Annotated in this window: 41 protein-coding genes and 9 pseudogenes (1 of these 50 cut by a window edge); 24 read left to right on the plus strand and 26 right to left on the minus strand. The window is 70.2% G+C overall.

What is annotated here, in order from left to right:
- Nucleotides 1–2,352: the 3' portion of a LuxR family transcriptional regulator gene (locus V2J85_RS30110; RefSeq protein ID WP_330823323.1), read on the plus strand. It extends 513 nt beyond the left edge of the window; 2,352 of the gene's 2,865 nt are visible here — the last part of the coding sequence; the start codon falls outside the window, past its left edge; its stop codon occupies nucleotides 2,350–2,352.
- Nucleotides 2,353–2,376: 24 nt separating this feature from the next.
- Here V2J85_RS30110 and V2J85_RS30115 read toward each other — a convergent pair whose 3' ends face one another.
- From V2J85_RS30115 to V2J85_RS30145, 7 genes are all read right to left on the minus strand, one after another.
- Nucleotides 2,377–3,567 (minus strand): thiopeptide maturation pyridine synthase, encoded by a 1,191-nt coding sequence (locus V2J85_RS30115; RefSeq protein WP_261953989.1) that lies wholly within the window; start codon nucleotides 3,565–3,567, stop codon nucleotides 2,377–2,379.
- On the minus strand, nucleotides 3,564–4,595 hold the full coding sequence (locus V2J85_RS30120; RefSeq protein WP_330823324.1) for a lantibiotic dehydratase C-terminal domain-containing protein: 1,032 nt from the start codon (nucleotides 4,593–4,595) through the stop codon (nucleotides 3,564–3,566). The genes V2J85_RS30115 and V2J85_RS30120 overlap by 4 nt, the downstream gene beginning before the upstream one ends.
- Nucleotides 4,592–7,210, minus strand: a complete 2,619-nt coding sequence (locus V2J85_RS30125; RefSeq protein WP_330823326.1) for a lantibiotic dehydratase — start codon at nucleotides 7,208–7,210, stop codon at nucleotides 4,592–4,594. The genes V2J85_RS30120 and V2J85_RS30125 overlap by 4 nt, the downstream gene beginning before the upstream one ends.
- Before the next feature lie 58 nt (nucleotides 7,211–7,268).
- Nucleotides 7,269–9,302 carry a TOMM precursor leader peptide-binding protein gene (locus V2J85_RS30130; RefSeq protein ID WP_330823327.1) on the minus strand — a complete coding sequence of 678 codons (2,034 nt, stop codon included), beginning with the start codon at nucleotides 9,300–9,302 and terminating at the stop codon, nucleotides 7,269–7,271.
- An 80-nt stretch (nucleotides 9,303–9,382) separates the two neighbouring features.
- Nucleotides 9,383–9,565, minus strand: coding sequence for a hypothetical protein (locus tag V2J85_RS30135; RefSeq protein ID WP_261953993.1), 183 nt, complete (start codon nucleotides 9,563–9,565; stop codon nucleotides 9,383–9,385).
- Nucleotides 9,566–9,755: 190 nt separating this feature from the next.
- Complete coding sequence (locus V2J85_RS30140) at nucleotides 9,756–11,384, minus strand: SagB family peptide dehydrogenase (RefSeq protein ID WP_261953994.1); 1,629 nt, start codon at nucleotides 11,382–11,384, stop codon at nucleotides 9,756–9,758.
- Nucleotides 11,377–13,317, minus strand: a complete 1,941-nt coding sequence (locus tag V2J85_RS30145) for a hypothetical protein (protein ID WP_261953995.1) — start codon at nucleotides 13,315–13,317, stop codon at nucleotides 11,377–11,379. Before V2J85_RS30145 ends, V2J85_RS30140 begins: the two co-directional genes overlap by 8 nt.
- A gap of 699 nt (nucleotides 13,318–14,016) precedes the next feature.
- Here V2J85_RS30145 and V2J85_RS30155 point away from each other — a divergent pair.
- Nucleotides 14,017–14,160 carry a hypothetical protein gene (locus tag V2J85_RS30155; protein WP_330823358.1) on the plus strand — a complete coding sequence of 48 codons (144 nt, stop codon included), beginning with the start codon at nucleotides 14,017–14,019 and terminating at the stop codon, nucleotides 14,158–14,160.
- A gap of 223 nt (nucleotides 14,161–14,383) precedes the next feature.
- On the opposite strand, the gene V2J85_RS30160 is transcribed toward V2J85_RS30155, so the two are convergent.
- Nucleotides 14,384–15,577 carry a helix-turn-helix domain-containing protein gene (locus V2J85_RS30160; RefSeq protein WP_261953996.1) on the minus strand — a complete coding sequence of 398 codons (1,194 nt, stop codon included), beginning with the start codon at nucleotides 15,575–15,577 and terminating at the stop codon, nucleotides 14,384–14,386.
- Nucleotides 15,578–15,698: 121 nt separating this feature from the next.
- Here V2J85_RS30160 and V2J85_RS30165 point away from each other — a divergent pair, with 121 nt between their 5' ends.
- From V2J85_RS30165 to V2J85_RS30185, 5 genes are all read left to right on the plus strand, one after another.
- Nucleotides 15,699–16,316 (plus strand): toll/interleukin-1 receptor domain-containing protein, encoded by a 618-nt coding sequence (locus V2J85_RS30165; RefSeq protein ID WP_330823330.1) that lies wholly within the window; start codon nucleotides 15,699–15,701, stop codon nucleotides 16,314–16,316.
- Between the two features lie 142 nt (nucleotides 16,317–16,458).
- The gene (locus V2J85_RS30170; protein ID WP_261953998.1) at nucleotides 16,459–18,552 is read left to right on the plus strand and encodes an outer membrane protein assembly factor BamB family protein; all 2,094 of its coding nucleotides are present in this window, start codon (nucleotides 16,459–16,461) and stop codon (nucleotides 18,550–18,552) included.
- A 16-nt stretch (nucleotides 18,553–18,568) separates the two neighbouring features.
- Complete coding sequence (locus tag V2J85_RS30175; RefSeq protein WP_261953999.1) at nucleotides 18,569–19,000, plus strand: hypothetical protein; 432 nt, start codon at nucleotides 18,569–18,571, stop codon at nucleotides 18,998–19,000.
- Entirely contained in the window at nucleotides 18,997–22,890 is a 3,894-nt protein-coding gene (locus tag V2J85_RS30180; RefSeq protein ID WP_330823333.1) for an nSTAND1 domain-containing NTPase, read from the plus strand. Before V2J85_RS30175 ends, V2J85_RS30180 begins: the two co-directional genes overlap by 4 nt.
- 294 nt (nucleotides 22,891–23,184) lie before the next feature.
- Nucleotides 23,185–24,021: a hypothetical protein gene (locus tag V2J85_RS30185; protein ID WP_261954001.1), complete on the plus strand. Its 837-nt coding sequence runs from the start codon at nucleotides 23,185–23,187 to the stop codon at nucleotides 24,019–24,021.
- A gap of 479 nt (nucleotides 24,022–24,500) precedes the next feature.
- Here the strand turns inward: V2J85_RS30185 and V2J85_RS30190 are convergent.
- From V2J85_RS30190 to V2J85_RS30200, 3 genes and pseudogenes are all read right to left on the minus strand, one after another.
- A pseudogene (locus tag V2J85_RS30190) lies at nucleotides 24,501–24,619 on the minus strand (IS5/IS1182 family transposase); the annotation flags it as partial.
- An 89-nt stretch (nucleotides 24,620–24,708) separates the two neighbouring features.
- Entirely contained in the window at nucleotides 24,709–25,638 is a 930-nt protein-coding gene (locus tag V2J85_RS30195) for a hypothetical protein (RefSeq protein WP_330823334.1), read from the minus strand.
- Between the two features lie 104 nt (nucleotides 25,639–25,742).
- Nucleotides 25,743–26,189 carry a hypothetical protein gene (locus V2J85_RS30200; protein ID WP_330823336.1) on the minus strand — a complete coding sequence of 149 codons (447 nt, stop codon included), beginning with the start codon at nucleotides 26,187–26,189 and terminating at the stop codon, nucleotides 25,743–25,745.
- Between the two features lie 286 nt (nucleotides 26,190–26,475).
- Between V2J85_RS30200 and V2J85_RS30205 the strand changes: the two genes are divergently transcribed.
- Nucleotides 26,476–27,284 (plus strand): IS5 family transposase gene (locus V2J85_RS30205; protein WP_330823337.1). Its coding sequence is split into 2 segments (ribosomal slippage): nucleotides 26,476–26,823 and nucleotides 26,826–27,284, totalling 807 coding nucleotides; the frame shifts between segments, so codons are not numbered across the junction.
- Nucleotides 27,285–27,655: 371 nt separating this feature from the next.
- Here the strand turns inward: V2J85_RS30205 and V2J85_RS30210 are convergent.
- The 3 genes from V2J85_RS30210 to V2J85_RS30220 all read right to left on the minus strand — a co-directional run bounded on the left by V2J85_RS30210 (nucleotide 27,656) and on the right by V2J85_RS30220 (nucleotide 31,188).
- Nucleotides 27,656–28,990 carry an MFS transporter gene (locus tag V2J85_RS30210; RefSeq protein ID WP_261958284.1) on the minus strand — a complete coding sequence of 445 codons (1,335 nt, stop codon included), beginning with the start codon at nucleotides 28,988–28,990 and terminating at the stop codon, nucleotides 27,656–27,658.
- Nucleotides 28,991–29,251: 261 nt separating this feature from the next.
- Nucleotides 29,252–30,234, minus strand: a protein-coding gene (locus tag V2J85_RS30215; RefSeq protein WP_419836848.1) for an IS5 family transposase whose coding sequence is annotated in 2 segments (ribosomal slippage) — nucleotides 29,252–29,800 and nucleotides 29,803–30,234 — 981 coding nt in all. Because the reading frame shifts where the segments join, the coding sequence is not laid out codon by codon here.
- A 150-nt stretch (nucleotides 30,235–30,384) separates the two neighbouring features.
- Nucleotides 30,385–31,188, minus strand: a complete 804-nt coding sequence (locus tag V2J85_RS30220; RefSeq protein ID WP_330823339.1) for a hypothetical protein — start codon at nucleotides 31,186–31,188, stop codon at nucleotides 30,385–30,387.
- A 1,253-nt stretch (nucleotides 31,189–32,441) separates the two neighbouring features.
- Here V2J85_RS30220 and V2J85_RS30225 point away from each other — a divergent pair.
- From V2J85_RS30225 to V2J85_RS30235, 3 genes and pseudogenes are all read left to right on the plus strand, one after another.
- The gene (locus V2J85_RS30225; RefSeq protein WP_261958286.1) at nucleotides 32,442–33,689 is read left to right on the plus strand and encodes a glycosyltransferase; all 1,248 of its coding nucleotides are present in this window, start codon (nucleotides 32,442–32,444) and stop codon (nucleotides 33,687–33,689) included.
- A 269-nt stretch (nucleotides 33,690–33,958) separates the two neighbouring features.
- Nucleotides 33,959–34,603: a TetR/AcrR family transcriptional regulator gene (locus V2J85_RS30230; protein ID WP_330823340.1), complete on the plus strand. Its 645-nt coding sequence runs from the start codon at nucleotides 33,959–33,961 to the stop codon at nucleotides 34,601–34,603.
- Between the two features lie 77 nt (nucleotides 34,604–34,680).
- Nucleotides 34,681–35,222, plus strand: a pseudogene (locus tag V2J85_RS30235) (tetratricopeptide repeat protein).
- A gap of 15 nt (nucleotides 35,223–35,237) precedes the next feature.
- Here the strand turns inward: V2J85_RS30235 and V2J85_RS30240 are convergent.
- Nucleotides 35,238–35,351: pseudogene (locus V2J85_RS30240) on the minus strand (IS5/IS1182 family transposase); the annotation flags it as partial.
- Nucleotides 35,352–35,366: 15 nt separating this feature from the next.
- On the opposite strand from V2J85_RS30240, the gene V2J85_RS30245 reads away from it, so the two are divergent.
- Nucleotides 35,367–35,747 carry a DUF3237 domain-containing protein gene (locus V2J85_RS30245; RefSeq protein ID WP_419836847.1) on the plus strand — a complete coding sequence of 127 codons (381 nt, stop codon included), beginning with the start codon at nucleotides 35,367–35,369 and terminating at the stop codon, nucleotides 35,745–35,747.
- A 137-nt stretch (nucleotides 35,748–35,884) separates the two neighbouring features.
- Here V2J85_RS30245 and V2J85_RS30250 read toward each other — a convergent pair.
- Nucleotides 35,885–35,989, minus strand: a pseudogene (locus V2J85_RS30250) (IS5/IS1182 family transposase); the annotation flags it as partial.
- A 4-nt stretch (nucleotides 35,990–35,993) separates the two neighbouring features.
- Nucleotides 35,994–36,078, minus strand: a pseudogene (locus tag V2J85_RS30255) (IS5/IS1182 family transposase); the annotation flags it as partial.
- A gap of 196 nt (nucleotides 36,079–36,274) precedes the next feature.
- Here V2J85_RS30255 and V2J85_RS30260 point away from each other — a divergent pair.
- The gene (locus tag V2J85_RS30260) at nucleotides 36,275–36,658 is read left to right on the plus strand and encodes a hypothetical protein (protein ID WP_330823341.1); all 384 of its coding nucleotides are present in this window, start codon (nucleotides 36,275–36,277) and stop codon (nucleotides 36,656–36,658) included.
- 215 nt (nucleotides 36,659–36,873) lie between these two features.
- Nucleotides 36,874–37,470, plus strand: coding sequence for a hypothetical protein (locus tag V2J85_RS30265; RefSeq protein WP_330823342.1), 597 nt, complete (start codon nucleotides 36,874–36,876; stop codon nucleotides 37,468–37,470).
- A 216-nt stretch (nucleotides 37,471–37,686) separates the two neighbouring features.
- Here V2J85_RS30265 and V2J85_RS30270 read toward each other — a convergent pair whose 3' ends face one another.
- A complete protein-coding gene (locus V2J85_RS30270; protein WP_330823354.1) occupies nucleotides 37,687–38,826 on the minus strand; it encodes a GDSL-type esterase/lipase family protein in 1,140 nt (379 codons plus the stop codon).
- A 237-nt stretch (nucleotides 38,827–39,063) separates the two neighbouring features.
- Between V2J85_RS30270 and V2J85_RS41470 the strand changes: the two are divergent.
- Nucleotides 39,064–39,213 (plus strand): annotated as a pseudogene (locus tag V2J85_RS41470) (telomere-protecting terminal protein Tpg); the annotation flags it as partial.
- Between the two features lie 229 nt (nucleotides 39,214–39,442).
- Here the strand turns inward: V2J85_RS41470 and V2J85_RS30280 are convergent.
- From V2J85_RS30280 to V2J85_RS30295, 4 genes and pseudogenes are all read right to left on the minus strand, one after another.
- A pseudogene (locus V2J85_RS30280) lies at nucleotides 39,443–40,384 on the minus strand (helicase associated domain-containing protein); the annotation flags it as partial.
- 30 nt (nucleotides 40,385–40,414) lie between these two features.
- On the minus strand, nucleotides 40,415–40,795 hold the full coding sequence (locus V2J85_RS30285; RefSeq protein WP_261958293.1) for a hypothetical protein: 381 nt from the start codon (nucleotides 40,793–40,795) through the stop codon (nucleotides 40,415–40,417).
- A gap of 179 nt (nucleotides 40,796–40,974) precedes the next feature.
- The gene (locus V2J85_RS30290) at nucleotides 40,975–41,154 is read right to left on the minus strand and encodes a hypothetical protein (RefSeq protein WP_261958294.1); all 180 of its coding nucleotides are present in this window, start codon (nucleotides 41,152–41,154) and stop codon (nucleotides 40,975–40,977) included.
- A gap of 65 nt (nucleotides 41,155–41,219) precedes the next feature.
- Nucleotides 41,220–41,519: a DUF6233 domain-containing protein gene (locus V2J85_RS30295; protein ID WP_330823344.1), complete on the minus strand. Its 300-nt coding sequence runs from the start codon at nucleotides 41,517–41,519 to the stop codon at nucleotides 41,220–41,222.
- A 662-nt stretch (nucleotides 41,520–42,181) separates the two neighbouring features.
- Here V2J85_RS30295 and V2J85_RS30300 point away from each other — a divergent pair.
- Both V2J85_RS30300 and V2J85_RS30305 read left to right on the plus strand, forming a co-directional pair.
- Nucleotides 42,182–42,451, plus strand: coding sequence for a hypothetical protein (locus V2J85_RS30300; RefSeq protein ID WP_330823346.1), 270 nt, complete (start codon nucleotides 42,182–42,184; stop codon nucleotides 42,449–42,451).
- A complete protein-coding gene (locus V2J85_RS30305) occupies nucleotides 42,444–43,028 on the plus strand; it encodes a hypothetical protein (RefSeq protein ID WP_330823347.1) in 585 nt (194 codons plus the stop codon). The genes V2J85_RS30300 and V2J85_RS30305 overlap by 8 nt, the downstream gene beginning before the upstream one ends.
- Before the next feature lie 15 nt (nucleotides 43,029–43,043).
- Here the strand turns inward: V2J85_RS30305 and V2J85_RS30310 are convergent.
- A pseudogene (locus tag V2J85_RS30310) lies at nucleotides 43,044–43,465 on the minus strand (transposase).
- Between the two features lie 131 nt (nucleotides 43,466–43,596).
- On the opposite strand from V2J85_RS30310, the gene V2J85_RS30315 reads away from it, so the two are divergent.
- The 3 genes from V2J85_RS30315 (at nucleotide 43,597) to V2J85_RS30325 (ending at nucleotide 46,165) form a co-directional block, all read left to right on the plus strand.
- Nucleotides 43,597–44,112 (plus strand): hypothetical protein, encoded by a 516-nt coding sequence (locus V2J85_RS30315; protein WP_261958298.1) that lies wholly within the window; start codon nucleotides 43,597–43,599, stop codon nucleotides 44,110–44,112.
- A 161-nt stretch (nucleotides 44,113–44,273) separates the two neighbouring features.
- Entirely contained in the window at nucleotides 44,274–45,431 is a 1,158-nt protein-coding gene (locus V2J85_RS30320) for a sensor histidine kinase (RefSeq protein WP_330823348.1), read from the plus strand.
- Nucleotides 45,428–46,165 (plus strand): response regulator transcription factor, encoded by a 738-nt coding sequence (locus tag V2J85_RS30325; RefSeq protein ID WP_330823349.1) that lies wholly within the window; start codon nucleotides 45,428–45,430, stop codon nucleotides 46,163–46,165. Before V2J85_RS30320 ends, V2J85_RS30325 begins: the two co-directional genes overlap by 4 nt.
- 587 nt (nucleotides 46,166–46,752) lie before the next feature.
- Here V2J85_RS30325 and V2J85_RS30330 read toward each other — a convergent pair.
- The gene (locus V2J85_RS30330) at nucleotides 46,753–47,121 is read right to left on the minus strand and encodes a VOC family protein (protein ID WP_330823356.1); all 369 of its coding nucleotides are present in this window, start codon (nucleotides 47,119–47,121) and stop codon (nucleotides 46,753–46,755) included.
- A gap of 188 nt (nucleotides 47,122–47,309) precedes the next feature.
- Here V2J85_RS30330 and V2J85_RS30340 point away from each other — a divergent pair.
- Nucleotides 47,310–47,453: pseudogene (locus tag V2J85_RS30340) on the plus strand (LacI family transcriptional regulator); the annotation flags it as partial.
- A 134-nt stretch (nucleotides 47,454–47,587) separates the two neighbouring features.
- Here V2J85_RS30340 and V2J85_RS30345 read toward each other — a convergent pair.
- On the minus strand, nucleotides 47,588–49,222 hold the full coding sequence (locus V2J85_RS30345; protein WP_330823351.1) for a serine/threonine-protein kinase: 1,635 nt from the start codon (nucleotides 49,220–49,222) through the stop codon (nucleotides 47,588–47,590).
- A 144-nt stretch (nucleotides 49,223–49,366) separates the two neighbouring features.
- On the opposite strand from V2J85_RS30345, the gene V2J85_RS30350 reads away from it, so the two are divergent.
- From V2J85_RS30350 to V2J85_RS30355, 3 genes are all read left to right on the plus strand, one after another.
- Nucleotides 49,367–49,690: a hypothetical protein gene (locus tag V2J85_RS30350; protein WP_330823352.1), complete on the plus strand. Its 324-nt coding sequence runs from the start codon at nucleotides 49,367–49,369 to the stop codon at nucleotides 49,688–49,690.
- Nucleotides 49,687–49,956 carry a zinc-ribbon domain-containing protein gene (locus V2J85_RS41475; RefSeq protein WP_419836849.1) on the plus strand — a complete coding sequence of 90 codons (270 nt, stop codon included), beginning with the start codon at nucleotides 49,687–49,689 and terminating at the stop codon, nucleotides 49,954–49,956. Before V2J85_RS30350 ends, V2J85_RS41475 begins: the two co-directional genes overlap by 4 nt.
- 444 nt (nucleotides 49,957–50,400) lie before the next feature.
- The gene (locus V2J85_RS30355) at nucleotides 50,401–52,086 is read left to right on the plus strand and encodes a hypothetical protein (protein WP_330823353.1); all 1,686 of its coding nucleotides are present in this window, start codon (nucleotides 50,401–50,403) and stop codon (nucleotides 52,084–52,086) included.
- A 230-nt stretch (nucleotides 52,087–52,316) separates the two neighbouring features.
- Here the strand turns inward: V2J85_RS30355 and V2J85_RS30360 are convergent.
- Nucleotides 52,317–52,440 (minus strand): integrase core domain-containing protein (locus V2J85_RS30360; RefSeq protein WP_330823357.1); only part of this gene is annotated, 124 nt, incomplete at its 5' end.

A 52,440-nucleotide genomic window follows, 5' to 3' on the forward strand; every position in this document is an offset into this window, starting at 1 on the left:
GGCGAGCCCGGCACCGCGCTCCTTGCCGCTGCCGAGCTCATTGACCTCCCGGGGCTGCTGACGATCGATCTGCCCGAAGCTGCCGCCGCACGATGCCGCGTCCGCCTCGACACACGCACCGCCGCGGTGTGCGGTGAGCTCACCGGCGGCAACCCCGCCCTCCTGCACGCCCTGCTGGCGCCGCACACCGGCAGCGCTCCCACGGCCGACGCGCTGCGCACCACCGCCGCGTCGGGCGCGCTGGCAGGAGCTGACCGGTGGCTGGCGCCGCTGAGCGCCTCGGCCCTGGCCCTGGCGCGGGCCGTTGCTGTGCTCGGCGGCGGCGCTGAGGTCGTGGACAGCGCCGAGTTGGCCCGGCTGACGGTCGAGGAGGCGCTCGGTGCCGTTGACCAGCTCGTCGACGCCTGCCTCCTCGCCAATCACACCCCGCTGGCGTTCCGTCATCCACTCCTCGAAACCATGGTTCTCGGCCGAATCGCCGCCGGCACCCGGACCGCCTTACATCTGCGGGCGGCGGCCCTCCTACGTGACCGGCAGGCGGCTACGACGACTGTCGCTCACCACCTGGTCGCCGCCGGCCCAGTGGGAGAGGAGTGGGCGATGCGTTGTCTGTGGCTGGCCGCACGCCAGCTGGAGCAGAAGGGCAGGCCCCAGGACGCGGCCCGCTGCCTGCGCGCAGCCCTCCGCGAACCCCTGCGCCCCCATGAAAAGTTGGCCGTGCGGCGGGAACTCGCCGAGCTGGACGCCTTTGTCGACCCGGAGCGCGCCGTACGCCTCCTGGACGCAGCGCGCTGCGAGTCCCAGGACCCCGGCGTCGTACTCGAATACGCGCTGGCACTGGCCGCCGTACTGGCCGAGTGCGGCCGGGCCGAGGACGCCGTCACCGTGCTCGACGATGCCGCGGCCCGCCTCGGGCGGACACCGGGGGACGGTTCCTGGCAGCTGCGGTTGCGTCTGCACAAGGCGTTCGCCTGCCGTCGTGGTCCCCTGTGGCTGGCGCAGGCTGCGGATCCGCTGGGCAACCTGACCTGCCGGACCCCGCACCGCGGGAACGCGGGCCGCGAGCTCGCGGCGCTGCGCGCGGTACAAGCAGTCGACGCCGGGGCCGACCGGGGGGCGGCCGTCCGGTACGCCCGGCAGGGCCTGCCCCGGGCTGAGGGGGATGGCTCGGCCACCCTGGTGTGGCGCACCTGCGGTGCACTTGTGGCGGCCGGCGAAGTAGCCGAAGCGTGGACGCACTGCGGCCGCGGGCGCCAGGTTGTCGGCGCCCGCCCTGGCCGCTGGGACCACATAAAGGTCGAGCTGCTGCGCGCGGCGGTCCTGCGGGCCCGGGGGGACCTCCACGGCGCCGACACCACCCTGACCCCCATGGCCGACCACCTGCTCGCCTTCGCAGCCACCGGTCACCCCTCGGCCGTGACCGGCGTGGCCGCTCTGGTCGAGGTGCACGTCCTGAAGGGCCTGGTCGACTCAGCGCGTTCCCTGCTGGCCGAGAGCGGCCTGGACCGGGGCCCGCTGCCGTGGCGGCGGGACTCGGCGTACGCCCTGGCCGCGCGAGCGGCGGTCCACGAGAGCGACGACCCCGCCCGCGCCCTGGAGGACCTGCTTGCGGCAGGTCGCCTCCTGGAGGAGGTGGGGGTGCGGAACCCCGCGGTGCTGCCCTGGCGCTCCCGAGCTGCTCGGCTCCTAGCGGCGCGGGGTGAACGCAAGGAGGCCGCCGAACTCGCAGGCGCCGAGGCGGCGGACGCCCGCCGCTGGGGCACACCGGAGTCCATCGGTACCGCATTGCACGCACTGGCCCTCACCGAGTCCGGGGAGCGGCGCATCGACCTGCTGACGGATGCGGCCGGGATGCTCGCCCGCTCCTCGGACCACCTGCACCATGCCTTCGTGCAAGCAGACTTGGGAGCCGGGCTTGCCGAGCTCGGCCGCGGGGAGGCGGCCCGTGCCGAGTTGCTCTCGGCCCTCCGGCTCGCCCGCGCGTGCGGCGCGGAGCCGCTGGCACGGCAGGTCCAAGGCGCCTGGAGGTCGCTCCGGGAGGCGGGCCGGGGACCATGGGCGCTCCCTGGGGCCCCCAGAGCCGCGCCCGATCCTGCGAGCGTGGCGGGGTCGTCCGTACCCCCGGAGTCCGCCGTTCACGCCGCCCCGCACTCCGCCTCTCCGCTCCTGGACTGCCTGACGCCTCAGGAACGGAAGATCCTCCACCTCGCCAAAGACGGACACTCCAACCGCGACATCGCGGGCCGGCTGTTCGTCGCCGTACGCACCGTCGAGTTCCACCTGTCCGGTGCGTACCGCAAGCTGGGCATCAGCGGCCGCCGACAGCTCGCTCAGGTCTTCAGCGGCGGCTGACGCCTGGGCAGGCCGGGGCGGGGCTCAGCGCGTGCCCTCCGCCCACTCGGCGCCGATCCGCCGCCAGGCGGGCTCCTCGCTCCCGTCGGGTTCGGCGACGTACCGGGCGAAGCTGGCGGACGCCGACGTGCCGTGCAACGACTCCACGGTCCGCGACGCCAGATGGCACAGCAGCCCGCGGTCCACGGGCGCCAGCCCCAGCCGGTTGAGGTGAAGGTAGAGGTAGTTCATCACCAGGCGGAACGACGCGAACCATGCGTCCTCGACGAGGAAGTCCCGGTGCCCGTGGTCGGAGAGCAGGAGCTGGTGGAATTCGCTGGTCTTGCGTGTCGGCATGCGCGGCGCCAGCGCCGCCCCGCCCATCGACACCTCGCCCGAAGCGAGCAGCGGCTGCGCGATCCGTTGGTGCCGGCGCACGGCTCGCGCCCACTCCCCTACGAATGCCATCCCCGAGCCCGGCGGGGGATCGATGCCCTCCGGCTCCGCGAGTGCCGCTTCCACCTCCCGCAACCGTGCGCCAAGGGCAGCTTCCTGCCGGTGGAACCGCTCGTCGAAGCGGGCGCGGTAGGCCACCGGATCGTTGGTGCGGGACAGGAAGGCGTCCGCGTGCGAACGCAGGGACAGCACGCCCCGCTCGATCGGGGCTCTGCCGTCCTCGAACGGGATCGCCGCCGCGGCCGCCGTGGTCCACATCAGGTCCAGGGCCAATACGGGCAGCGGGGCGGTGCGCAGCTGCTCGTACATCCGGAACGCGAGGTCGGTGGTGTCGGAGAGAAACCCGGCCAGCAGTTCGCTCGCTCGGAGCGAGCCGAGTACGTGCAGCCGGTGGTCGTACGGACGCTCCACGACGGTGTTGTCCGCCACCCAGGGACGGAGCGGCCCGGTCTCCATCTCCAGTTCGGCGAGCCGCTCGTGAACGGGCGCGAGTGCGGCGGAGTCCAAGCGGACGGTGGAAGGGCGAGCCCGCAGGTAGTCCGTGACGATTTCCAACACCTGGGGGCGCACCTGCGCATGCCATGTTGACGCCTCTGTAAGGAAGTTGAGGCGCAGATGCGGTCCACGCAGCCAGTGCCGGCCGAACCAGGCGCCCTGCACCCAGGTGCCCACCGAGGCGAACGCCGGCCGGACGGCCCCCAGGATCAGCTCCGGCTCCGCTGCTTCGTCATGGTGGTGGACATGCAGGCTGTACCAGGACGCCCCGGCGGATCCGGTCATGCGACGCCCTGCGCCTCGGGCAGCTCGGACAGCACCCGCCCCACGAGGAACCGCAGCTGGTTCTCCTGCCACAGAGTGAGTCCGAGCCGGTTGTTCACCAGATGGGCGCAGCGCAAAAGCACCAGACTGGTGGCCGGGTGGGCGGTGGCCGCCAGGTCCAGAGGCTCTGCCAGAGGGGAGTCCGCCCAGTCGGCGACGAACTGGCCGGTCTCCTCCATGTGATGCAGCTCGTCGCGCAGTCGCCGTACCGAAGCCAGCCAGTATCCGCGCTGGTCGTTCCCGGGTGGGCGGGCCGCGAGCTCCCAGGTGCGCCGGGCCCGCGCGTGCAGCTGCTCCCGCTGGGCGTGGTAGCGCGGTTCGACATCGGCCGCTTCGGGGCCGCTCCCGAATGGCAGCGGCGGCCCACCATGGCGCGCCCACCGGTCGCGGACCTCGTCGCACAGCGCGAACACGCCCACCACCAGGTCGAACGCGAGCAGCGCCCGCTGCTCCACCGAGGCGCCCGCCGACACCACCGACAGTGCCAGCCGGCTGGACTCGCAGAAGTGCCGCTCCACGGCGGCGATGGCGGGCCCGCGGCCGTAGTCGGCGTGCTCACGTTCGTACGGCAAAAACTCCGCCGTGTTATTGGCCCGCACCGTGCCGTCATGGCCCGCACGGCCCTCCAACCCTGCCAGTCCCTGCGCGACTTGTGCGAAGCGGGAGCGGTCCACGACGTCCGGGGCGGGCGACTCCGCGAGAAAAGCGCCGAGGCGACGCTCTGCCACCTCCGCCACGCCGGCGCGGTCACGGGCACGGGAGGGGAGCAGCCGCAGGCGCACATGGGGGCCGCCCTCCCAGTAGCGCAGGAAGAAGTACCGCTGGATCAGTGCGCGTTGCTCCAGCTCGGTCACCAACGGTTCGACGCACCGTGTCAGCAGCGCGTCCTGGTCGGTGTCGTAGAAGACGTGCGCGCACACCCAGTCCGCTGCCTGTGCGGCCGCCGGGTCCAGGCGGGCGCTGTCGCCGAGCCCGTTCGTCATGGTCATCGTGTCCGTCCTTCGTTGATCTCGACGAGGAATTCGGTCACCCGGGGCCCGCTGCCGTCGTGATCCGGCATCTCGCCGGGGCCGGGCAGGGCCTCCTGGAGGAACACCACCTGGCCCGCACCGGCGGCGAGCAGCCGCTCGAAGACCCCGACGAGCAACAGGTTGGCGAAGTCCACGTACAACGGCTTGCGCGACTTCATCCGCCACACCTCCCCACTGACCACCGACTGCGGGTCCAGTGCGCGGACAAAGCACCGCTGCGGCATCCCGTGCTCCGCCAGCCACCCGACCAGCCGTAAGAGGAGAGAACGGTCGCTCTCGCCCTTCTCCCGCCTCGGCACGGCGCCCGGCGGCAGCACCCACTGCCGGCGGCTGACCGTCGTACGGCCCACGACCACCCGCGGTTCCGCCAGGACCTCCCGCACCTCGGAGAGCGACGGGTCGCCGAACATCCGCCGCCCCGGGATCAGCAGGTTGGATGTCGCACCGAAGGTCTGCATCTGCAGGCGCAGCGCGGGCGGCAACCACAGCTCCGCGATCAGGTTGGGGTGGACGGGCCGTACCTCACCGGCGCGCCCCCGCGTGTGCAGGGCGAGCAGGCCGGGGCCGGGGTCGTGCCGAACGAGCAGGTCACCCAGGCGGATACGGTGCCCGGGGGGCCGCACGCTCAACCCTCCGGGGTACTCGATCTCCGTGGCGACGGCGGACACCCGCAGCCCGACGTTGCTGCCGAAGTGACGGCAGGTGTCGGCATGGATGAGGCCCGGGGGCGAGGGAGCGGTGTCCACGGCCGTGTCCCGTACCGCGTCGAGCCCCGCCTGGGTGAGGAGTCGCCGGATGCGGTCCCGACCCCGGCCGTGCCCGGAGTTGACGGCGTTGACCACGAATTCGGGCGCGGAGCCGGTGCCGAGCGGCTGGCCGTAATAGGTCACCGAGTCCGGCGCCCGCATCCATGCGGGCCTGCGCTCCACCACCGAGAGCAGCCGCTCGGGGGCGACCCGGACGACGCCCTGCGCATCGGCCGGAACCGCGCGGACCACCTCACACAGTTGCTCCCGCAGCGCGGCAAGTTCGCCCAGCCGGGGCAGCCGGTGCTGGTGCATCGCCCGGTAACCATGGACCGCGACCGAGAGCAGCGAGGGCAACGCGGGCTCCTCGCGCAGCCACGTCTGGACCAGCCGGTGAAAGGTGAGGAATGGCACCGCCTCGCCGGGGCCGACGCGCTCGGCGAACAGATCGGCGATCGCGACCCGTCCGGGCAGGCCGGGGTCGAGTACGGCGTAACACTGCCGCACGGCATCCAGGTCGCGCAGGACCCGCCCCCAAGCGCGGCGATCCGGTCCGGGGAAGGGCGCTCCCACCAGGGCGTTTTCGATGACGCTGTTCTTGGCGGGCAGACTGATCCGGTCCGGACCGGCCAAGTCCCTGATCCGCCGCAGTGCCTGCTCGACGGCGCCGGTGGCGCGCACCCGCTGCGCCGGATCGGCCAGGTGGGGATAGGCGACCAGGGTGTCCGCGATGACGGCGAGTTCCCGCTCGACCCCGACGAGCTCAGTACTTGTCGCCCCGGCGAGCCAGGAGCGCACCTCGGCGACATGGTCGAGGGTCTGGTCGGCGAAGGGCCACTCGGCCTCCAGCAGTCCCAGCTCCTCCAGGCGCGCCAGGTACGCCGTGGCCGTGGCTTGGTCGCTCCCGGTGCGCTCCGCGAGGAGGCGAGCCGCCTCCTCGCGTGTGGGGCGGCCCTCGCGCACCACCTCCACGCACTCCCGCACCGCAGCCGCCACGGGCAGGGTGCGCAGCGGTTCCTCGGCTCCCGTCCCCAGGAACTCCCAGCGGCCGTCGGTGAGTACGGCACTCGGGTTGAGGCGCAGCCGCGCGCGCCCGGAGAGCTCGGGGCGGCTGCCGAGGGCGCGGACGACCTGTTGGACGACCCACACGTTCAGCTCGGCGACCGTGTGCACCCCAGGACAGGTGGACGCCCGGTCTCCTTGAACGCCGCTCCACGTTCCCAGGCCGCTGGCGGTGAAGGTGCTGAATGGGCTGGTCTTCATGCTGACCCGCGCAAGGTACTTGGCGAGCCGCAGCGCCAACGAGCGTTCCGGCGCCCGCTCGTCAGGGCGCGCGAGCCACTTGCGTACCTCGGCGAGGAGCACCGGACTGCTCAGGACGAGGCCGTGCTGGAGGACGGGGTCGGAGGCTGCTTTGCGCAACAGTACGTGTTGGCTGCATATGTGGTGAGTGATCATGTCGTCCAGCCGGGTCACCGCCTCCTGATGGCCGGCCCGCAGCTGTGCCCAGGCGTCCACCAGTTCGACGAGCGCCCGGGGGAGCAGCGTCCGAAGGGCGTCGTTCCAGTGACGCTCGGTGAGTGGACGGCGATTGTGAATGGCCCGACGCACGGCCACCAGCAGCGGCTTGGCGGAACCACCTCGCCCGATCTGCTCGTAGAGACTGTCGGACAACAAGGATGCCTGGCCGTCGAGTTGGTTTTCCAGGTCCCGCACGGACTCGGCCTGGCGCCACAACTCCGGCGAGCGCATATCGTCCAGCATGGGCGCGGGCAGCCCGCCGATCCGTACGCCGAAGGTGTCCGGGGTGGTGAAGTCCTCGGTCATGGCCGACTCCAGTCACGGGAGGTGCGAAAACACGGGGGTCGTGGGTGGCGCGCGGACGTCACGGGAACGGGTGCGGGTGCGGGTTGATGTCCTTCTCGGCCAACGGATCGCCGCGGTATCCGAGTTCGGAGGGGAGCCGCAGCAGCCGGGGAAGCCCGTGGGTGCGGCGCATCCGGTGCCCGAACGTCATCGGCAGCAGCCCCGGCACGATCACCTTCGCGCAGGCCAGCCCGCCCGCCCGGTGCTCGTTCGTGGTCTGGTCGACCACGACGACGTCCAGGCCCCGGTCGGTGAACCGAGCCACCGCCTCGGCCAGATCCTCGCGGATATCCGTGCCGCGCGGTCGGCAGGTGGCGTGCGCGAACGCCTCCTCGACGGGCCGGCCGCCCGTCTCGGCGTCACCGCCGTCGCCGAGCAGGAAGGCGAACCGGTCGAACGCGGCCGGGTGGCAGTACAGCAGTGCATGGTCCCGCATCTCGCGCACCAGATCCGGCTCGTCGACCATCGCCGCGATGCGTTCTCGTTCCTCGCGGAAGGCGGCCCGGTTCCACCCCAGGTTCGCCGCGAGTTCCAACAGTCCGTTCCGCAGGGCGCCTTCGGGGTCGAAGTGGGCTCCTGCGGCGCAGACCGCGGCGGGCTCGTCGGCCCGGCCCGGTCCGCTCGGACTTATGGCCATCACCCATGCCGTGGGGATGCCGTGCTCCGGGGTGGTGGCGAAGGCCAGCACCCGGTGGCCGCTGTCCTGCCGGATACGCTCGGCGAGCGCACCGATGCGGGGGTCGGACACCGTCCGCAGGTCGACCTGCGGCACGGGGAGGCGGGCGTACCAGGTCAGCAGGAACGCGTCCCGCTCGGCGAGTTCGACCAGCCCGTGCAGCGCTGCTTCCTCCAGACAGCCGCCCAGCGCGCACCCGTTGGACACTTCGTACGCCAGGGGCCGTGCTGCCGGGTTGCCGTGCCGGGTGCGGTAGTACGCGTAGTCCTCCGGAACCAGGACGGGGGCATTACGGGCGAAGGAGTGTCCCCACACCCAGTTGAGCTCCAGGTCCGGGTCGTACGGTGGATAGGGGAAGTGCGGCTCGGCATAGCGCTCGGGCGGGTACAGGCCCAGGTCGACCGGGCACAGTGCCCGGTCGGCGATCTCCGCGTAGCCGGACCGCACCGTGGTCCGGCGCCCGCCGGGCTGGGCCCCGCCCAGCCGCTCCAGGGCCTCGGCGAGCGCGGTGCGGGCGCAGGCCCCGTAATCCAGGTCGCGGCCGAACCCGGCTTCCTGCTCCCCGCCCGGCAGGTGCAGTGGGGCAGAGACCATGGGATACGGGTAGTCGGTCCGCACGTCGAGCTGCCGGACCAGTCCCGTGCGTCCGTCGACGTATCGGGCAACCACATCCTCCCAGTCCGCCCTCAGGTCGCGCACGCGCGGGACATCCGGGGCGAGCTTGGGCCGAGGCCGCTCCATGAGGACGGGTGGCCGGTCCTCGGGGAGCCCGCCGCACCAGGTGCACGCCGGGTCGGGCAGGAAGCGGTGCACGTCAATGACCATGGTCGTCAACGACAGGAAGGCGAGGGCGCTGTCGGTCAACCGACTGGAGGTGGACCTCAGTTCGCTCTCGACGAGCACGGCGGCCGTCTCGCACGCCCAGGTGGTGAGGATCGGTGACGCACGATCGGCGAGCCGGTCACCGTGCCGCTCCATGAGAGCCGCGCGCGGACTGTCCTTGCCGAGAGCCCGTTGCCGGCGCGTCCGGGCGCAGCGGGCGCAGCCGGCCCGCCCCGGGACGGTCGTCGGGCCGACCACGAGCAGGCCGAGCTCGACCCGTACTGGTAGCCAGGGTACGTCGGGACGCGGCGGCTCGGTCGCGGTCATCCAGCCGTCTTCGGCCGTGACGACCGCGGCACACGCGGGGTCCTCCTCCGGGACCAGCCGGTTCGTACGAGCCAGGGCGACACGGATCGTCGAGGCGAGGACGCCCTTGCCGACGACGGCGATGGGGGCCGCGGGGGCCGCAGGGGCTGTCGTGGGGTCTGCGGGGTGCGCCGGGCGGAGGGTTTCGGCGAGCCGTCCTGTGCGGGAGGCTGTCGCTGCGTCGGTCAATGTCACATCCTCGTCGTTCGCCGGGACGCCGCGTCCGGCGGGCGCGGGGCCCGCCGAACGCGGCCGTGCTGCCGCTTGTTTCAGCAGCAGCAGCAGGAACAGCAGCTCGCCGGGGTACCGGTGGACGTGCAGTTGGACGCGCCGATCTCGACCATGGCGTGGCCCACGTTCACGGTCTCCAGGCTCGCGCCCGGCGAGGTCGGCAGGATCTCCAGCTCGTCCGCACTGAGGTCGGCGAGGTCGAGGACGAGTTCGTTCTGCATCGCGATCCCCTTTCTCCTTGAATGGATGAGAAGTTGGCCAGTGACTGGTCGCTCCGCATCCTGCGGTCAGCGAGCGTGCGGTGTCTTCACGGTCCGACCGCAGGACCGGCCGCAGTACGGGGCTGCGGGCGAGGCCGTGGACCGGCCGCAGGAGGGACGTGCGCCGCCCGCGAGGCACCGCAGGTGCGGTTCACCAGATCAGCTCCGGCTCGTACTGGGCGGTGGGCCGGCGGCGGCCCACGATCAGCGTGAACACCGGCACCTGGGCGGCGTCCAGGCCGATCAGGTCCCGGACCATCCCGTCGTGGTAGCCGTTGGTGATCCGTGCGGACAGCCCGGCCGCGGCGGCGAGCACGCTGACCCGCTGGGCGACGATCCCTGCCTCCTGGTGCAGGACGCGGTACCCACGGGCGCCGAACCACCGGTCCCCGGCGAGCCGGTCGGCGGTGAGGAATACGACGGCACCGGCCTTCGCCGCGTTCACCGCCGGCGTCCGGTCGCACAGCATGCCGACCACGGCGCGCCAGTCCCGCGCCGGCAGTCGCAACAGGGCGGGCGGCTCCATGCCGGCGGCCAACCGGTACAGCCCGGGGGAGGCCCCGTCCGTGCCCAGCACGAGAACATAGGCCCCCACGAGAGGGCGGCACGGCGCCTCCGTATGGTCGGACGAGACGGGCTCCAGCGCATACCGCAGTGCCGACGCCAGTCGTGCGAAGGCCACGGGCCGGGCGTCCGGGAGGAACATCCGCCCGCCCGAGTCCCGGGCACGCAGCGCGGCGGCCAGGTCCATTCCACCGGCCCCGGGTTCTGGCCCCGCGAGCCCGAGGACGCCGTCCGGGCCCGACGCCTCGACAGGCAGGCGAAAGTCGTCGGGGGCGACGGCGGCACCGGGCCCCGCGAGCCGGGCGGTGAGGTCGAGCGCGGTCAGACCGGACCACGTGCCGTCGGACGTGCGATCGGTCTGTACATGAACGGGCTGAATATGCGGTAACTCGCATGGAAGGCAGGGCTGTTGAGAAGATGCGACACGTGCCTGCGCCGGCGCCGCCTCCCCGGCCGGGGCCAGGTCGAGCACGGCGAACGCCGTCTCCTCCCTCCCGTCGAGCCCCAGGGCGCGATTGACCACCTCATCGTGGAAGCGATAGTGCACCCGCCCGCGGAGCCCGAGCGCGGCACCGGTGAGCAGCGCGTTCCCCACCGTCATTCCCGCTTCCTGCGCACACAGCCGGTACGCGTAGTCCCGGTAGCGGAACGCGGTCTTGCGGAACCAGGCGGAAGCCACCAGGAGTCCCGCCTCCGCGCGCACACCTGCGCCGATGCGCACCGCGTGCGGCACACCGCCCTCGCGCAGCAGCGTCACGGAGTGGTGCGCCGGGTTGTAGTGGTAGCACCCGGCGGGCAGCTCACCCGCCGGACGTGCCAGCCACACATACAGCTCCACGGGGTGGAAACAGCGCGCGGAGGCGACCATCCGGTGATAGGGCCACACGGCATGCGGACCGAGCTCGATCCGGCCGATCCCGTACGTCCAGTACAGCAGCGCGGAGAGCGCGCGCTGGTCCAGGACGTCGAGGGTGGGGATGCCCTGCGGGTGGGCGTCGCGGAAGGCTTCGAAGGACCAGCGCGCGTCCCCTATCCGCCGCGCCGGCTCGGGAAGTACGTGGCGGGGCAGCTCGCGGTACGTCTTGACCGGCAGCGGGTCGTCCGGGCCGCCTTCTTCGCCGTGGCCCTCGGCGAAGAGGTCCTGGACCCCCTCGAAGGTCCGCCACCAGAACCGCAGGCCGACGGAACCGTGTTGCCCGACTGTGGCGCTACGCATCGCCCCGAGCCTCCACCCGCCGCACCGCTCCCGCCGGACCGTCCTCGTCCCCGGCCTCGTCGGCGATGACGACGCGCACGACGAAGGGCAGCACCTCGTGCACCGCCGGATCGTGGTCGAGCGGCACTACGAGCGGGCGCGCCCCTCGCGACCGCAACGCCTCGACCATCCGCTCGGGCCCGGCCGGCACCGGCAACTCGGCACTGTCGTCGCAGGTGACAGGCGCGCCGAGCAGCCCCCGCCGGGCCGGTGCGTAGGCGGATTCGCCCGTCATCACCGACTGGCGGTCGAGCAGGGCGGCGCGGAGCCCCTCGACGACCGCATCCTCCCCGCACGTCGCGGCGGCCGGGCGGCCACCCTGCCACCAGGCGAGGACAGGCACGCCCAGCGCTTCCCCGATATCGGCCACCTCGACCGAGCCGCGCGAGGCAGACAGGAGGTCGAGGAGACGCCGTTCCCCGGGGTCCATGGCATCGGGCCGCAGCCGCACGGGCCGAGGTCGCGACCGCCCCTCCGCCACATCGCGCAGAGCCAGGCGCACGCACTGCTGGGCGAGGCCGTCCGCCACGCCCTCGTCCCAGCTGAGCCGGGCGGCCACTCCGACCTCGTGGTCCGTGGTGAACACCCGGCACGCCGCCACCGCCTCCGCGCGCCGCTCGTCAAGGGCCCAACCCCACACGGTGCCACCGGGGCCGTAGCGGCGTTCGTCGGGGTGGTGCGCCGCGTACGAGGCGAGCCCGCGCAGCGCGGCGTCCCGGCGTGCTGCGGCAAAGCCCGTCCCCGCCCCGTGCACCGGCGCTTCGCCCTCCGCGCGCGGCACCGCCTCGGTCACGTTGAGCGGCACCTGGGTGAACTCTCTCTCGTCGAGGGCGCGTAGAACACCGATGTACGGGTCGAAGCAACGGGCCGCGCGCCGGGAGAACGTGTCCTCGTCCAGTGGTGCCGCGGCACCGAGTCGTTCGATGCGCCGCCTGAACTCCTTTCGCGTCTCCGGACGGGCCGGGGCCGCCGCCGGGTGGAGCAGAAACGCATGTGTCGAGGTGCGCAGGGTCTCCAGATCGATCCGCGTCACTTTCCGCGCACCATGCGCGGCGTCCATGGCGCCGACGATCCCGGTGAGTGTGGTGAAGGCCGCAAGCCCCAAGTGCGCGGCGACCACCGCGGCGGCGGGCCCGGTGAGGAAGGCATTCGGCCGGAACGGTCTGCGGGCGTCGAGCCGCAACCACGCCGATCGCCAGTCGGCTCCGGCCGGCCCCAGCCACGCGACATCGTCCACCACCAGCCCCTGCACCAGTAGTGTGCCCGCATTCCGGCACAGCTCGTCGAGTCGCAGAGCCCGGTCGACTCCACTACCGTCCGCGACGTGAATCACCGCGCCCACCTGGCCGACAAGTCGTTCCAACCCTCCTTTGTCACAGGCAACATGACGGAACGTCTGCTCTGGATCCCGCGCGGCGGCTTCGGCCGTGAGCTCCGCCAGGCGCTCGGCGTTGGTGACGGCCTTCTCCGTACACACGGCTCGCAGCTGCCGCACCCCGGAGCGCAGCGCCGAGCAGACCAGCGAGACGAATACGGGGCCCGCGCCCACCACCACGACCTCGCTGTCGCGGTAGGTCTCGAACCGCCGCGCCGCGGAGTCGCAGTGGTACTCGATGAATGCGATCTCGGACGCGTACGTCTCCAGCTCCCGCCGCGTGAGCCGGTGCGGCAGTTCCTCCTCCGCATCGATAAGGCAGCCGGCGGCGTGCAATTGACCCACGAGGGAGTGCACGACCTGCCGCTTGTCGTCGGGCAGTCGCCCGACCAGGTCGTCGAGCTCGACCGAACCGTCGAGATGTGGCGCCAGCCGGTCCAGCCACTGATAGGCGGACCGGCCGCGCAGGGCGAGGTCGGCACCGGCACCGAAGACGTGGACGCCGTCACCCGTCGGCACGTACAGCACATCGGATTTGAGTCGCGGGCGCATCATCCGCCTTCGGGGTCGGGCATCCGCCACCCCGGGGCCGACGTGTCATCGGCCCCGGAGACGGAACCTGTCGGTCGGGGCCCAGCCGAGTATCGGGGCGCCTTGTGCCCCTGTCTTCACGGTCGGGCCACAGGATCTACCGCAGGTTTCTGCCGCCGCCGTGATTGCGGCTTTCGGATGGGAAATTGCGCCGCTTGGCGTGAGCTGCCGCCCGAAAGGAGACCAGGCCGCTCGCTCAACGGTAGGGCTCCGCTGCACCAGCCTGCTGCGCGCGAGCCCGGACCGGCGCCCGGAATCCGGCCCGCGAGGTCGCCGGCTTTCTGCCCAGCCGTGGCCAGCTTGTACTCACTATCGACCTGGCTCACGTGAACGCAGAACCCGGGGCCGCCACGCGGTGCTCGCGACGATCGCCGGAGAGGACAGTCCCAGCGCGGCGTTGTCCCGGCAGGTCATTACCAGGAGAATCGCGACCCATAGGCACCCCCACGCCCGTCTGCGTACTCGATGGGAGACCCGCGACGACATTCACGAAGCGTTCCTCGCATTCGCATGCTCACTCATCTGCTGGCGCCGCCTGCAAACAGCATTGCGTGAGGAGCTCTTGAGGGCGCCATTCCCGGCGGTAGGTAGGGGCGTTCGGCCCGGCCCTGCGCGAGGATGCGAAGTGTGCTCTGGCAATGCGGGATCGGCATCGACCTGCCGCCCGCGCCGGACCTGGACAGCCACGACTTTGACCAGCTCCTGGTGCACGCCAAGGGCGTGTGGAAACCGGGCGGCCCAGGGCCACCCCGTCCGCACCGCCACCCCTGAGACTCTCGTGGTGCCGTACTGCCGACGCGTCGTGGGAAGTCTGCGCCTACTGCCAGCCCTACACCTCACAAAGTGAGCGGCATGCAGCGTTCCCCGACTGGCTGGACCGCACAACTACCACCGACCCCACACCGGAATCAGCGGCCACACCCCAGCCAGCCGCGTCACCGACCTCACCGACCAGCACCCCAGTTCTGTCCGTACTGCCAGCTGATCGCGACTGTCAGCCGATCGCGAGGGCGGTCGATGCGTCGATGAGGGCGAGTTGGCCCGGGCTGGCTCTTCGGGTCCGGGCCTGTTCGACGAAAGGGCCCAGCTCGGCGCGGAGGGTGGCCGAGTCGATGCGCTTGATCACGGGCAGCGTGGCCTCGACGATCTGACAGGCGTCGTCGAGGCGGCCGACACCGGCCAGGGCTGTCGCCTGCCGAACCGCGAAGCGGGCCTGGGAGTTGTCGTCCGCCGGGACGGCCGGCCGGCGCCGGCGCTCGGCGGCGAAAAGGTCGGCGGCCAGCTCGAAGCGACGGAGGCTGAGCATGCAGGACGCCTCGATGAGTCGAGGGTTGCCGTTCTCGATGCGCGGGCCCCAGTGAGGGGTCCGGTCGCCAGTGACTTCGGCGGCGTAGCCTCTGAACCGCTCCAGTGCCTCCCGGCACGCCCCCGCATCGCCACGGCACGCATGCCCCTGGGCCGCGCGTCGCGCGGCGTGCGCGCGGATCACCGGGTTGGCTGCCGGGTGCCCGGCCGCCTGGTCAGCGAATCCGATCGCCGCATGGGTGTCACCGCGGTGCTGGGCGATGAACGCCTTGCGGACCAGGGCATACGCGGCCACCGTTTCGTCCCCGCCGAGTGCGCCCCAGCGGACGGCGAGATTCGTCCAGCGCAACGCCTCCGCGGGATTTCCCGCCTCTTGTGCCATCCACCCCGTGTATTCGGCGAACCTTGAGGCGAGCCGCCAGATCTCGGCACGCTGCTCGCCAACGGCATGCGGGCCGGCGTCCGTCAGGATCCGCGTGATCGACTTCATCGAGGCGGTGACGAACCTGGGTCCGGTGGATCTGCCGATGCCCTTCAGCTCCCACAGGACCCGCTCGTATCCGGCGACCACGGGGCCGGCCTCGACGATGCCCTCGGTCCGGGCGCCGCGCCGGCCGGCCCCGGCCAGCTCGACGAGTTCCCCGCCGGTGCCGAAGGCCGCGTCGCATGCCGCCGCTACAGCGGGCGTCGGGTTGCGCAACCCGCTCTCCAGATTGCAGATCTGCCCTTCGGACACGTTCGCACGCCGGGCGAACTCGCGCACGCTCCACCCCCGACGCGCCCGGAGTGTGGCCAGGACGACGCCGAAGTCGCCCGGCGGCAGGCGCGTGCCGGTCGATCTCCCTGCCGAGACCGTCCCTGTCGCGCTGTCCGCCGGGTCCATACCGGCCAGCGTACGGAGCCTCGCGGCCCCTATTCAATCCCCGGCGAATAGCCACCGAGCGTGTACTCCACTCCTAGGGTGAGCACCATCCCTGACGTCAAGGCTTGCCGGATAGGGGGCAATGGTGCCGCGCATCTTCCTCAGCTTTCGCAAACCGGACTCCCGGTGGATGCGAGACCGCGTCTACCGCGCGCTGTCCGACCGCTTAGGTGCCCACGAGATCTTCAAGTCGGGCCAGTCGATTCCGCCCGGGGCCGACTTCGCCGAGATCCTGCGGCGGCAGGCCGCCGAGTGCGAGCTCATGTGTGTACTGATCGGGCCACGGTGGCTCGACGCGCGGGACGAGGACGGTGTGCGGCTCCTGGACCGGGCTCACGACTGGGTCCGCCTGGAGATCGCGACAGCTCTGCGGGCCGGAAACCGCGTCGTCCCGGTCCTTCTGGGTGACGCGACGATGCTGCCCGGCGCCTCGGCGCTGCCGGCCGACATCGCGGAGCTGGCGCGCCTGCAGTTCCTCCGCGTTCCGGAGACCCATCTGCCGGACGAGCTGGAGCACTTGGGCGATGCGGTGACCGCTCTCCTGTCCGATACCGATACCGATACCGACCCCGCTGTCGAGCCCGGGCACAGCACGGCACCGGCCGCTGATCCGGAGCCATCAATGACCATGACGGCTCATGTGTCCGGTGGTGGCAGCGCATACCAGGCGGCCCGTGATCAGACGATCAGGCTGGCGTGAGGGGCGGACGATGGATCATCCGGGGGCAGACGGTGCTCATCGGATCGGGCCGTATGCCCTGCTCGGAAGGCAGAGCACGGTCGGCGGGGGCGAAGTCTTCGCAGCCCGCACGGACGAAGGGCGACTCGTCACGGTCACGGTCGTGGCGCCCGAACTCGCCGCGGACCCAGGGTTCCGGGACCGGTTCCGAGCCGCCGTCGAGGCCGCACGGACGCTGTCCGGTGCCTTCCTCGTACCGGTGGTGGATGCCGACGCCGACGCGCCGGTTCCTTGGCTGGCGACCGAGTTCACCGCCGGAGTGCCGCTCCGGCAGGCGGTGGACCGGCACGGCCCGCTGTCCGAACCGGCTCTGCGGGTGCTCGCCGACGGCCTCGCCCAGGCGCTGGCCACACTCCACGCGGCCGGGACGGTCCACGGCGAGGTGAGCCCGGACTCGGTCCTGCTGACCATGGACGGGCCCCGCATCACCGCCCTGGGGATCGTGGGAGCCACCGGCAGTCCGGCACCCTCACCGACGGACGACATGTTCGACCTCGGGTCGACCGTGCTGTTCGCAGCTTCCGGAGGCGAGCCGGACACGGGCGCCCTCGCCGTGTCGCTGCGCGAGGTGATCGGCGGCTGCCTGTACCCGGAACCGCAGGATCGTCCCACCGCGGAGCAACTCGTCGACTACCTGAGGCGTCAGGACCTGCCGGCCCTGAGCGGCAGTTGGCTGCCGCCGGCCGTGACCGCCGACATGGCTGCCGCGGCCGCGGCGGTCGGATCGGTGTCCGCCGGGGACGGCGGCCAGGGCCCGTTTCCTCCGCCGCCAGTGATCCCTCCCGGCACAGGTATCAGCCGCCGGAAGCTGATCGTCGGTCTGGCCGGGGGCGCGGCCGTACTCGGCGGAGCCGCGGCGGCACTCGCCTTTTCCGGCGACTCCTCGCCGGCACCCGACGGCCGAGCCGGCGGACCCGGGTCCACTGCGCGGCCGACCTCTCCGTCAGGCGTGCGATCCACTCCGGCATCCTCTGCGTCGCCGTCCTCGACGGACGGACCGGAATCGATCGTGCTGGCCGGACCCGACGCCGCCAAGGCATGGTCAGGCGCCGGAAAGCATGCCCCCAACTGCCTGGAAGCGTCCGACAAGGTGGTCATGGTGGTCACGAACACCGGCACGTCCTTCCTGGACGCCGCGACCGGAAAATCCATGTTCCCCGAGCTGAACACGACCAGCTTCCTCGGCACGACCAGCCTGACGTACCCGACGGCGTACGCGGACGGAGTGTTCTACCTGCTCTGCGACACCCCGAGTCAGTCAGGCATGCTGGCGGCTTTCGACGCCGCCAGCGGGAAGGTGAAGTGGGCGACCAAGATGGCCGACGTCGATCCGGGCGGCGGCACGCATGCGGCGAGGTACCTGAGCAACTATGTGGCAGTCGCGGGGAACACGGTGTACGTATGCGGCCAGATGAGTCGGACATCCGGGTCGTTCTCGCCCGAGTCTCCGACCACCGGCTACATCCGTGCGTTCAACGCTGCGACCGGCAAGGGACTGTGGCGGGTCAAGGGCACGGACATCAACAACGTGCTCGTGCCGCCCTCCGGATCTCACCTGCTGGCCACCTCGGCCGTTCCGGGCAAGAAACCCGGCCGCGTCCAGATGATCGACGCCGGCAAGAAGGGCGCCCGCGGCTGGAAGGTATCCGTCCCGCACGCCGGGTACTACTTCACCACCGGCTGGCCGCTGACGTGCTACGCCGCCGGACTGTTCCTGTTCGCCGGCGGCAACGGCGACACGCTGTTCGCCGTCGACGCGACCACGGGCAGCGAGAAGTGGCATCGGCGCTTCGATGCGAAGAGCGGGGACCAGGTCCAGATCGGCGCCCCGTTCGCCGGCTTGGACGGCGCGACCGTCTACGTACCGGTCGGCAGTGACCTGGCCGCCCTGGCCTCGGCCGACGGCACGCTCCAGTGGGTCGCGACGCTCGGCGGGGCCAGCGACATGGGCGGTTCCAACATGTTCAAGGCCGCCCTCAGGACTTCCGGCAAGAGCGCGCAGTGTTCGGCCGACACCGTCTTCGCCACCGACAGCGCCAAGACGCTGTGGGCCATCGACGCGGCCACCGGCAGGGCCCGGTGGAAATACAGCGACCCCGGGCAGCCGGACGTGGGGTTCCTGTGGACGGTGGGCGGCGACCACGTGTTCATCGCCTCCCACCTGACAGTGACCGCGATCGCGGCCCACGGGCGGTAAGGGACAAGGAGAAGACATGGAGACGAGTGTGGAACTCGCCGGCCTGGCATCGGCGGCCGCGGCGCGCCTGATCGATCTGTTGACGACGGACGGCTGGGCCGCGGTCAAGTCCTCGGTCCTGTCGCTGTGGCGGTCCGCGCACCCGGAGCGCATCGAGGAGGAACTCGCCGATGCGCGCGGCGAGTTGCTGCAAGCACAGCAGACAGGCGACGGCCAGGAGCTCCAGGGGCTGCTGGTCGCCGAGTGGCAGGCCCGCATCATCCGGCTGATGGCCACGCGGCCGGACGCCGTCGCTGAGCTGCGCACGCTGTTCGGCGCGGAACTGCGCCCTGCCGGAGCCCCGGAACAGCAGATCTCGGGCTCGATGACGCTGGAGGCACACGTCTCCGGCGGCGACGCGTTCCTGGCCGGCCGGGACATGAATGTCACCAGGGGCGGACAGGCGTGACGGAACGCAGCACCGGTGCCCCGTCCCCCGACGGGCCGCCCCTGTGGCAGCCGAAACGGCAGGAGGCGAGCGCGACCGGCGGCGGCAGCGTCTTCCAGGCCGGCCGCGACCTCCACGTCCGCGTCGGCGACGAGGGGCGCAGAACCGTGCCCGGCCCGGGGGCCGACCAAGTGCCGTGCCCGTACCCGGGCTTGGCCCCGTTCGGCGCGCGGCACAAGCAGTGGTTCTACGGCCGCGAGCGAATGGTTCACCTCGTGTGCGAGCGGATGGACGCCCGGATGCGTGAGGGCGGCCCGCTGGTGCTGATCGGTCCCTCGGGAGCCGGGAAGTCCTCGCTGCTCGCGGCCGGGGTGCTGCCGGCCCTGGACGACGGCCGGCTTCCGGCGGCGGGTTCGAGCACCTGGCCGCGGCTGCTGCTGACCCCGACGGCATCCCCGGCCCTGGCGCTGGCGGCCGCCGCCAGGCTCGACGCCGAGACCGCCCGGCGCACCGCACCGGCGTGGCGGGCCGATCCCGCACGGTGCCTTGCCGAGCTGCGCGAGATCACCGGAGCCGGCGATCCGGCACCCACCGGGGAGTCCCCCTCCGCGGGCCTGGTCGTCGTGGTCGACCAGTTCGAGGAGATCTTCACGGCCTGCGGCGACGAGACCGAACGGCAGTGGTTCATCGACGTGCTCGACCGTCTGGCCCGGCCCGCGGGCGGTGCGGTCGTGGTGCTGGGGGTGCGCGCGGACTTCTATGCCGCGTGCACGGCCCATCCGCAGCTCCGGGCGGCGCTCCAGGCCGGTCCGGTCCTGCTGGAGCCGATGACGGAGGACGAACTCAAGGACGCGATCCGCCGCCCGGCCGGCAACGTGGGACTCGACGTCGAAGACGGCCTGGTCGAGGTGCTGCTGGCGGACCTGGGCGCGGTCGGGGGGCCGGTCGGTACGAGCACCACGGGCCGACTGCCGCTGCTCGCACACGCGCTGCGGGCCACCTGGCAGCAGCGCCACGGCCACACGCTCACCGTGGACGGGTACCGCGTCACCGGCGGCATCCAGGGTGCCATCGCCAATACGGCGGACAGGCTCTACGACACCCTGCCGCCGCCCTGCCACGAGGCCGCACGGTGGGTGTTCCTGCGGCTCGTCATCGTGGGACGCGACGCCGACGACAGCCGCCGGCGCGTCCGGTACGACGAGCTGCTGCGTCACGCGACGGACCGGGAAGCGGCCGTCAGGGTCCTGGACGACTTCACCCGCGGCCGGCTGCTGACCCGGGACCAGGACACGGTGGTGATGACGCATGAGGTGCTCATCCGCGCCTGGCCCCGGCTGCGGGGCTGGATCGAGCACGACCGCAGCGGAAACCTCGTACGACAGGATCTGGAAGAGGCGGCCGAGCTCTGGGAACAGGCCGGCCGGGAGGCAGCCGCGCTGTACCGCGGCAACCGCCTGGAGGCCGCCCTCGCCTGGGCCGAAACGCACGGGCCGGAACTCAGCGGCGCCGCCCGGGCATTTCTGGCAGCCGCCCGCCACCACCAGCGGCGCGGGCAACGGCTCCGGCGTGCCGCAGTCGCCACCATCACCGCGCTGGCCGTGGTCGCCTCGCTGGCCGCGGTGTTCGCCTTCCGGCAGGAGTCCAACGCCCGGAAGGCCGCCACCCAGGCCCTTCGAGCCCGCGACCAGGCCATCAACGCCGCCGTCACCTCCGCGTCCGTGCAACTGGCGCCGACCGATCCCTCGCTGTCCGCTCAACTCGCGCTGACCGCCTACCGCATGGACCCGACCCCAAAGGCGGCGTCCCGGCTCATCACGACCGAGAACACACCGCTGGACACCCGGCTTCCCGGCCCGCGCGGCGCGGTGTACACCGTGGCCTACAGTCCCGACGGGCACATGCTGGCGGCCGGGAACGTCCACCAGAGGCTCGTCCGGCTGTGGGACGTCTCCGATCCGAGCCGTCCGGTGGCGCTGGGCCGACCCGTGCCGGTGGACCGTTCCGTCGATTCGATCCTGTCGCTCGCGTTCAGCCCGGACGGCCGGGTGCTGGCCGTCGGCGGACACACCAGCCACAACGGCGATGCCGGTTCCGGCGGATTCGTCGACCTGTGGAGCCTGACCAGCCCCAGCCACCCGGTCCTGCTGGGCCGGCCGAAGAGCCCCGGCATTCAGGGCTTGGACGCCGCGACCTCCATCGAATCGCTGGCGTTCAGTCCCGACGGCCGTACCCTGGCCGCTGGATGGCACGCCGGATTCGTCAGCCTGTGGAACGTCAGCCGTCCCGACGACGTCAAACCCGCGGGAGCGCCCCTGAACCTCGACTGCCCCGGCGTCTTCTCCGGTCGCATCGCGTTCAGCCCCACCGGGCACACCCTGGCCGCCGCATGCGACGACGATGCCGGCACCATCCGCCTGTGGAACACCACCGACCCAGCCCACCCCGGCCGCGGCCGTTCCCTGAAGGCCGGGCATCGCGTCATCTCCCTGGCGTTCAGCCCCGACAGCCGCACCCTGGCCGCCGGAATCGAGGACAGCACGGTCCACCTGTGGAAGGTCGCGGACCCCAGCCACCCCACCCCCCTGGGCAAGCCGCTGACCGGTCCCGCCCAGCCCGTCATGTCGGTGGTGTTCAGCCCGGACGGTCACACCCTGGCCGCCGGCAGCGCCGACCACACCATCCATCTGTGGAACGTCACCCACTCCAGGGCTATCGGCCCTCTGGGCCGGCCGCTGACCGGTCCCGGCGACGCGGTGACCGACGTGGTGTTCAGCCCGGACAGCCGCACCCTCGCCGCCGGGAACACCGACGGCAACGTCGATCTGTGGAATCTGCCGCCGACCCGGATCATCGGCGCCGGCGGCAATGTGGCATCCGTGGCGTTCAGCCCCGACGGACGCACCCTGGCCGCCGGAAACCAGAACAACACCGTCTCGCTGTGGAACACCGCCGACCCCAACCACCCCGCTCCCCGCGGTGATCCGCTCACCGGCCCCAAGGAACCGGTCGACGCCGTGGCGTTCAGCCCGAACGGGCGCACCCTGGCCGCAGGCGACAGCGGCGGCACCGTCACGTTGTGGAACACCGCCGACCCCAGCCATCCCGTTCGCCTCCGTAAGACCCTCAGCGGGGCGGACGGGACCATCTTCTCCCTGGCGTTCAGCCCCGACGGCCACACCCTGGCCGCGGCCGGCGACAACCACGATCGTGGCAGCATCGCCCTGTGGGACGTCAGCGACCCCGCTCACCCCGACGCCCAGCCCGGCATCTCCAATGACCACACGAGGTCCGTCGAATCTCTGGCGTTCAGCCGCGACGGCACGATGCTGGCGGCCGGCGGCGACGGCAGCAACCATGAGGTCGGCCTGTGGAGTACGACGGACCCCGGGGTCCGCATCGGGGAGCCGATCGACCAGCCGAACGCCACCAGCACCTGGGTCGCGTTCAGCCCGGACGGCCGCACGCTCGCCACCGGGAACAGCCGCGGCACCGTCACCCTGTGGAATGCCACCGACCCCCACCACCTCACGCGCAGGGGCAGTCCCCTGACCGTACCCGGCGGCAGCCTGTGGTCGGTGGCGTTCAGCCCGGACGGGCACACCCTCGCAGCGGCCGGCCACACCGACGACGGCACCATCACCCTGTGGAACGTCACCGATCCGGACCGCCCCACCCCCATCGGCCGCCCGCTGACCGTGGAGACCGGATTCGCCGCCGTTCTGGCGTTCAGCCCGGACGGTCACACCCTGGCCGCCACCACCGACGACGGCGTCGCCACGCTCTGGGACCTGAACGTCAAGTCCGCCATCAGCCGTATCTGCGCCGGGAGCTCCGGCGCCTTGAGCCGCCAGCAATGGAGCCGATACGTTCCCCAACTGCCGTACGACCCACCCTGCGTGACCACCTAGGCAGTTTCGTTGGGACCAGTCGGTCGTTGGTCCGAGTCTGGCATCAACTGATGTGCAGGGGGCGCGAATCGAGCTGTTGCTCCCGGACCGGACGCCGAAGAGGGGCGGCCGCTGGCGGGATCACCGGGAGGTGATCGACGAGATCGCTTTACTGGTCGGCTTCGGAAATCCTTCGGGGGTCGACGCCTCTTCTCCGGCTGTCAGACGTGGCTGCCACACTCTCCTCCCATGACGGCACCACCACGCTGGACCGATGACCTGTTCCCGTTCCCCACCCCACCCGCACTCGCCAAGGTGATCGACATCGCCTGGGAGGAGGGGTTCCTCACGACGGACCTATACGAGGAGGGCCTGTACGACGCTGGCCGCGTGCAGACCAGCTTTGCCCTGCCGTTCGACCTGTGCGAGGTACCCCTCGCACCCCAGGGGTGGGAGTACTGCTACGCGGGGGAAGCGTTCCGCCGGCATCACGTACCGTTCATGTCCGTGCCGGAACTCCTGCCCTTCGCGGACCTTGGCACCGGCACCTGCGTCGGATGGGTGGTCCCTGCGCCGGAACTCGGACGCACCGACCATCCCGTTGCCTCCTTCGGCCACAAGGAGCCGGGCGTCATCGGCCGGAATACCCTGGACGGCCTCACCTTTCTGCTCTCCCTCGCCCTGCGCAGCGGAGGAGAGCGCCGTCGCACCCAGGTGGCACGTCTGTCGGCCGAACTGGGCATCCATCCCACCCCGGAGTACGGCCTTACGCCCGGCGGCCGCAGCGACGCGGAGGTCCCCCTCGATCTTGCGCCGCCGGCCGGCTGGCGCCACGAACCCGACCCGTCCGGCATCGGTGTCGGCGTTCTCGCACCGAACGACGCCTTCGCCGATGAGTATCCCGCCTTCACCGGGGACACTGACTTCATCCTGGCTGATGCCTCCCGGATGCTCGACGCGGGCTACCCGGCGAGCGCTCTTATGGGACTCACCGCCGCCTACCACGAGGATGTAGGGCGCCTGCCGGACCTCCACCCCTTGTGGGCTCGCGCTTACGACGATCTCGGCCGCACGCTGCTCCGCGAACGTCTCGACGTCATGCTGGAAGACCACCCGGGCCAGCCTCGCACTTTGACGGAGTGGGGCGTCTGACGGGAGATCAACTAAACGGTCAGCTCTTGAAGTCCTTCGGGAGTTGACTCCGGAGCTGGTGTTGTGGCTGGTGTCGGGGCGGTGAGGTAGAGACCGCAGGCTCTGGCCGATAAGGTCCACTTCTGCTGATCGGCCTGCCTGCTTTGCCCCTTGTCGCTGCCTGCCTGATCTTGCTGACTGCCTCGCAGAGGCACCGGCTGAAGAAGATGGCCTACGGCCACAAGACTCCCTACCAGGCCCGGATCCGCGCGCACATCGTGCTTCATGCGGCCAGGTTCACCTGCCCTGATCTGGTGGTGACACACCGCCCTGGGGTCCGTGAAATGTTCGCGGCAGTAAGAGACATGGTTTCCAACGGGGATCACGAGATTTCTTTGAGGCGAGTCGAGTAGCAGATTCCTGAGAAGCGGATGCCCATCGAGGTAGCCCTTCGGTGGGCATCCGCTTGTTCTACCCCTGAACCACGAAACAGGCGTCCGTTCGGCCTGGCCTTTCTCGCGGCGATGCGGGATGACCAGCCGGTCCCCTGGTAGCCGCCGTCCACGATCACCGTTGTCCTTCCAGCAGCGTCCTTCGCGCCGGACAGCTCCCATGCCTTCCTGACATCCACGGACACGCGCTCGTTGGGTGCGCGTCCGGCGGACCGGGGTGCGGGGCGCCGCCGTGTCGACGGCGCCCCGCCGGGGGTCAGCCGACGCGCAGGGTCAGGGCCGCGGTGTGGAGCTTGCCACCGGTCTGGAACTGCAGGAACAGCCGCCAGTTGCCGGAGGTGGGCAGCTCGGCATGGAAGGACAGGTCCGGGCCGCCGTTGTCGCCGGTCACCTTGGTGGTGGGGTGGAGGTGGGCGAACGCGGCGTCGCCTTCGTGGAAGGCGGTCAGGTGGGCGTAGGTGTCCAGGTAGGGCTCAAGGTCGGTGACGGGCTTGCCGTCCTTGGCGATCGAGACGGTCAGCGGGTGCGCCATGCCCGCCATGGGCTCGCCCTTGACGGTGACGGTGTACCCGTCGGCCTGTGTGCTGGTGGCCGGTGCGGGCAGCGGAGCCTTCGCGGCGTCGCCGGGCACCGTGACGGTGCGCGAGAGCACGAAGTCCTTGCCCTTGCCAGGCCCGGCCTCGGGGGTGAAGGAGGCGAACAAGCGCCAGGAGCCCGGTGCGAGGGAGGACAGGTTCGCACTCCAGGTGCCGTCGGCGGCCATGGTGGGGTGGATGTGCTGGAAGCCGGTCAGGTCGGAGCGGATGGCGTAGAAGTGCATCCGCTTGGTCTGGTCGAGGGCGAAACCGGTGACCGGCCGGCCGTCCGGGCCCGTGACCGTGAACCGGTAGGCGGTCTGCTTGCCGGACGGCAGGGTCGCGTCCTTGGAGATGAGGCGGTAGCCGCCCCGGGTGTCGGACAGGCCGTTGCCGGGGGCCATGTGGTCCATGCCGGGCATGTCACCCATCGCTTGCGACGCGCTGGGTGAGGCGGACGCGGAAGACTTGCTGCCGTGGTCCATGCCGGGCATGGAGGAGGAGTCGCTGGAGGAGGAGCCGCAGGCGGCCAGCGTCAGCGCGAGAGCGGCTGCGGCGCCGGTCGCTGCGAGGCCGCGGCGGCGCGCGATGAAACGGTACGAGGTGACCATCGAAGTGGGATCTTTCCGGGTGGGCGCACCACACCGGTGGTGCGCGGAAACGAGCAGGACACGGTGCCGGTTTCCGGCCTGGGGCCGGGTCCGGCGCGCACCTGTCACGTCTGCGCGATGCACACCCGAAGCAGGAGATCTCGTCCGCCATCCGGTGGCCCGCGCCGCCCTCTCCCGTCGGCCGCTGCCCGTAGTCGGGTCAGCGTCCACAGGCCGAGTCCGGCGGCACCCGCCACGACGAGCAGGCTGGGCGCAGGCAGGGGGGTCCGCTCGTGCGGGGCAGTCGACACGCACAGCGCTCCGGGCATCCCGGAGACGTCGGCGGTCCGGACGGCGGGGCCAGGACCGTGTCCGGTCGGCGCGTGGGCCGTGGGCAGTGCAGCGGTGTCGTGGCCACTGGTCATCGGCGAGGTCGCGGTCTTGGCGCCGTGGCAGCCCTCCGCGGCCGTGGCCGGGGCTCCGTGCATGAGGAAAAGCCCGAACAGCACCGCGCACACTGCCAGCAGCCGGGCGACGCCCCGCGTGCCTGCCTGTGCGCTGTCCACGGCCATGCCCCTTCCTTTTCGTTCAATCGAGCCGTACGACCATACCCCGGCAGGGTATCGACTGCGCGAGCTGGGTTCCCGAGGTGTACCCCGTGAGGACGGCCTGCTTAACGACTGGCCGGCACCTGCCACTCCCCGCCGTGGAGGCCGGACGAGCACGCTGCCTCCGGGGCGCCGGCCAGGCCCAGCCCCCTTCCGGGGACCCGGCCCCGCCACGGCGCTGTGGAACGGACCCGTCCGGTAGTCCGCTAAGACGTCGTTTCTGACGGCGTGATCGCTCGTTGAGCTGTGCATGGCGGATCTGGTTGAGCGGTTGGTGCCGGACGAGTTGTGGGTGCTGTTCCGGCGGGTGGTCCCGCCGACGGAGGTCATACGCCCGCAAGGTGGCGGCCGGCGACGGGCCGGTGACCGCGCATGCCTGGCAGCGATCATCTTCGTGGCCACCTCGGGCTGCACGTGGCGGCAGTTGCCTCCGGTGTTCGGGCCGGCCTGGCCCACCGTCTACCGGCGCTTCGCCCAGTGGAGCCGGGATCGGGTGTGGGCCAGGCTGTACCGCGTCATCCTTGACGAGCTCGGTGCCCGGGGCGAGTTGGACTGGTCGCGGTGTGCGATCGACTCCGTCAGCGTCAGGGCGGCAAAAGGGGGCCACTGACCGGACCGAATCCGACCGACCGCGGCAAGCCGGGATCGAAAATCCACCTGATCACCGACCGAAACGGTGTGCCGCTGTCGCTGGGCATCTCCGGCGCCAACGTGCACGACAGCCTCGGCCTGGAGCCGCTCGTGCGCGGGATCCCGCCCATCCGCTCCCGCCGCGGCCCGCGCCGCCGGCGTCCGGCCAAGCTCCACGCCGACAAGGGCTACGACTACGACCACCTGCGGAAATGGCTTCGTGAGCGTCGCATCCGCCACCGCATCGCCCGCAAGGGCATCGAGTCGTCCACGCGGCTCGGCCGACACCGCTGGGTCGTAGAGAGAACGGTCTCCTGGCTGGCCGGATGCCGAAGGCTGCACCGCCGTTACGAGCGAAAGGCCGAGCACTTCCTGGCCTTCGTCGGCATCGCCGCAGCCCTCATCAGCTATCGCCGACTCACCAACTGAAACAACGTCTAAGGCAACAGCGGCAGGAAGCATGCGTGACACTCCTGACCGCTGTCGAGGCCCTGGCCGATAGGTTCCTGCCGTTCTTGGAACTGATCGAGCGATCAGTGGACGAAGGGCAGGCCGTCCCTCGCTCCGAATTGAGCGAACTGCTGGCATCAGCAGACAGAGCGCACGACACCTGTCTCACGGCGAACATACGGCTGTCTGTCCTGGGCCCTGAGGATCTCCTGGAAGCAGCTGATCAACTAGGCTCTGTCTCCTCGATCGAGAGTCATTCCTGCTCCTGCTCAAACGCGATGTGCGGTAGTCGACGTCAGTGCGCGGCGTGGCCGATCGAATGGAGGAGTGCCCAGCCCCTGGGCGGCAGCTCAGTCGCCCGGCGCTATCTCCCGGCTGCGGCCTGCCCTCTGGATCACGTACGGCATGGCGAGACCGGCTGCGACGAACACACCGCCCATCACGAGCCAGCCGGGCGCCCCCCAGGTCACGCAGAGCAGGCTCAGCAGGCTCGGCGCAACCACGTAGCACAGGCCCATGCCCATGCCGAACACCCCGGAGTACTGGCCCTGGGCATGTGCGGGAGCAAGCCGGAACCGCAGCTCCAGCGATCCGGCCGCATGCCACAGTGAGCCCACCGTGTGAATGGCGACGCCGACCATCATGATCGTCACGGCGGCCCAGCCGGGTACGCCGGAGGCTGCGGCGATGACCGCCATGCCGATCAGGAACGCCAGCCCGGCTCGGCGGGTGGCCCGGCCGGCGACTATGCCGCCCTTGACCCCGCGACTGGTCCGGATCTGCAGGAACACCACCATCACGGTGTTGACTGCGATCGCCAGACCGACGAACCACCGCGGTGCGTCCGTGTGCAGGACCACCCACAGCGGCAGGGCGTACGACAGCACCTCGCTCTGGATCCACATGATGCCGTCGAGCACGACGAACGCCACGTACGGCTTGTCCTTGAACGCGATCCACCGGCCTTCCTCGCGCGGGGAGGGCAGGGGTTCGAGCTTCGGCAGCTTGACCAGGACGGCGGCACTGCCGATGAATGTCAGCGCGTTGGCGAAGATGAGGGCGCGGTAGGCGAAGTCGCTGTCGATCTGCACCACCGCACCGGCCGCCAGCGCGCCGAACGTGCTGGCGAGCATGGCCACCGATCGCAGGTAGGAGCGGAACTTCGGCACCTCGTCACCGCCGAAGCGGCGGATCATCGGGCCACGAGCCGCACCGCCGGACGAGCCGGCGAGGTCCGTCACGGCCACAGCCAGGACGAACGACCATAACGCGTGGGCGAACAGCAACGACGTCATGGAAAGGGCCTGGATCAACAGAGTGATCAGAAAGATGCCCTTCGGGCCGCGGCGGTCAGCGAGATGCCCTACCGGGATACCGGCAATCAGACCGACCACCCCCGCGACACTGAGGCCGAGACCGACCTGCCCGATGGACAGGTGCATCACCCGCAGGGCGTACAGCGGCACGGTCGCCAGGAAGGCCGCGGTGCCGAGCTGGTTGACGAAGCCGGCGAGGGACAGCCCCCGCTGGGGGCCGGACTCCAGTAGCAGTCCTCGCCGTATTAGCCAGGACCGGTTTGCGTCGCCGTTTTCCCCAGGGGTGCTGTCGGTTGACGTGGTGGGGGCTTGGTTCACCCTGTACTCCAATGTCTGTCGATCGTGCTGTGCCGAGATCAGGGGTGGCATGTGAGGCCGGTGTGCCAAATGGCTCCGCGGCGAGGATCGCGAGGGGGCGAGCCGATCCCTGAGAGACTGAGCGGTCACGGACGCTCCTTCCCAACAACCCCTGCACCGGGCAGGATTGAGAAGCGGCAGGCGTGGAGTATGCCCAGGTGAGAGCCATGATTAGAAGGCACCTGGTGTTGGGGGAATGTCACAGCGGAAACGGGAATCTGCGCACAGCACTCCCGGTTATGCGTAGTGGTGCTCCCCTCTCATGGACTCCTGTCACGAGCGGAGCCAGATGAGGAGCGCAGCGGCGGTGACGGTGCTGAGGTAGACGTACCCTCGCTTGTCATATCGGGTGGCGACGGCTCTGAACTGCTTGAGCTTGCCGATGGCCCGTTCCACCGTGTTGCGCTCTTTGTAGCGGCCCTTGTCGAAGCCCGGAGGCCGTCCGCCGCGTGAACCCCGCCGCAGGCGGGCGGCCTTGTGGTCCTTCTTCTCCGGGATCGCGTGCCGGATGCCGCGCTTACGCAGATAGGCGCGGATCTTGCGGTTGCTGTACGCCTTGTCAGCGCCCACGCTGTCCGGGGTGCGGCGGGGGCGCCCGAGCCCCGTGCGGGGAACGCGGATCTTGTCCCTGACCGCCTCGAACTGGGTGCAGTCCGCCCGCTGCCCCGGTGTGATGAGCAGGGACAGCGGGCGGCAGCGGCCCTCCGCGGCAACATGGATCTTGGTCGTCAGCCCGCCACGGGAGCGGCCGAGGGCCTCACCCGGCGCACCGCCTCCTCCAGCAGGAGCCGCAGGATAATGTGCGCGTACACGTGAACTGATCTTTGTGGTGCCCCTTTTGAAGAGCTGGGTGGGGTGGGTGGCGGCTTCTTGGGAGCGCCGGCGGCGTGCTGGTGGGCTCGCACGGAGGTGGAGTCGACGTTGACGTTCCAGTCAAGGTCACTGTCGGCGTCGGCAGTGGCCTGAACGTGCCGGAGGAGCATCTCCCACGTGCCGTCGGCCGACCACAGCACATGCCGCTTGTGGACCGTCTTCCATGGGCCGAAGCGTTCGGGCAGTTCACGCCACTGCACCCCGGTGCCAAGCCGGTGAATGATCCCGTTGATCACTTGACGGTGATCCCGCCAGCGGCCGCATCGGTTGTTGCTCACCGGCAGCAGCGGCTCCAGCACAGCCCACTCGGTGTCAGTCAGATCCCCCTGCTGAGCATGACCAGAACAACGAACTACCTGATCGAAGAGACACGGCCTAGTCAGCGCGATGGGGGAGTCCATGGAGCCGCTCCAAGCGATGTTGAACGATGAGGAGCGGCCGCTGGAGGACGTCGCCCCTGTCCGCGAAGTGGCCTCCAGACTTGCTAGGTCATCAGACATACCAGCGCTTCGTCATCGAATCGCGGGCGGCCTTCACAGCGCCGCCTCAGAATCGTCCTTCGTTGGAGTGAACTGAGCCCGCAGGTCCACATAGACAGAGTCGCTGGTGAGACAGAGGTCTGCCCGGATAACCGTATCCAGAATCACCGCTTGGCCATCGACGAACAGCGTGCGAGCCCAGTCACGCAGGTGGGCGACCTCGCGCCGACGCCTCTCGCGCGCCGCCTCTTCCGCCTCGGCCCGTTCCGTCTCCCACTGGCGCTGCAGCTCCTGGGCCCGCCGGTCGGCCACCTCGCGGCACGGCTGACAACGCAGTGCGCTCCAGCGGGCCCAAGGCAGGGTTTCCTTCCACCAGGCCGTTGCGGCCTTCTTCGTGCTGGTCTTGGCGCTGTTGCAGTCCGGGCACAGGATCGCCTCCGGCAGCCACGCCGCGAACTCCTCCCGTTCCTTGCGGCGCTCGGCGGTCCGACAGTCAGGGCACAGCCTGCGGCGCAGGCCTCGAACCTTGGTCGGGGGAACCGGTCGAGGGCGCAGTGTCCCGCACTCGGCGCAGGTCCGCTCTTGGCGCCGGCGCCGGACGGCCTCGTCGCGCTCCCGGCACTCGTGGCACCGGCCTCGAACGATGTACTTGTGCACGGTGCCGCAGGCCGGGCAGGTGCGGCGCTGTGCACGGGCCTCCTTCTGCTTGGAGCTGAGCGGGTTCATCTTCGCCGCGGCGGCGGGGTCGTACAGCGGGGCATCCGTATCGAACCTGCGGGTCTTCACCCGCAGGTAGCCGAGCGGCTGCTGGCCTGCCGCCGGCTTCAGGCGCTCCTCCCGCAGCTGGGCGGATGTCATGAGGCCAGCCGGGGCGCGGCCGTAGGCGTACTGCTGTTCTGCGGGGGAGCGTCAGTTGAACATCGTCATCTGAGTGTCAGTGGCACAGGCGCAGCGACCTGGTTGGCACTGACGGATGGTGCTCACCTGTTGCTGACATGAGTGACGAAAGGCCATGTCATTCTCATGCCGACTGCTATAGCAGGTGCGGAGTTGGCGCTGGTCAGATACGTGAGTTGCGCTGTGGAGAGGGATCTGTCCGCGCGCGCGGCGCCCAGACGACCAGCGGGCGCATCGCCCCGAGGAGGCCAGCCCACTCCACGGTCGAGAAGGCCAGCCGAGTGGACGACGCCGGCGAAGGACGATGCCTACACCTACGTCACCGACTGGGACACAGCGAAGCTGCGGTGGCCGCTGACCTGAAGCCAAGATCCTGCGCGCAACTGCCGCGGGCAGGTGCCTGCCCCTGGAGAAGGTGGCAGGTGCAGGTGCCATCAGGAGCGGCGTGAATTGCTGCGGGTTGGTTGAGGTGTTGCTTCAGGCGCTCAGCGTACCGATCGGGCAGGCCCTGAGTGGCGCCAGGCTGAAAGATCGGGACTTTCTGGGTGAGCTTGAGCTCACAGCGGCCATTCGACAAGTCGGCCCGACGCAGCCGCAAGCGCGTTCCTGTCACTACCGATCGCTGATCACGCGACTGACGGTCACCGCCGACGGTGCTGGTGGCTCGGCCAGCAGGAACCGCCTCTCCCGTTCGACACGTGCGTACTTGCCCGGGTGAACCGCCTGACCTTCAACCCCACCTCTTTTGTCCATCATGAGGACAGCCTCTCAGCGCGAGAGCGCGGAAACACAAGGTCAACGGTGGTTCGTCGTCGTCAGCGGATGGCGTCGGCTTGCTCGGTCCGCAGGAACCAGGCCGCCGGTGCGCTCCGTCACGCGGGACGCAGGACGAGTCCCCGGAGCACCCGTCGGGACGCGGCCGGCGCGCACGTCCCGGAGGCGGCGGAGACGGGCGAGCCTGTAGTGACCGTGGCTGACCACCCGTCGGGGGACGCGGCATGCACCGCCCAGAGGGAGTCGCTGGCGTGCCGTCGGACAGCCCCACCCGCCGGTGCCGACCAACTCACCGCTGCCGGTTCGGTCCGGCACGCGCGGACGCTGCGGAGCCTGACTCGATGCTGCCGAGGGCGAGGGGGCGTTGCGGGGGCCTATGAGAGCACGAAGGGCGTGAGTGCTAGGTTCTCAACAAGCGTTTATTTTTTGAGAAGTCGGCCGTGAAGTCCGCGGTGCAGCCCACACGTTGGGGCCTGCACCGCATCGTGGAGAGCGAGCACATGCGCATCCTCATCACCGCACAGGCAATCTATTCGCACCTCGCCCCCTTGGTTCTGCCAGTGGCAGAACGGGCCCGAGCCGCGGGCCACGAGGTGGCCATCGCCACTGGGCCCAGCGTCATCGAGCACGTCGAGAAGCGTGGACTCACCGCGTTGACGCTGCCCCATCTCCAGTCGATGGGGGAGGCGTTCCAGAGCGGTGAACTCCAGCCTCCGCCGGGCATGGAAAAGGCCGGGTCCGTGACCCTCGAACTGGCGCCGGACTTCTTCGCGGCGACCTTCGTCGGGCACCTCGCCGAGTCCAGCACCCAGGACCTCCTCGAAGCGGCGAAGGACTGGCAACCCGACCTGATACTCCACGAATCAACCGAATACGGCGGCTATCTGGCGGCAGAGCGCCTCGGTATCCCACACGGCGCTCTGGACATCGCGCCCATGGCGCCCTATGCCCACCCCGCCGTGACGAAGGAGCTCAACCGACAGCGGAGCAAGCTCGGCCTGGCACCGGTCGACGACGCCTGGCATCCGTTCCGCGCCTTCCGCGCAGGGGTCGTTCCGGAGGACTTCTATCCCACAGACAGCCGACTGCCCAACGCCCGCTACTACCAGGTCCCTTCCCAGACAGCGCAGGCTGCTCTCGACCCTGACATCGCCCAACTCCCCTCCAACCGGCCCCTCGTCCTCGCCACCCTCGGCTCCAACGCCACCCGACTTCCCGGCGGCGCTCACACCCTGCTCAACACCATCATCGAGACGCTGGGAAACCTGCCGGTCACCGGTGTCGTTGCCCTGGGCGCCGACCGCGACCCCCAGCAGTGGGACGGGGCACGCCCCGACAACGTCCACCTGACCTCGTTCGTACAGCAGGAACTGCTACTCCGCTCCAGCGACATGTTTCTTACGCACGCCGGTTTCAACGGGACGCGAGAGGCGCTGACGGCCGGAGTCCCCATGGTCGCCGTGCCGTTGTTCGCCGAGCAGTCCCACAACGCCAGCCGCCTCCAGGAACTGGGCGTCGGAACACGAATAGACGTCCAGAACGTCACACACGACTCGCTGGCCGCAGCGGTACGCAACGTACTCGACGACCGCTCCTACCGATTCCGCGCCCAAGGCATCCAGCGCCGGACCCACGCTCTGCCGGACCTCGACCGGCTGGTGAAAGACGCAGCAGCACTGGCTGCCTGAGCGGGACGGCTGCCGCCCGCACACGACCTCCAGGAAGCTTCCGCCGCGCTCCGGCTGTGGACACCCCACCGACCGGAGCCCGGCGGCGCTCCACCAGCCGCGCTGCGGCCCGGCGACACAGGACGAAGTGCAGCCGAGGTGGATATGCCCTCACCCGTACCCGATGTCGGGCTCTCCCCTACGAAGCCTTCCGGCCCGCCCCTTCAAGCGCTCGGCGTCACCCAAAGGCACTTGTAGCATCAGGGCCCGCACCGGAAAGGGGACCGACGTTGACCTGGGCCGATGTAGTGACGAATGCGCCCGGACAAGCCGCGCAGCGAAAGGCCGCTTCAGGCGGCCCGGCCACGGAAGCCGCCCTCGACGAGCGCAAAGGCGAGCGCACACGACGGCGCATCCTGGCGGCCGCGCGGCGGAAGTTCGCGGAGGTCGGCTACGAGCGCGCCACCATCCGGGCGATTGCGACCGAAGCCGACGTGGACAAGTCCTCAGTGATCCAGTACTTCGGCTGCAAACAGGACCTGTTCCGCGAGGCCGTCCAATGGCAGATCCCCCATGACCGACTCACCACAAACGACCCCGACCACACGGCGGAGAACCGCCTGCGCGGCATGCTGGGCACCTGGGCGGCGGACCCGGACAGCCCCATGGCAGTGCTCCTGCGAACCAGCATGACGAGCGACGAAGCAGCAGAACTGCTGCGCCGGCATGTCACCGCGGAAGTCACCGATCACATCGCTGCCACCATCGACGCCCCCGACGCACGACTGCGAGCCGCACTGTTCAGCGCGATCATGATGGGCATCGCCACCCAACGCTTTCTGCTGCACATGCCCGACCTGGCCGAGGCAGACGTGGAGGACATCGTCCGCATCGCCGCCCCCCTGCTCCGCAGCCTCGTCGCCCCGGACGCTTGAGAAGCCGCGCGGAATGGTCTGGTGGTTGGGGCATGGGCGGTGCTTTCCGATCGGGCGGTGTGCCACCGTAGGGCGGCATGAGCGATGATCGCGCGAGGGATACGGGGCTGGCGCGAGCGGTGCAGTTGCGGGAACAGGGCCAGGCTGGGCAGGCCCGGGAACAGCTGGTGGAGCTGGCCGAGCTGGCCGAGCGGTATCCCGAGGATGCCGAGATCGCCTACCAGGCGGCCTGGGTGCACGATGTCCTCGGCCTGGAGCGCGAAGCCGTCCCCTTCTACGAGTGGGCCCTGGCGGTGCGGGCCTGTCCCCGGAGGATCGTCACGGGGCTTTCCTCGGGCTGGGGAGCACTCACCGGGTCCTGGGCTCCTACGGGGAGGCCGTGCGGACCCTGCGGCAGGGACTTGAGGAGTTCCCGGACGATCCTGCGCTGCGGGCCTTCCTTGCCATGGCGCTGTACAACGAGGGTGAGGGCCGCGAGGCGGTGCGGCTGCTGCTGAGGACGCTGGCCGCCACCAGCAGCGACCGTCGGGTGCAGGACTACCGGCGGGCGATCGAGCACTACCCCGATGATCTGGACGGCGTGCACCAGACGAACGATGATCCGCAGGAAGAGAGTTGAGTCACCGGCGGCGCGTGGGCGGCCGTCCCAGCGATGGGTGAACCACGCTCGTCGGATCAGGCTGCGGACGGTGAGGACGGTGTCGGCGAGGTCGAAGAACGCGTTGCTCACAACAGTGCGGCGTTCGTCGCGCACGCTGAAGCGGTGATCAAGGTCGCGATGATCCGGCTCATGGCCGCCCTCCTCGCCGGCGAGGAGATCGAACCACGCGGTCCCATCGACTGGGCGCTGTTCCGCCCCGACGGGACGATGTCGCTGGACGTGCGCCTCACCCTGCGTACCCACGACGGCGCCCTGGTGTACATGACCTACGGCGGCCGCTGGGTCACCCCGCCCGAATTGCGGGCCGACATCGCCGATCCGGCCAAGAGGTACGACATCGACCCGGCCCGGTACTACTTCCGCACCAACCCGCTTTTCGAGACCGGATCGCAGGAGTACGCATGGCTGAACGACATCGTCTGCGTCGCAGCGGGCTACCTCATCGAAGGCGGGATCGCCTACAAGGTCGCCCAGGTCGAATGAGCGCCGAAGGCCGAAGGATTGTCAGGACGATCCGCTTCGGTGATCGATAGGACCGGCGGGCGGGAGGGAACCCGATGCTGCAGGTGCTGATGTCGGTTCTTGCGATGGCGGGATCCGCCAAGGGAGAAGTGCCCATGCCGTCTTCGAACGTAGCCGGCGTCCAGGTGCACGGTGATGTCGTCCGGCGGGGGCCCAAGCTCACCCAGCAGGTCCAGGGTCGGGGCCAGCAGCGGGGAGTCGTGTGGGCCGGATCGAACTCCGGCCGCGGCGGCAACAGGGCGGCGCACTGGTCCCACAACGGTTCGGTCAGCCACGATGGCAGCGCAGGCACAGATCTCCTTGGTGATCACGAGCTTCGCAACTCCATGATCACGGAACCTGTGCCTGCCTCATCTGCCACCCCGCCTACCGCCTATCCGCGCGACTTCTTGGTGAGTTGAGGGTGAGGCGTCGGATCCGAGCTGGGGCTCGTGGCCGCGTGGCCGAGGACGCACCGGCGTGTGACCGGTGCGGGGGAGAGGTGGGCAGTGCGCGGGACGAAGCGCCGGTTGTACGGGTCGACAGCCAAGACGCGGCAGATGGTCCTCGCCGCACTGGGTGTGGTGAAGGTGGCGACCGCCGAGCAGATCCGGCAGCTGATGTGTCCGGGCACGGCCAGTGCGCAGACCATCCGCAAAGGCTCCCTCGACCTGGGCCGTGACGGCCTGGAGTCGCTCGGCCCGGCCAGCCGCACCAACGCCGCGGGCAATCTGGTCACCGAGAAGCTGTGGAACCTGACCGGCCCCGGGCTGGAGCCGCGGCCGCGGTGCTGGATAGGCCGGTGCGGGAGGTGGGCGGCACTGCGCGCGGCGCCGCGCGCTCGCGGACCCGCGACGTGCCGAACCGCGCCTCGCGCCACTCGCTGGGTTTGATCCAGCCCAGGCGCCGCATGTGGTCGAAATCGCTTTACCGAACGTGACAGCATCCGTATCGGTGCTTACCTGGAGCGATGCATTGCGTGTGTGCGCCCGCGTCATAGGGAGCGGAAGCCCTGTGCATACCCAGTCGAAGACGTTGGGTATGCGCTTCTGGTAGGCGAGCCGGGCCTGGACGAGCAGATCGTGGACGCCGCGCTCGCCACGTCTACGTGGACGTCAGCGAGCCGAAGACGCTGCGCGGCCGGATGCCCGCCTACCGCCTCTACACCGCCCGCTGGTCGCCGGCCGACCTCGAACCCGACTGCCGCCCGCCAACTGCCGCACCCGGCCTGGAGCCGGGGGAGTGGGAGATCCCCCGCGTCCCGTTGCAGTACGAGCGGGCCGTCCTCGCCGGCGCGGCGGTCCGCGAGAAGCTGCGCACCACCGTCGCCGCGCGGGGCCGAGCCTACGACGTCGTCGCGCACCGGCAGGCGGCGATGCCCGAGCAACTGCTTGTGCCCGCGGCTGCCGAATCCGAGCACGGTGACCAGGAGCCGGAGACCGACCCCCGGGAGGCGGTCGACCTGACGGCGCTGCGGGTCTTGAGGGAATTCCGTACGGACGTGGAGGCCCTCGATCTCACGGCCGAGCGGCTGCGCCTCCTCCAGGACGTGTTCACCAGGGCGGCCCACGACTCCCGCGCCCGCGCGGACCGCTACGCCGAACACGACGATGCCGAGAGGCCGCCCCCGGTGCGCCAGGACGACCAGCAGGCGCACCCACCGCAGCAGCCCGGAGCGCACCGTGGTCGGGAGTCCGGCCACTGAGTGCACCCGATCCTGTTCCAATGACCGGATGCGCACCAGTCCGCGGGCGTGCGCGGGCCGTGTCCTGTGCCAGCGGACCTTGAGTGTGTGCCATTGAAGGTTGAGTGATCGGTGTTCGGGGCGTGCAAGTCCCCTTGTGATCAAGGATTAGGCCATGACGAGGAACCCGCTTACGCTCGAGCTCCGCACCTGGTGCAGGTGCGGAGCTCCGGTCGCTCAGCGGAAGGGGCCGTCGTCGGCGAAGGCGTGGGCGGCGAAGCGTTTGCCCATCCGGCGGTATGCGGCGGCGGTGGGGTGCAGGCCGTCGGCAAGGTCATCCACCTCGTCCGGGCCGAGCAGCTCGCGTCCGTCAAGATAGTGCAGGTGGGAATCGCGTGCTCGCCGGGCCGCCACGATTCGGGCCAGTTCATCACGCACCACCTTCAGCGACAACGACCCACAGGCCACATCGGCCGGGTCGCCCAGGGCTGTGATTTTCCCGTCCGGACCCATCGCGGTCGGGCCGGGAGTCGCGTCGAGTGCCGGACAGCTCACCGGGGACATCAGCAGCAGCGGCGTGTCTGGGTGACCGTCCCGGATCGTGTCCAGGAATCCGTGCACCGCTGGACCGAACGTCCGCAGTCGGAAGGTAGCCAGGCCCACGATGTTGATGCCTACCTTGAGGCTGATCAGGTCGGCGGGCATGTCGCGGATCGTCCGGGCGACATAGGGGTCCAGCATGTCGTTGCCCGCCTGGCTGAGATTGATCACCTCCACTCCCCCGAGCGAAGCCGCCACCACCGGCCAGGTGCCGGTCGGGCCGTCGGCTTCGAGGCAGTGGCTGATGGAACTGCCGTGGTGCACCCAGCGGCGCCGACCGTCCGGCAGCGGTGCCAGCACCTCGCCGTCAGCACGTAGTGCCACCAGTTCCGTGGGGGTCTGCTGCGGCAGCCACAGCTCGACGTTCTTCATGCCACTCGGCAGCCCGGCGAACCGTACGGTCCCCGGCTCCCCCGGGACCAGCCGCTGCGCGGTCCCGGGACCCGCCATCCGTACCACGTTGCCAATCGGTGCTTGCTGGCGCTCGGCGAGGGCGCCGTCCACCAGCAGTTCCAGCATCCCGGTCGGGCGAGGTTGGGGGTCGTCGTCGAGCTGCCCTGTGGAGGTGAGTACCTCGAACTCCAACTCACGCGCATCGGTGCGGAACACCAGCCGCACCCCCGAAGGCATCACCGTCACCCCGTAGACCGACGGGTCCTGGTACTGCTCCTTGGTCCATGCGGGCAACCGGCGAGGCATCACCCCTGCCTGCGTCCTCTCCAAGTCCAGCGCACCCCGTAACTCCACCGGCCCGCCCGCCAGCGGAAATGCCCGCATCGCCACCGTCACTGCTCCCCAACGCTCTCAGGCGCGGATGCGTGTACGCACCCGCGAGTTCGCCCATCCGCCACCCTGACACAAAAGCACTTCTCGCCACTCAAACTTCGTTGGCACGAGCGGGCTTGCTCGCCAACCTCCCCAAGTCGGCCGGTGCGCAGATGCGGTACCTGGTCAAGCAACACAAAGGCTCCAACAAAACCGTCGCCCAGCTGCTCGGCATCTCCCAGCGCACCAGACGCCCAGGCCGCCGGTGCCACCGAGCAGCAGTTGCGCAACATCGCCGCCGAAGGTCTACAGGAGATCTACTTCAAGGACCGCGGCCGCCGCGCCGATGGCCTGCTGGTGGAGTTCACCGACATCGACTATGTGGAGCTGGACTTCTGACCCGACCGCAACCGGGCCACATGCCCGCATGCCCCATGAGCCGAAGCACGATAGTTGTCACATAGGCAGGCTGGTTGTCACCGACGGTGTTGTGGGTGGTTGAGCCTGAGCGCGACAGGTGCGTGTCGGGTTCAGTGGTCGCTCGCCGCTGGGGCGCGGTGCCCGCCGGCGCGAACGCATCTGCCCCGGGGCCGTGGTAGCCCCGGGGCAGATCGGGATCGTGGAGTGGTCAGCGCTGACCGGCGGCCTGTGCTGGCGCAGGCCTCGCCCACTGGACGCCCAGCGCTGCGAGGGCGGCGCGCTGCTCGGTGGTGAGATTTTCGCGCCTTGCGCGGGTGTTGGAGATCCACACGCCCAGCTTCACGACTGTCGCCTCCGGCTCCCCATCGCCCTCGCCGGAGAGGGCGATTTCTTCGCTGTGGCCGCGGGGCACCGGCCGGTCGCCTTCCCGCGCCACCCACTGCGCGAGGGCCGCCAGGCCGCGCTGGAACGCCTGCTGCGCCTTGCCGGGGCCCCGTGGTCGCACGCTTCGCCGCCGGGGCGGCAGGCGGCGCCTGAAGGGGCTCGACGCCCAACGCGGACAGTCGCTGCTGCTGCTCTTCCCACAGCTGCGCCCAGGTGCTCGCCTCCCGCTGCCGTGCCAGCCACCGCCCGATGTCGTCGCCATCGAAGAGCACCCCGGGCTCGATGCCGTCGGCGTCGACCAGATCCGCCAGGACGCGGTAGTGGCGCTGCCAGTCCAGCGGTCAGGGACAGTGCCAGTCCTCATCGATCGCCGCCAGCTGCTCCGCGCGCACAGCGGCCCGCTCCGCGTCCTTGCCAGACCGCCCTTCCGGCGCAGGTTCGCCAGGTGCTGCCCGATCGGCACCAGCGCCTCGCCCTCGCCCCACACGGCGTCCTGCCGCGGGGCCAGGTGCCCGGTGGCCTGCCGGTACGAGCGCAGCGCGGCCAGCTTGGTCTCCCACGCCTCCTCGCCCGGCTCCCATACCATCCCGGCCTCCGGCGCGTCCAGCAGGGTCTTGCGCCGCGGCTCCAGCTCCCCGGCCCGCAGAGCCTTGCGCTGCTGGTGCACCCACCTCCCCAGGGGAAAGTCCTTCGTCACACCCACCTCGGTCTCCGCGTCGTAGGAGACGGCGTGCAGTCCGGTGATCTCGTTCTGCGCCCGCCAGCGCGGCTCGGACGAACGCGACGGCTACACCGACTACACCGACGCCGTGCCGATCCTGGTCACCACCCTGGACCGGCTGCGCGAGCACGGGCCGCTGGGCCCGGTCCGTTCCGCTTCGGCCACCCCACCTGGCAGACCCTCGCCGACGCCCTGGACGACCCCGACGACGAACGCGCCTTCCGTCAGCGGCAGCGCCGGCGCGACCAGCTCCGCAAGCAGCAGCGCGAACAGGAGGAGCAGTAGCGCGAGCGCGAGCGCCAGGAAGCGAGGGAGCGGTGGGCCGCGCAGGAGGCCGCCGCTGACGCCGCAAGGGAGCCCGACCCGGTGTGCCAGGAGTGCGACGGGCCGCTGGAGAGCAGCCCCTTCGAGTACGACCCACGGGAAGAAGAAGCGCCGCCGGCCGACGGAGTGCACTGCGCGGGGTGCCGTATCCAGCTGGCCGAGCCCACTGGCCGCTTCGGTCGGGTGCTCCGCAGCCTGGTGAACGGCGACCAGTACTACCCCCGCCGGTAGCGGCCCGCCCAGGGGAGGGTGGGCCGGACACCAAGATGCTTACCCGGCCTGTGACCGGCGGGGTAAGCGGCAGCCGACGGCTACGTGGTGGCCGATGCCTTGGTCCGCCCGGCTTCGACCTTGGCGCGGCACGTGGTGTACAGCGGGTTGCCGCCGTGGCCGTACCGGTGGCAGGGCTGCTGGCAGGACGCGCAGCGCCCGACCTCCTTGGGCGGGCAGGACAACGTCACGGTGGTGGACGTGGGGGCAGGTGTGGTCACGGCGGAACCATTCTTCTCAGCCACATAATCCACCCGCTGCGGCCCGCATTCCCGCACCCGCGGGCTCAGTCGATCTGAAGCTCGCGATCCGGGCGGCACAGCGCACACGCCTCCACATCGGCGGTAAGCGCCTCGATGGCGGCGCGGCGGGTGATCGGCCGCACGCGAGGCTGCCCTACGGTGCACTGGCCGTGGTGAACAGCCACCGGGGGCGGGTCGGCGCTGACGTTCCTCTGCATCGTCCAGGCTGGCGCCGGCATAGAACGAGCAGCAGCTTGGCGGGCGGCTTCTCGCTCGCGTTGCTCGCCCTCGGCGATATGGCGGTGCACACGCTCCAGCTCCAGCTGGAGGTAGGTCGCGATCACCCTCAGCCGAGGGAGGTCGGCAGGAAGAGGAGGATGTTCATGGCGCTGCGGTGTGCAGCTCACGGCGGGGTGACCGATGCTCTGCGCTGTGATGGCCGTGTCCTACGCGCAGCGAAAAGACCCTGCTCACCTGCGGGTATCCGGGACGCAAGCAAGCCGGGTAACCGCTTTGAGCAGGCAGGTTCGCTGGAGCGGCGTGAGCGGTCACCCTGGCCGACGCGCATCTGTCCGGCCGACGCACGCCCGGTCCGGCCGGCGCATCGGCCACGGCGCAGGGCCGTCGGCCATTCCCGCACCCTGTGGGGCGCGGACCGCAAGCACCGGCAGCGGCGCCCGTGGCACGTGGAAGCCCGCGACGGGGCCCGGGTGCTGCGTCTCGGCCTCGTCGCCCCGTGGCCCGAGCACGACGATGCCCCGGCCGCAGCTGGAGGTAGTCCGGTGACTCACAACCTGACCGTGGGAGCCGAGGGACGGGTACGCAACGCGGTTCACCCCGGCGCAACCATCGCAGGCATCATGAGCCAGGCCCGAGCCGAAGCCGTCCACGACACCCACACCGCCGAGGACAAAGAATTCAACGACCACGTCGACGCAGTGAACAGAGCAGTGAGCAAGGGCATCTTGATAGGCACGGGATCAATCCCGGCAACGTCGCCGGCAACGTGGCGGGCTACGGCATCGGAGAAATCCAAGACCAAGTCGTAAAAAGCATCAAACACGACACCACCACGGACGCCCAGCACGACGCCGGCCTGAAGTACAGCGGCGGAATGCAAGCGGCACAGGACTCGGCCCGCGCAGCCGTCGAACGAGCCGCCCGACACGGACACTTCACCCCGTCAACCCTGACAGACCTCAAAAACGGCGCCGCCGACGCCGCGACCGACGGACACACCGCCGGCGCCCAATGGGAGGACGCACGACATGGCTGACCTCGACAAGACGGCCTCCACCACCACGAGGTGTCAAAGGGCAGCGGCGCCCGTCGCCGCCGTGTCCTCACTGATCCTGCTCGCTTCCGGGTGCGGCGGCCCTCAGGTCAACTACGCCCTCCCGAAGGACCTCTGCGGCATCCCCGTCCACCAGGACCTGATCCGCCCCTTCTTCCCACCGGGAGACCGCATCGAGTTCGACGGCGATTCCTTCCTCGAGGGCAAGAAGGCTGAATCCTTCTGCCAGTACTACGTGGACGGCAACACCGCGCTCGCGGTGGACGCCACACGCAGCTCGCAGAAAGACACAGCACTACAGCTTGCTGCGCGCGTCGCCAAGCCCGCGCACCTCAAAGTCTGGAAACGCGCCGACGGACACATCGCCGGCTACGGCGGAACCGTCTACGGAACCAGCAGCTGCTCAGAAAGCCCCTCAGACAGCGACGGCCAGCCAGCACGCACATTCACCTTGCGAGTCTCCGCCAACCATGTCGGCAGCACACAATCAGCGCGCCTCGGCCTGGAGAAAGTCATGAGTGCGCTGTTGCCCGGGGCAGCTCATGCGAGAGGTTGTTAGGGAGCGGCTGCTCCGTCACCAGGGTCCGTCTTCAAAGTGATCTTGCCCAGAGCAGGATTGAGGCAGACTGACCGCTGCTTCGTAGGAGGTGGCGGTCTTGTCGTACCGGGTTGCGATGCCGCGAAAGCCCTTGAGCCGGTTGAAGTAGCGTTCGACGGTGTTGCGGCGGCGGTAGGTCTCGCGGTCACAGCCCGGTGGGCGGTCGCCTCGCCGACCACGGTTGCGGCGGTGCCGGCGTTGGTCGTCCTTCTCGGGATGGTGTGCGCGATTTTGCGTTTGCGCAGGTAGGCCCGGAAGCCGTGAGAGCCGTAGGCCTTGTCTGCGACGAGGTGGTCAGGCCTGCCGTGTGGTCGGCCATGGCCGGCGCGGGGTACCCGGATCCGTTCAAGCAGCGGCTCGGCCAGGCGGCTGTCGTGGCGTTGGCCGGCGGTGAACATGACGCCCTGCGCATCCGGCGCAGTTCGCGACTCGCCGGTGTCGCTTCAACCCGTGGGTGGAGGCGCTTGTCAACCCGGCGCTCAACCCGGGGGCTGGCGATTGGCGGCTGCGGTCGAAGCAGTCTGGGGCCGTGAACCTCACCGATTACTGTGTCAACGGGATCCTCGTCCTCCTCGTCGTGCGCCAGGTGTGTGGCAGCCGCCTGGATCTGATCAATCTTGTGCTGCCGGTCGTGCTGGTCGGCGCCACTGCTGTGTACTACCTGCGGTCGGTGCCGACGGCGGGCAACGACCTCGTCCTGGAACTGGTGCTGGCCGGCTCGGGAGTCGCCCTCGGGGTGCTCTGCGGGCTCACCACGCACCTTCGCCGCAAGGCGGATGGTGTCTACGCCAAGGCGGGCGTCGTTGCGGCGGCGTTGTGGGTCTTCGGCATGGCATTCCGGATGGGCTTCGCCTACGCCGCCGATCACGGCGCCGGTGACGCCATCGCCACCTTCAGCCGCAGCCACCAGATCACCTCGGCCCAGGCATGGGTTGCGGCCTTCGTCATGATGGCGCTGGCCCAGGCGATGACCCGGCTGGTGGTGATCCGCTACCGCGCCTACCGGTTGACCTCCTGTGCGGCCCGCGACTTGGCTGCGGTGTGAGCAGCGGGTATCAGCAGCCGGGCCCGGTTTTCCCGGGGCCGGCTGCTCCTATGCTGTCCACCATGAGCGCAATGCCGCCCGGCGGTGGTCAGGGGGACAGCCCAAGGGTGGCGCAGGCCCGGTCGCGTGCGGCCGAACGTGCCGCGCGTCAGGCTGCGCGGATGCACTTGGCGCTGTGGGGCGTCATGCTCCTCACCACCGCCTCGGCTGTGCAGAGTCGGCCACACCCGGGGGTGACCGGTGAGCGGCTCGTCATCAGCCTGGCGCTGGCCGGGTGCCTGCTGTCACTGGCCGTCGCGGCCCTGGTCCGGGGCCCGTGGAAGTCGGAGGCGGCCACCGCTGCGATACCGCTGATCCTGGGTGCCGCCGGAGATGTGCTGGCATGGCTCCAGCCGACCTCGACGATGATGATCCCCGTCGCCACCGCAGTGGCGATGCTCTTCGCGCGCCTGCGGCCGAGTCTGGCCGTCCTCCTGGCCGCACCACTGACCGTGTCGCTCGGGGTCATCACCGCCCACGCCAGCCCCTCGCGCAACGCGGTCCAGAACGCGGGGGCCAGTGCGTTGCTGTGCGTGGTGCTCGGTGCCGCCTACGTCTTCGCCCGACAGGCCCGACTGCGACACGACCACACCGAACTGCTGCTGGCCGAGCTGGAGGACTCCCGTGAGGCACAGGCGCGTGCCGCCGCCGTCGCTGAACGCACCCGGATCGCCAGGGAACTGCATGACGTCCTGGCGCAGTCCCTGTCGGCGCTTTCCGTGCAGCTGGAGGGCGCCCGCAAGCTCGCCGAGCGTGACCAGGCCGACCCTGCCCTGCGTCAGCTGATCGTGCGCAGCGGCGAGCTGACCCGGGAGGGTCTGTCCGATGCGCGGCGGGCCGTCGCCGCCTTGCGCGGGGACGATGTGCCCATGGCCGACCAGCTCACCGCCCTGGTCGGCCGGTGCCGCCGTGACCTCGCGCTGCCGATCACGCTGTCGGTGACCGGGCAGCCGAGAGCGCTGACGCCAGAGGCGAACCTTGCGCTCTATCGGGGCACCCAGGAGGCGCTCACCAACGCCGCCCGATACGCTCCCGGCTCGCCCACCACCGTGGCGCTGCGCTCCACACCCCAGGCCACCACACTGACCGTCTCGGACCGTGGCCGCGCAGCAGGAGCGGACCACACCGAAACCGGCGTTACCGTGCCGCCCGCCGAAGCGTGGACGGGCGGCGGAAACGGATTGCGAGGTATGCGCGAGCGCATCGAACGGGTCGGTGGCCGCATCCATGCCGGGCCCACCGAGCAGGGCTGGACCGTGGAGATGGAGATACCGACGTGAGCGATTCCCCCGCACCGATCAGGGTGCTGGTCGTGGACGATCAGCGGGTCACCCGTGAGGGCTTGATGTTGCTGGTGGGCCTGAACGCGGGCATGGAGGTCGTGGGTGGTGCGGCCGACGGCGCCGAGGCGGTGGACAGGGCCCTCGAACACCGCCCGGATGTCGTGCTGATGGACCTGGTGATGCCCGACACGGACGGCCTCGCCGCAACCCGGACGCTGCGCGAGGAGGCCCCGGGGATCGCGGTGCTGGTGCTGACGACCTACGCGGACGACGCGTCGGTCTTTCCCGCACTGCGCGCCGGTGCGAAGGGATATCTCACCAAGGACACCGGCGCGGACGAGATCGAACGGGCGATCCGTGCCGTGCACGAGGGCCTGACGTGGATGGATCCGGTGGTGCAGGAACGCCTGGTCGCGACCGTCACCTCGGGCCCGCTGCCACCGCCCGCGCCCGTTGCGGACCGCGAGGCGTCCGCTTCGGCGGCCGCAACTCCCGCACCGGCTCGACCGATGCGGGAGGTCCCCGCCCCGCTGCCGGAGCCGCTGACCGCCCGTGAGGCAGAGGTTCTCGCGCTGATCGCGCAGGGGCTGTCCAACACCGAGATCGGCGAACGCCTCTACCTCGGCCGTGCCACGGTCAAGACGCACATCAACCGCATCTTCGCGAAGACCGGCGTACGCGATCGCGCAGGGGCCGTCCGCTACGCCTACCGCACCGGACTGGCAAACTGAGCGCTGCACCATGCGGCCCGCCGATCGCTGGGCCCCTACTTCTCACGCCGAACGGTCCGCCGCAGCCGTGCGGACGAACCGCGGCTTCATGGCGTTGCAGCCCGTTGAGGACCTCAGCGCCGTGCTCCTCGATCGGCTGCTACGAGGTGAGCGAGGCAGGCGTCGGCCAGGGCGATGTTGTCCAACAGGCGCGGTGGAAGCGGACGTACGGGAAGTGAACAACGCCCCAGAGCGTGGGCGGCGCCCGTGGGCGGCGTAGCCTCGCCGCGCTGCCCCTCGCGTGCCCTGGGCGTCACTACTCGTACGGCCCCGCTGCCGTGCCGCAGCGCGGCTGTACGGCCAGGGTCCTTGTGCGGCCTTTCTTCTCCGGCTTGCGAGGGCTTTCGGCGCACTCCCAGGACGGAGGTGGGCCACAGCCCACTCATCGGCTAGAACCAGCACGGCGCGCGCGGTGAGTCCTTCTCCACTGTGGCGGTCAGCGCGCACAGCTCGCCCCGAGGTCCTCGTCGAGGTTGACGAAGAGCGCACCTGCAAGCAGACGGTGGAGCTCCTTCGGGCGCCGGCTGAACTGATCTGGCGATCCGTCCTCAGCGCCGGACCAGGCAGAACGGATGCCCCACCGGATCGGTGCAGACTCGCCACCTATCCTCACCCGGCTGGTGATCCGGCTTGCCCGCGCCCAGCTCCAGCAGCCGGGCCTCGGCCTCGTTCAGGTCCTCGACCGCAAAGTCGAGGTGGAACTGTTGGGGAACAGATGGGTCGGGCCAGCGTGGAGCCCGGTAGTCGTCGACCCGTTGAAAGCCGATGACGAGTCCGTCGTCACGGCTGAGACCGGCGAAGTCGGCGTCAGATTTCGGGTGGGGTTCGAGGCCGGTTGCCGCCTGATAGAAGGCCGCCAGAGCCAGCGGATCAGGACAGTCGAGTGTTATCGCGGTCAACTTCATGTGCAGGGGCATGGCACCTCCGGACCAATCGGTGGGGACTGCTGCATGATCGGGTGACAGCGGGGTCTGTGCAGCCAGAGCTGCGGGTGGGGTCATGATGGTCTCGTACTCAACGGCGGCAATCGGGCCAGGCGCTTCTGTCGCCGGCGTCGGCGGTAGGTGCGCTCGAGCCAGGTCACGATCGCGATCCGCAACTCCTGGCGATGGCGACGGCGGCGGTCGGCGCCCTGATCGAGGAGATCCACGACCGGGCCTCAGCCCACCGGGCGCCGACCGGCCGCACCGAGTTCACCTTCCAGCCGGAGCTGGTCGTACGAGGGTCGACGGGCTCGCTGCGGCCCTGACCACGCGCCCCGGGGGCCGGGGCGGACGCGGGCCCGCCGGCAGACCGCGGGCGCGGCGGCCCTCCGCCGCGAACGGCGGCCGCGGCACCGGCGGGCGGAGGGACGGCCATCCGGCCGGACGGCGAGGAGAGGTCTCAGGGCTTTTGGATGTCGAGGTTGGCGATCGCGATCCGGGCGACCTCGCGGCCGCGGTCGGTGAAGTCGCCCTTGCCCGGATAGTCCACCCACAACCGGTACATGTCACCGGCGTGGGTCCGGTAGTAGAACGCCCTGGCCTCGCGCGGGACGTCCCCGTCGATGTCCACGCCGGAGCCGCTCGTGCCGTAGGTGACGGTGTTCAGGGCGGCATCGCGGCCCTGGTACGTGACGTTGGAGTCCGTGCTGCTGCGGGCTTTCGTGTCCGCGGACATCGAGATGCCCGCCCCCGAGAAGGAGCCGTCTTTGATCGCGTCCGAGTCCTTGAACGCCTGGGCGTCGGCAGTCCCCGAGATGTCGTCCTTCTGCCGCACGTGGTCCCACCGGGCCAGCTCGACCATGACCGCTCCGCTGGGATCCTTGTACGTGATCACGGAGGGGTCCCCGGCGTCCGGGATCCGGAGATAGCCGGCAGGCACCGCGACATTCGCGTTCAGCGGTGCCGCCTCCTGGTGCTTCTTCCACCCCTCGGGCAACGGCCCGGCGAACGGATCCGCGAGGACCAGATAGGCAGCCACCGCCAGTGCCACGACTCCGGCAGCGACCCCTATGAGCGTCTTGCGGCCCAGGCGGACCCCCCTACCGGCCTCAGGGCCACCGGCCCGCACGATCTGGGGCGGCGGCTGCACCGCACGTTCGAGCAGTTCGCGCACCTGCGCCGCGCTCGGCCGGTGCGCCGGATCCTTGTGCAGCAGACCCTGGACGGCCTCGGCCAGCGGGCCGCCACCGGCCGCGGTCGGGGCGGCCGGAGTCGTGTTCAGCACGGCCTGCAGCGTGGCAGGGGTGTTGGTGCGGCGGAACGGCGACACGCCTTCCGTCGCCGCGTACAGCACGACGCCAAGTGACCACAGGTCGGAGGCGCTGCCGGGCTGCTGTCCCAACACGCGCTCGGGCGCGATGAATTCGGGGGAGCCGACGAACCCGCCGGTGTCGGTCAGCTGGGTCTCGCCCTCGATCTGCGCGATGCCGAAGTCGGTGAGGATGACGCGACCGTGGCGGCCGAGCATGACGTTGTCCGGCTTCACATCGCGGTGCAGGATCCCGGCGGCGTGCGCGGCTTCCAACGCGCCCAGTACCTCCAGCCCGATCCGCGCGGCCTCGCGCGCACCGAGCGTGCCCTCCTGGAGCGCATCGCCGAGCGAGCGTCCCTGGACGAACTCCATGACGATCCACGGCTGTCCCTCTTCGACCACGACGTCATGGACGTTCACCACCGACGGATGATCGAGGCGGGCCGCGGCCCGTGCCTCGCGCCGCATCCGTTCGAAGACACTGGCCCGTTCCCGTTCCGGCAGGTGGTCGGGGATACGGGACTCCTTGGCCGCGACCTCGCGGTCCATGATCTCGTCCCGGGCACGCCATACGGTGCCCATGCCGCCGTGCCCGAGCCTGCTCAGCAACCGGTAGCGGCCCGCCACGAGCCGGCCCGCGCCCGGTTCGGACTGCGGTGGTGCCACCTGTGTGGCCGGAGCCTGCGGGTGCTCCATGAGCGGCGCACGGGCAGGCTGCGGCGGTTGCAGCCGGAAGCTCGTGGGATCGTGCGGACGCTGTGCGGGTCCCCCGTTGTCGTTCATGTCCTTATCTTTATCCTCAGCGGCATTCGGCGTGCCACTCGGGTCAGGGACATGTGACCGCCGCGACAGGTCAGCCGAGCACTGGGCTTGATTCGCGGTGACGGCATCTGAGACCAGGGGTTCCGCCCCGGGAGGATGTCCATCATGGCGAGCAAGGGGAACGAAGAAGCCTCGGCCGAGCCGTTCGCTCACGCCGGAGTTCAAGGCCGAGATCGCACAATCGAACGCCTGGGCGATCGCGGCCTCGTGCTCTCGCGGCCCTCACGGCGCTGCACGGTGCGCCGGACATGGTCGAAGGTGAACGCGGTGAACGGGCACCTGACCGTGCCGTGGGCCGACTCGTCGCCCAGGAAGAAGCAGACCGCGCCGTCAACACGCTACGCGCCCAAAACCACGGATCCAGATCTCTCGCAGCGCAATTCCCCCGTATCGCCGGGCAATGGCATCCGCACCGAAACGGCGAGCTGACCTCGACGCAGGTCACCGCCCACTCCGGCAAAGAGGTGTGGTGGCTGCGCGCCGCAGGACACGCATGGCGCGCCAAGATCGACCAGCGTGTCGGCAAGGGAACCGGATACCGCTTCTGCTCCGGCCGCTACGCTAACGAGATAACCTCGCTTGCGGCACGTAGACCGGATCTTGCCGCGCAGTGGCATCCAACGCTCAACGGGCCCCTCCTGCCCACGCACGTTACGCCGCATACCCGGCGCGTGGTGTGGTGGCTGTGCACGTAGGGACATGCTGCCGAAGACTCCGTGGCCAACCGAAGCAAGGGCATGGTATGCCAGCACTGCCCCCGCTCACGCAGAAGACGGCGCGCCTTCTGAAGGCACGAAGTTGCACACGCCCTCAAGCCGGCGGAGATGCGAACGTTCAAGGCGGAGCGGTCTGACCACGCTGCGCCGCGGCCAGACCTGTGGGACACCGTACGCTCGGACAGCTCCGCATCTGCTGGAACCACGCTGCGGGTGCTGTGCGCTGTCACATCGGCTCCGACTCCGCTCAGGGCGCGAGCGCGCCGCACCGCCTGTGCCACCGAGTGCTCATCAACTCGCGCTGTCAGAGGGCGGTATTACGCTCCGCATGTGACGATTCCTGCACCTTCACCAGCTGACCTCGATGCAGCCAAAACCCTGGCCTTACGCGAGGGCCGCCCCGCAAACATGCACAGCGCCGGGGTGACCGAACTGGCCGCGGCACTGGGCGTGCTGCGCCGCACCGAGACCGGCCAGAGCGTCGCGGACGCCGTGCTGCTGGCCGCCCACGACCTGCTGTACGCGCAGGTGCCGCGCCATCTCGGTGACAGCAGCATGCGGCGGCTGGCCGAAGTCCTCGTCGGCAGGGGAGTGATACCTAAGCCCGGCGACTACGAAGGCCAGTGGTGGTTGTGGTGGCCCAAGAGCGGGCACGGCCCGTGCCGCGACTGCGGCAAGGCGCGCTCTCTGACCCGCTATTCGGCGCGCTTCGGCCACGAGTACCGCTATCTGTGCGCAAGCTGCCGCTCCGCCGAACGCCAGCAGATCGCCGAGCAGGCTAGCAGGTTCCGCGAGATGATCGCCCCACGGACCGGACTTCACCCGGCGCACATACCTGCGCCAGCCGCCGGCAGCCACCCCACCGAGGCGGCACCGGCAGACAGTGCGGCCGTTGCCGTGCCCCCTCCCTCAGGCCGCGACTGGGAGACTTTCGTGACGCGGTTGGAGGAGCTGCTGGCTGCGCTGGAGTGGGCAGGTTTCGACCTGCCACATGAGTGGGACAGCGACTTCGATGAGCAGGAGGGCGCGCTGTTGTTCGCCGCCCTTTGGCGCGGCGACGGCGGCGTGGGCGTCGAATACCACCCCCACCGGGGCGTGTTGGCCCTGCAGCCCTTCGACGACGTGACGGGAGAGTGGCCCGAGTCCTATTCCCTGCTGGAGGACAGCATCGAGATCCCAGTCGCCGCCTCCGGGGAGCAGGCCGTCACCGCCGTCGAGGCCGCCGCCGGAGAAGCCGGGCTGCTGGATGCCGCCCACGTCCTTGTCGCTGACACGGCACCGCCGGAGGCCAAGCAGGAGTTCGCCCTGCGCAGATTCCGCCGGATCTTCCAGCCGGCTGCGGACTTTCGGCGGTTGCCGCTGGCCGATCTGCTCCGGGAAGTCACCGAGAGCGAATGGCTCAGCGCCTACCTGAACTGGGTGGTCGGCATGGACGGCCAGGACGTCGCGCCCGACATCGTGCCGAACGCGGCAGCGCTGGGGGTGGCCGCCTGGTGCTGGCGCAACAACACCGCGGTGGAAGACCACCACCTGGACACCGACGTGCTGATGGCCCGTGTCAACATCGCCGTCACTCGCGTCACCCAACAGCACATTTGCCCCGCGGAGGGCATCGACTGGGACAGCATCAAGGATGCTCTGATGGATCCGCAGTGGGCCACTGCCGACGGCACCCCGGTCCATTCCCTGTTCGGGCCGGGCTGGACGGAGGTAGCCGCCACCGTCATCGCAGAACTCGACCGCTGGCGCCAGCTCGACCACGAGGTCCTCGGCCCCGAGACCACGTTGATCCTGATGAGCATCGGCGGCTCCACCAGCTACACCGACTCCTGGTGGGGGCAGGGCCGCTGGCGCAGCATCTGCCGCCGCATCATCGACGACGCCACCGCTGCCGGCCTACCCTTGCCACCGCCCTACGACCAGCACGGTCCGGATGCCCTCCTGGCCGACCTCAACGCCCCCGACCGGGTTTCCGATCCCGTGCTCGACTGGCTCATCGACCCGCCCCGCGCTGGCGACCACATGCCCAGCGGCCTGCGCATGCACCACGTCACCCGACCGCACCGGCACCGCTGGGACCCGTACTGGCTCAGCGACAGCACCCCCTGAGCCGGCCCCAGTGCAAGGGCGCCCACCGTAAGCCGAACGTGGTGGTGATCTCACCGGCCGGCGTCCGCTACGGATACAGAACATCTGCGGCTGCGTGATCACGAGATGTCGCTTCAGCTACACACCCCGCGCTCCCGGCATGGCCGACGAGCGCGCCCGAAGACTCAAGCAGGGAAGCCTCGCGACTCGTTGAGCGGGTTGCGGAAGTAATCGAAGGCGCCACTGGCGCCCTAGCTGTGCTGTCCGGACAGGTTGGTGACGCGGCTGGCTGGGGTGTGGCCGCTGATTCCAGTATGGGGTCGGTGGTAGTTGTACCAGTCCAGCCAGTCGGGAAACGCTGCCTGCCGTTCGGCC

This window comes from Streptomyces bugieae (genome assembly GCF_036352915.1).
Classification (GTDB): domain Bacteria; phylum Actinomycetota; class Actinomycetes; order Streptomycetales; family Streptomycetaceae; genus Streptomyces; species Streptomyces endophytica.

What these genes read in the sequence shown, in the direction of transcription:
- V2J85_RS30115 (WP_261953989.1), bottom strand. Translation starts at nt 3,567, where the DNA reads ATGACCGGATCCGCCGGGGCGTCCTGGTACAGCCTGCATGTCCACCAC.
- V2J85_RS30320 (WP_330823348.1), top strand. Translation starts at nt 44,274, where the DNA reads ATGCACTTGGCGCTGTGGGGCGTCATGCTCCTCACCACCGCCTCGGCT.
- V2J85_RS30350 (WP_330823352.1), top strand. Translation starts at nt 49,367, where the DNA reads ATGGCGAGCAAGGGGAACGAAGAAGCCTCGGCCGAGCCGTTCGCTCAC.
- V2J85_RS30120 (WP_330823324.1), bottom strand. Translation starts at nt 4,595, where the DNA reads ATGACCATGACGAACGGGCTCGGCGACAGCGCCCGCCTGGACCCGGCG.
- V2J85_RS30135 (WP_261953993.1), bottom strand. Translation starts at nt 9,565, where the DNA reads ATGCAGAACGAACTCGTCCTCGACCTCGCCGACCTCAGTGCGGACGAG.
- V2J85_RS30330 (WP_330823356.1), bottom strand. Translation starts at nt 47,121, where the DNA reads ATGCCCCTGCACATGAAGTTGACCGCGATAACACTCGACTGTCCTGAT.
- V2J85_RS30220 (WP_330823339.1), bottom strand. Translation starts at nt 31,188, where the DNA reads ATGACATCCGCCCAGCTGCGGGAGGAGCGCCTGAAGCCGGCGGCAGGC.
- V2J85_RS30345 (WP_330823351.1), bottom strand. Translation starts at nt 49,222, where the DNA reads ATGAACGACAACGGGGGACCCGCACAGCGTCCGCACGATCCCACGAGC.
- V2J85_RS30195 (WP_330823334.1), bottom strand. Translation starts at nt 25,638, where the DNA reads ATGGTCACCTCGTACCGTTTCATCGCGCGCCGCCGCGGCCTCGCAGCG.
- V2J85_RS30125 (WP_330823326.1), bottom strand. Translation starts at nt 7,210, where the DNA reads ATGACCGAGGACTTCACCACCCCGGACACCTTCGGCGTACGGATCGGC.
- V2J85_RS30140 (WP_261953994.1), bottom strand. Translation starts at nt 11,384, where the DNA reads ATGCGTAGCGCCACAGTCGGGCAACACGGTTCCGTCGGCCTGCGGTTC.
- V2J85_RS30210 (WP_261958284.1), bottom strand. Translation starts at nt 28,990, where the DNA reads ATGCCACCCCTGATCTCGGCACAGCACGATCGACAGACATTGGAGTAC.
- V2J85_RS30175 (WP_261953999.1), top strand. Translation starts at nt 18,569, where the DNA reads ATGGAGACGAGTGTGGAACTCGCCGGCCTGGCATCGGCGGCCGCGGCG.
- V2J85_RS30305 (WP_330823347.1), top strand. Translation starts at nt 42,444, where the DNA reads ATGGCTGACCTCGACAAGACGGCCTCCACCACCACGAGGTGTCAAAGG.
- V2J85_RS30270 (WP_330823354.1), bottom strand. Translation starts at nt 38,826, where the DNA reads ATGCGGGCATTTCCGCTGGCGGGCGGGCCGGTGGAGTTACGGGGTGCG.
- V2J85_RS30200 (WP_330823336.1), bottom strand. Translation starts at nt 26,189, where the DNA reads ATGGCCGTGGACAGCGCACAGGCAGGCACGCGGGGCGTCGCCCGGCTG.
- V2J85_RS30165 (WP_330823330.1), top strand. Translation starts at nt 15,699, where the DNA reads ATGGTGCCGCGCATCTTCCTCAGCTTTCGCAAACCGGACTCCCGGTGG.
- V2J85_RS30160 (WP_261953996.1), bottom strand. Translation starts at nt 15,577, where the DNA reads ATGGACCCGGCGGACAGCGCGACAGGGACGGTCTCGGCAGGGAGATCG.